The 57,671-nt window shown below is 37.4% G+C and carries 57 protein-coding genes, 2 pseudogenes, 1 riboswitch and 1 other annotated feature (1 of these 61 running past the window's edge); of the genes and pseudogenes, 51 read left to right on the top strand and 8 right to left on the bottom strand.

Annotated features, from left to right (window positions below; genetic code table 11):
- Positions 1–104: 104 nt before the first annotated feature.
- The 5 genes and pseudogenes from ACQKOG_RS16760 to ACQKOG_RS16740 all read left to right on the top strand — a co-directional run bounded on the left by ACQKOG_RS16760 (position 105) and on the right by ACQKOG_RS16740 (position 5,796).
- A pseudogene (locus ACQKOG_RS16760) lies at positions 105–809 on the top strand (SAM-dependent methyltransferase).
- A gap of 927 nt (positions 810–1,736) precedes the next feature.
- Complete coding sequence (gene rsgA, locus ACQKOG_RS16755; protein WP_370078514.1) at positions 1,737–2,804, top strand: ribosome small subunit-dependent GTPase A; 1,068 nt, start codon at positions 1,737–1,739, stop codon at positions 2,802–2,804.
- Positions 2,801–3,817: an aminoglycoside phosphotransferase family protein gene (locus ACQKOG_RS16750; protein WP_370078516.1), complete on the top strand. Its 1,017-nt coding sequence runs from the start codon at positions 2,801–2,803 to the stop codon at positions 3,815–3,817. Before rsgA ends, ACQKOG_RS16750 begins: the two co-directional genes overlap by 4 nt.
- A gap of 322 nt (positions 3,818–4,139) precedes the next feature.
- A complete protein-coding gene (locus tag ACQKOG_RS16745) occupies positions 4,140–4,664 on the top strand; it encodes a GNAT family N-acetyltransferase (RefSeq protein WP_370078518.1) in 525 nt (174 codons plus the stop codon).
- A gap of 505 nt (positions 4,665–5,169) precedes the next feature.
- A complete protein-coding gene (locus tag ACQKOG_RS16740) occupies positions 5,170–5,796 on the top strand; it encodes a hypothetical protein (protein ID WP_427447480.1) in 627 nt (208 codons plus the stop codon).
- A 423-nt stretch (positions 5,797–6,219) separates the two neighbouring features.
- Here ACQKOG_RS16740 and ACQKOG_RS16735 read toward each other — a convergent pair.
- Positions 6,220–7,088: pseudogene (locus ACQKOG_RS16735) on the bottom strand (SDR family oxidoreductase).
- A gap of 138 nt (positions 7,089–7,226) precedes the next feature.
- On the opposite strand from ACQKOG_RS16735, the gene ACQKOG_RS16730 reads away from it, so the two are divergent.
- On the top strand, positions 7,227–7,586 hold the full coding sequence (locus ACQKOG_RS16730) for a winged helix-turn-helix transcriptional regulator (protein ID WP_370078522.1): 360 nt from the start codon (positions 7,227–7,229) through the stop codon (positions 7,584–7,586).
- 470 nt (positions 7,587–8,056) lie between these two features.
- On the opposite strand, the gene ACQKOG_RS16725 is transcribed toward ACQKOG_RS16730, so the two are convergent.
- On the bottom strand, positions 8,057–9,010 hold the full coding sequence (locus ACQKOG_RS16725; protein WP_370078524.1) for a TRM11 family SAM-dependent methyltransferase: 954 nt from the start codon (positions 9,008–9,010) through the stop codon (positions 8,057–8,059).
- Positions 9,011–9,249: 239 nt separating this feature from the next.
- Between ACQKOG_RS16725 and ACQKOG_RS16720 the strand changes: the two genes are divergently transcribed.
- The 28 genes from ACQKOG_RS16720 (at position 9,250) to ACQKOG_RS16585 (ending at position 34,113) form a co-directional block, all read left to right on the top strand.
- On the top strand, positions 9,250–10,074 hold the full coding sequence (locus ACQKOG_RS16720; protein WP_370078526.1) for a DNA alkylation repair protein: 825 nt from the start codon (positions 9,250–9,252) through the stop codon (positions 10,072–10,074).
- Positions 10,075–10,785: 711 nt separating this feature from the next.
- Positions 10,786–11,439, top strand: a complete 654-nt coding sequence (locus ACQKOG_RS16715; protein ID WP_427447477.1) for a hypothetical protein — start codon at positions 10,786–10,788, stop codon at positions 11,437–11,439.
- 66 nt (positions 11,440–11,505) lie between these two features.
- Positions 11,506–11,811, top strand: coding sequence for a hypothetical protein (locus ACQKOG_RS16710; protein WP_370078530.1), 306 nt, complete (start codon positions 11,506–11,508; stop codon positions 11,809–11,811).
- 102 nt (positions 11,812–11,913) lie between these two features.
- A complete protein-coding gene (locus ACQKOG_RS16705) occupies positions 11,914–12,381 on the top strand; it encodes an SMI1/KNR4 family protein (protein ID WP_370078532.1) in 468 nt (155 codons plus the stop codon).
- A 181-nt stretch (positions 12,382–12,562) separates the two neighbouring features.
- Positions 12,563–12,772: a hypothetical protein gene (locus tag ACQKOG_RS16700; RefSeq protein ID WP_370078534.1), complete on the top strand. Its 210-nt coding sequence runs from the start codon at positions 12,563–12,565 to the stop codon at positions 12,770–12,772.
- A 276-nt stretch (positions 12,773–13,048) separates the two neighbouring features.
- Complete coding sequence (locus ACQKOG_RS16695) at positions 13,049–13,384, top strand: DUF7716 domain-containing protein (protein WP_370078536.1); 336 nt, start codon at positions 13,049–13,051, stop codon at positions 13,382–13,384.
- A 158-nt stretch (positions 13,385–13,542) separates the two neighbouring features.
- Positions 13,543–14,352, top strand: a complete 810-nt coding sequence (locus ACQKOG_RS16690; protein WP_402871835.1) for a hypothetical protein — start codon at positions 13,543–13,545, stop codon at positions 14,350–14,352.
- Between the two features lie 128 nt (positions 14,353–14,480).
- Positions 14,481–14,867, top strand: coding sequence for a hypothetical protein (locus tag ACQKOG_RS16685; protein ID WP_402871832.1), 387 nt, complete (start codon positions 14,481–14,483; stop codon positions 14,865–14,867).
- A gap of 511 nt (positions 14,868–15,378) precedes the next feature.
- A complete protein-coding gene (locus ACQKOG_RS16680) occupies positions 15,379–16,029 on the top strand; it encodes a hypothetical protein (protein WP_427447473.1) in 651 nt (216 codons plus the stop codon).
- A gap of 27 nt (positions 16,030–16,056) precedes the next feature.
- Positions 16,057–16,911, top strand: coding sequence for a hypothetical protein (locus ACQKOG_RS16675; protein WP_427447471.1), 855 nt, complete (start codon positions 16,057–16,059; stop codon positions 16,909–16,911).
- A gap of 28 nt (positions 16,912–16,939) precedes the next feature.
- On the top strand, positions 16,940–17,443 hold the full coding sequence (locus ACQKOG_RS16670) for a DUF6630 family protein (protein WP_402871823.1): 504 nt from the start codon (positions 16,940–16,942) through the stop codon (positions 17,441–17,443).
- A 71-nt stretch (positions 17,444–17,514) separates the two neighbouring features.
- Positions 17,515–18,051 carry an SMI1/KNR4 family protein gene (locus tag ACQKOG_RS16665; RefSeq protein WP_402871820.1) on the top strand — a complete coding sequence of 179 codons (537 nt, stop codon included), beginning with the start codon at positions 17,515–17,517 and terminating at the stop codon, positions 18,049–18,051.
- A 208-nt stretch (positions 18,052–18,259) separates the two neighbouring features.
- Positions 18,260–18,483, top strand: a binding site (T-box leader).
- A gap of 322 nt (positions 18,484–18,805) precedes the next feature.
- Positions 18,806–20,143, top strand: coding sequence for a sodium-dependent transporter (locus tag ACQKOG_RS16660; protein ID WP_415732534.1), 1,338 nt, complete (start codon positions 18,806–18,808; stop codon positions 20,141–20,143).
- Between the two features lie 110 nt (positions 20,144–20,253).
- Complete coding sequence (locus ACQKOG_RS16655) at positions 20,254–20,472, top strand: hypothetical protein (protein ID WP_370078554.1); 219 nt, start codon at positions 20,254–20,256, stop codon at positions 20,470–20,472.
- Between the two features lie 893 nt (positions 20,473–21,365).
- Positions 21,366–22,724 carry an aspartate kinase gene (locus tag ACQKOG_RS16650; protein WP_370078556.1) on the top strand — a complete coding sequence of 453 codons (1,359 nt, stop codon included), beginning with the start codon at positions 21,366–21,368 and terminating at the stop codon, positions 22,722–22,724.
- Between the two features lie 282 nt (positions 22,725–23,006).
- Positions 23,007–23,189, top strand: coding sequence for a hypothetical protein (locus ACQKOG_RS16645; RefSeq protein WP_132358490.1), 183 nt, complete (start codon positions 23,007–23,009; stop codon positions 23,187–23,189).
- Between the two features lie 206 nt (positions 23,190–23,395).
- The gene (locus ACQKOG_RS16640) at positions 23,396–24,079 is read left to right on the top strand and encodes an adenosylcobinamide amidohydrolase (RefSeq protein WP_370078558.1); all 684 of its coding nucleotides are present in this window, start codon (positions 23,396–23,398) and stop codon (positions 24,077–24,079) included.
- Positions 24,076–25,032 (top strand): adenosylcobinamide-phosphate synthase CbiB, encoded by a 957-nt coding sequence (gene cbiB, locus ACQKOG_RS16635; RefSeq protein ID WP_370078560.1) that lies wholly within the window; start codon positions 24,076–24,078, stop codon positions 25,030–25,032. The genes ACQKOG_RS16640 and cbiB overlap by 4 nt, the downstream gene beginning before the upstream one ends.
- The gene (locus ACQKOG_RS16630) at positions 25,019–26,098 is read left to right on the top strand and encodes a pyridoxal phosphate-dependent aminotransferase (RefSeq protein WP_370078562.1); all 1,080 of its coding nucleotides are present in this window, start codon (positions 25,019–25,021) and stop codon (positions 26,096–26,098) included. Before cbiB ends, ACQKOG_RS16630 begins: the two co-directional genes overlap by 14 nt.
- An 11-nt stretch (positions 26,099–26,109) precedes the next feature.
- Complete coding sequence (locus tag ACQKOG_RS16625) at positions 26,110–26,718, top strand: histidine phosphatase family protein (protein ID WP_427447466.1); 609 nt, start codon at positions 26,110–26,112, stop codon at positions 26,716–26,718.
- 11 nt (positions 26,719–26,729) lie between these two features.
- Positions 26,730–27,305 carry a bifunctional adenosylcobinamide kinase/adenosylcobinamide-phosphate guanylyltransferase gene (locus ACQKOG_RS16620; protein ID WP_370078566.1) on the top strand — a complete coding sequence of 192 codons (576 nt, stop codon included), beginning with the start codon at positions 26,730–26,732 and terminating at the stop codon, positions 27,303–27,305.
- Between the two features lie 23 nt (positions 27,306–27,328).
- Complete coding sequence (cobS, locus tag ACQKOG_RS16615) at positions 27,329–28,105, top strand: adenosylcobinamide-GDP ribazoletransferase (RefSeq protein ID WP_370078568.1); 777 nt, start codon at positions 27,329–27,331, stop codon at positions 28,103–28,105.
- On the top strand, positions 28,078–28,677 hold the full coding sequence (locus tag ACQKOG_RS16610) for a histidine phosphatase family protein (RefSeq protein WP_402871801.1): 600 nt from the start codon (positions 28,078–28,080) through the stop codon (positions 28,675–28,677). The genes cobS and ACQKOG_RS16610 overlap by 28 nt, the downstream gene beginning before the upstream one ends.
- The gene (locus ACQKOG_RS16605) at positions 28,626–29,018 is read left to right on the top strand and encodes a bifunctional adenosylcobinamide kinase/adenosylcobinamide-phosphate guanylyltransferase (protein WP_427447463.1); all 393 of its coding nucleotides are present in this window, start codon (positions 28,626–28,628) and stop codon (positions 29,016–29,018) included. The genes ACQKOG_RS16610 and ACQKOG_RS16605 overlap by 52 nt, the downstream gene beginning before the upstream one ends.
- 193 nt (positions 29,019–29,211) lie before the next feature.
- The gene (locus ACQKOG_RS16600) at positions 29,212–29,706 is read left to right on the top strand and encodes an ECF transporter S component (protein ID WP_402871795.1); all 495 of its coding nucleotides are present in this window, start codon (positions 29,212–29,214) and stop codon (positions 29,704–29,706) included.
- Positions 29,703–30,386: a hypothetical protein gene (locus ACQKOG_RS16595; protein WP_370078576.1), complete on the top strand. Its 684-nt coding sequence runs from the start codon at positions 29,703–29,705 to the stop codon at positions 30,384–30,386. Before ACQKOG_RS16600 ends, ACQKOG_RS16595 begins: the two co-directional genes overlap by 4 nt.
- A 110-nt stretch (positions 30,387–30,496) precedes the next feature.
- A riboswitch (cobalamin riboswitch) is annotated at positions 30,497–30,684 on the top strand.
- A gap of 162 nt (positions 30,685–30,846) precedes the next feature.
- Positions 30,847–33,060, top strand: a complete 2,214-nt coding sequence (locus tag ACQKOG_RS16590) for a ribonucleoside-diphosphate reductase subunit alpha (protein ID WP_370078578.1) — start codon at positions 30,847–30,849, stop codon at positions 33,058–33,060.
- A 12-nt stretch (positions 33,061–33,072) separates the two neighbouring features.
- Positions 33,073–34,113, top strand: coding sequence for a ribonucleotide-diphosphate reductase subunit beta (locus tag ACQKOG_RS16585; protein ID WP_370078580.1), 1,041 nt, complete (start codon positions 33,073–33,075; stop codon positions 34,111–34,113).
- A 149-nt stretch (positions 34,114–34,262) separates the two neighbouring features.
- On the opposite strand, the gene ACQKOG_RS16580 is transcribed toward ACQKOG_RS16585, so the two are convergent.
- The 3 genes from ACQKOG_RS16580 to ACQKOG_RS16570 form a co-directional block, all read right to left on the bottom strand.
- Positions 34,263–34,538 (bottom strand): DUF4190 domain-containing protein, encoded by a 276-nt coding sequence (locus ACQKOG_RS16580; protein ID WP_370078582.1) that lies wholly within the window; start codon positions 34,536–34,538, stop codon positions 34,263–34,265.
- Positions 34,539–34,584: 46 nt separating this feature from the next.
- Positions 34,585–35,487 carry a M23 family metallopeptidase gene (locus tag ACQKOG_RS16575; RefSeq protein WP_370078584.1) on the bottom strand — a complete coding sequence of 301 codons (903 nt, stop codon included), beginning with the start codon at positions 35,485–35,487 and terminating at the stop codon, positions 34,585–34,587.
- 182 nt (positions 35,488–35,669) lie between these two features.
- Complete coding sequence (locus ACQKOG_RS16570; protein WP_370078586.1) at positions 35,670–36,731, bottom strand: tetratricopeptide repeat protein; 1,062 nt, start codon at positions 36,729–36,731, stop codon at positions 35,670–35,672.
- 314 nt (positions 36,732–37,045) lie between these two features.
- Between ACQKOG_RS16570 and ACQKOG_RS16565 the strand changes: the two genes are divergently transcribed.
- The 6 genes from ACQKOG_RS16565 to ACQKOG_RS16540 all read left to right on the top strand — a co-directional run bounded on the left by ACQKOG_RS16565 (position 37,046) and on the right by ACQKOG_RS16540 (position 44,591).
- Positions 37,046–38,779, top strand: a complete 1,734-nt coding sequence (locus ACQKOG_RS16565; RefSeq protein ID WP_370078588.1) for an ABC transporter ATP-binding protein — start codon at positions 37,046–37,048, stop codon at positions 38,777–38,779.
- Positions 38,776–40,587 carry an ABC transporter ATP-binding protein gene (locus ACQKOG_RS16560; protein ID WP_402871782.1) on the top strand — a complete coding sequence of 604 codons (1,812 nt, stop codon included), beginning with the start codon at positions 38,776–38,778 and terminating at the stop codon, positions 40,585–40,587. Before ACQKOG_RS16565 ends, ACQKOG_RS16560 begins: the two co-directional genes overlap by 4 nt.
- A gap of 122 nt (positions 40,588–40,709) precedes the next feature.
- On the top strand, positions 40,710–41,699 hold the full coding sequence (locus ACQKOG_RS16555) for an alpha/beta fold hydrolase (protein WP_370078592.1): 990 nt from the start codon (positions 40,710–40,712) through the stop codon (positions 41,697–41,699).
- On the top strand, positions 41,699–42,370 hold the full coding sequence (locus tag ACQKOG_RS16550) for a response regulator transcription factor (RefSeq protein WP_402871779.1): 672 nt from the start codon (positions 41,699–41,701) through the stop codon (positions 42,368–42,370). The genes ACQKOG_RS16555 and ACQKOG_RS16550 overlap by 1 nt, the downstream gene beginning before the upstream one ends.
- Positions 42,367–43,359: a histidine kinase dimerization/phospho-acceptor domain-containing protein gene (locus tag ACQKOG_RS16545; protein ID WP_427447458.1), complete on the top strand. Its 993-nt coding sequence runs from the start codon at positions 42,367–42,369 to the stop codon at positions 43,357–43,359. Before ACQKOG_RS16550 ends, ACQKOG_RS16545 begins: the two co-directional genes overlap by 4 nt.
- Before the next feature lie 131 nt (positions 43,360–43,490).
- Positions 43,491–44,591: a lactonase family protein gene (locus tag ACQKOG_RS16540; protein ID WP_427447456.1), complete on the top strand. Its 1,101-nt coding sequence runs from the start codon at positions 43,491–43,493 to the stop codon at positions 44,589–44,591.
- A 284-nt stretch (positions 44,592–44,875) separates the two neighbouring features.
- Here ACQKOG_RS16540 and ACQKOG_RS16535 read toward each other — a convergent pair whose 3' ends face one another.
- Positions 44,876–45,754, bottom strand: a complete 879-nt coding sequence (locus ACQKOG_RS16535; RefSeq protein WP_370078600.1) for a LysR substrate-binding domain-containing protein — start codon at positions 45,752–45,754, stop codon at positions 44,876–44,878.
- 133 nt (positions 45,755–45,887) lie between these two features.
- Between ACQKOG_RS16535 and ACQKOG_RS16530 the strand changes: the two genes are divergently transcribed.
- From ACQKOG_RS16530 to ACQKOG_RS16480, 11 genes are all read left to right on the top strand, one after another.
- Entirely contained in the window at positions 45,888–47,087 is a 1,200-nt protein-coding gene (locus tag ACQKOG_RS16530) for an MFS transporter (RefSeq protein ID WP_370078602.1), read from the top strand.
- 149 nt (positions 47,088–47,236) lie between these two features.
- Positions 47,237–48,247: an ATP-binding cassette domain-containing protein gene (locus ACQKOG_RS16525; protein ID WP_370078604.1), complete on the top strand. Its 1,011-nt coding sequence runs from the start codon at positions 47,237–47,239 to the stop codon at positions 48,245–48,247.
- Positions 48,244–49,032 carry an ABC transporter permease gene (locus tag ACQKOG_RS16520; protein ID WP_370078606.1) on the top strand — a complete coding sequence of 263 codons (789 nt, stop codon included), beginning with the start codon at positions 48,244–48,246 and terminating at the stop codon, positions 49,030–49,032. The genes ACQKOG_RS16525 and ACQKOG_RS16520 overlap by 4 nt, the downstream gene beginning before the upstream one ends.
- A gap of 155 nt (positions 49,033–49,187) precedes the next feature.
- Positions 49,188–49,574: an SRPBCC family protein gene (locus ACQKOG_RS16515; RefSeq protein ID WP_370078608.1), complete on the top strand. Its 387-nt coding sequence runs from the start codon at positions 49,188–49,190 to the stop codon at positions 49,572–49,574.
- A 90-nt stretch (positions 49,575–49,664) separates the two neighbouring features.
- Positions 49,665–50,198, top strand: a complete 534-nt coding sequence (locus ACQKOG_RS16510) for a sigma-70 family RNA polymerase sigma factor (RefSeq protein ID WP_427447453.1) — start codon at positions 49,665–49,667, stop codon at positions 50,196–50,198.
- Positions 50,182–51,063, top strand: a complete 882-nt coding sequence (locus ACQKOG_RS16505) for a hypothetical protein (protein ID WP_427447451.1) — start codon at positions 50,182–50,184, stop codon at positions 51,061–51,063. The genes ACQKOG_RS16510 and ACQKOG_RS16505 overlap by 17 nt, the downstream gene beginning before the upstream one ends.
- Positions 51,064–51,240: 177 nt before the next feature.
- Positions 51,241–51,957 (top strand): toast rack family protein, encoded by a 717-nt coding sequence (locus tag ACQKOG_RS16500; protein ID WP_427447450.1) that lies wholly within the window; start codon positions 51,241–51,243, stop codon positions 51,955–51,957.
- Between the two features lie 71 nt (positions 51,958–52,028).
- Complete coding sequence (locus ACQKOG_RS16495; RefSeq protein ID WP_427447448.1) at positions 52,029–52,538, top strand: hypothetical protein; 510 nt, start codon at positions 52,029–52,031, stop codon at positions 52,536–52,538.
- Positions 52,539–52,653: 115 nt separating this feature from the next.
- The gene (locus tag ACQKOG_RS16490; RefSeq protein WP_370078618.1) at positions 52,654–53,196 is read left to right on the top strand and encodes a sigma-70 family RNA polymerase sigma factor; all 543 of its coding nucleotides are present in this window, start codon (positions 52,654–52,656) and stop codon (positions 53,194–53,196) included.
- On the top strand, positions 53,180–54,286 hold the full coding sequence (locus ACQKOG_RS16485) for a DUF4179 domain-containing protein (protein WP_427447447.1): 1,107 nt from the start codon (positions 53,180–53,182) through the stop codon (positions 54,284–54,286). Before ACQKOG_RS16490 ends, ACQKOG_RS16485 begins: the two co-directional genes overlap by 17 nt.
- A gap of 86 nt (positions 54,287–54,372) precedes the next feature.
- The gene (locus tag ACQKOG_RS16480; RefSeq protein ID WP_370078622.1) at positions 54,373–54,897 is read left to right on the top strand and encodes a tubby C-terminal domain-like protein; all 525 of its coding nucleotides are present in this window, start codon (positions 54,373–54,375) and stop codon (positions 54,895–54,897) included.
- A gap of 145 nt (positions 54,898–55,042) precedes the next feature.
- Here the strand turns inward: ACQKOG_RS16480 and ACQKOG_RS16475 are convergent, their stop codons facing one another.
- Both ACQKOG_RS16475 and ACQKOG_RS16470 read right to left on the bottom strand, forming a co-directional pair.
- Positions 55,043–56,701, bottom strand: a complete 1,659-nt coding sequence (locus tag ACQKOG_RS16475) for a DUF6138 family protein (RefSeq protein ID WP_370078624.1) — start codon at positions 56,699–56,701, stop codon at positions 55,043–55,045.
- A gap of 320 nt (positions 56,702–57,021) precedes the next feature.
- Positions 57,022–57,671: the end of an ABC transporter permease gene (locus ACQKOG_RS16470; RefSeq protein WP_427447445.1), read on the bottom strand. The gene runs 1,855 nt beyond the window's last position; the window shows 650 of its 2,505 coding nt (coding positions 1,856–2,505); the start codon falls outside the window, past its right edge — the gene reads right to left on this strand; it ends in the stop codon at positions 57,022–57,024.

The raw sequence follows: 57,671 nt of genomic DNA, 5'->3' as shown, positions 1-57,671 counted from the left end.
TTTTTCTACTTAACTATTGGAGCAAGCTATCTCAATAAAAAAGGTTGAATTTACCATTTCTGTGGTATTATGAATGTACTTTTAGAAGGGTGGGGCGAGTTCAGTTGAGTAAAATGAAGCAGAGTACAAAGTTAGATTTAGAGAGAATAGTTTTCATTGGGAGAACTTTTGAAGAGTATTTGGATATGTTCTTACTTTCAGAAGAAGAACTACGAGGAAAGAAAATACTTGATTGTCCAGCAGGAGCTTGTTCATTTACAGCCATTGGCAACAAATCAGGTTTCGATGTAACCGCTTGTGACATTGCCTATTATCATTCTGGTGAAGGTCTAAAAAATAAAGGTCTTCAAGATATTGAACACGCAATGAAGCATATGGAAGAAGCTAAAAACAACTATAAATGGGACTATTTTAAGGATGTAGAAGGTCTTAGAAAATTTCGTTTAACGGCTTTACAAGATTTTGATAATGATATGAAGAAATCGAGTGAAAGATAAATACCTGTTAAAATGCCTTCTTTGCCATTTAAGAATGATGAATTTGAGATTCTTCTCTCAGCACATTTTTTATTTATGTATGCAGATAGGTTAGATTATCAATTTCACTTAGAAACGCTAAACGAGCTGTTGAGGGTTACAAAAGAGGAAGTTCGTATTTTTCCTTTAGTTGATTTAGAGGGAAAAAGATATAAGCATTTAGACAAACTAATAAGATATCTTGCTGACAATAACTGTACTGTTGAAGAAGTAAAAGTTCCATATGAATTTCAAGAAAATGCTAATTCGATGTTGAAAATAAAAAAAGGTTAGAAGAACAACGTTGGGCGGTTATCTTTTTGAAATAATTTTTATTGAACTAACAGAGCTTTAGTTGAAGAAGGCTCATTTAATTGATCAAACTTTTTTATAAAATTCTCATACTTAGTTAGAAAGATTAGCTCCATTTTGATCAAACTTTTTTCAAAATGGAGTTTTTGCATTTGCTGATAAATAAAGGTTGAAGGTAATTTTTAATCAATCTTACATTGCAATAACCATCGCTTTTGAGAATCTAAAAGGGAGTAAATCGATGGTGATTTACTACCTGTTTTATTATTTCGTGAAGTTAAAAAGCAATAATAGTCCCATTTAAAAAATGTCTTGATAAAGTGTTTGCAATAAGCTTTTTATCGCTTATTGTTTCTGTAATTGCATTGTCGTTTACTTTTACACAAAAAATGTAAAGGCAGCAAAGCGACATGAGAGGCCACCTTCAAATCGAGAATGAAGGTGGCTTTTCTCATGTTATTTGCGATAGTTGGGGGATGGAGTTGGAGAGGTAGCTGACCGATAAAATTCGAATTATACAAATTTTCTGTTGATTTTTCACGAAGGGTTATGTCACACTATAGTAGTGGAATTATATTCCAACTTTTTTTCTGCGAAAGGAGATGTTTTTTAATGACAACTTATATGGTATTGGTGGTTTTAACTTAACCGAATATCGGGCATAGTAAATTCCAATTTTTGATTATAGCTTGGAATGAGAGCAACCGGGAATATCACCCGTGTTTTTTGCTATGCCGTAAACAGTAACCTTTCGTGAATACTGCTGTTAGCGGGATACGATGAAAGTCGTATTCCTTTTTGATTATAGTCGAGTTTTGACTTTTCTCCGCGAAACAGCAGCTTCTTAGGAGGCTGCTTGTTCGCGGTATTTTTATGCCCAAAAACAACTTTTAGGAGAGGATCTGTTCAATGATTGATTTGAAACAATACGGCTATATCGAAGCCGAAACGCTGCCGAAAGGTTTAATACCTGGAAGGGTTACGGAACTACAGCGAGAGCAATATACCGTCATCACCGAACAAGGAGAAGTGACCGCTGTATTGAAGGGCGCTTTCTACCACACTGCGGTGACTCGGGAAGATTTTCCGTGCGTTGGCGATTTTGTATTTTTACAATACAACGAAAACGGTGCTTCGCTCATTGCCAAATTGCTGCCTCGCCGCTCGAAATTTTCCCGCGCGGACTATTCGGGACACGCAGTAGGCTATGTCAAAACTATACTGGAGCAAGTCGTAGCAACGAATTTTGATTACGTATTTATCGTGTCATCCTTAAACTGGGATTTCAAGATCAGCCGCATCATGCGCTACCTGACACAGGCACGGCAGAGCAACAGCCAGCCTGTCGTAATCTTAACAAAAGCTGACTTGGCTACGGATTTCAACACACCGATAGCTGAAGTTCAGAAAGCCGCTCCTGATGTGCCAGTACATGCAGTTTCCAGCCACACCGGGAATGGTTTAGACGGGTTGAGCGAATATCTCCAACCAGGAAAAACCGTAGTATTACTCGGTATGTCTGGTGTGGGAAAATCTTCGCTGCTAAACGCTTTGATGAATCAGGAAGTGATGACTGTCAAGGCTATCCGCGAGGCCGACAGCCGGGGCCGGCACACAACAACGCATCGCCAGCTTTTCATGCTCCCTTCCGGTGCGATGGTTATTGATACGCCTGGTATGCGTGAACTTGGGCTGTTCGGTGCGGACGACGGGATCAGCGCGGGATTTAACGATGTGGAGGAATTATTCACACAGTGTCGCTTCAATGACTGCCGCCATCAGACGGAGCCGGGCTGCGCAGTTCTTGCCGCCCTTGCCGATGGTTCATTGGCACAAGAGCATTGGGAGCGTTACCTTGTACAGAAGCGGGAAAACAAATTTGTGGATGATAAATCGGGGTATCTCATAGATAAACGGGCGTGGCAAAAGTCGATTGCCATGCGACATAAGGGTAAAAAGGGAGGAAACAAGAGATGAACAACCAGAATGAAAAGTTTGTAAAGCCCGAAATACTGACGCTTGTTTTGAGTAAAATGCTCGACAAGACGATAATCCGCGCAAATTATCAACTTAAAGAGTTGCAAGGCGGGACAATAGGAATTGTTCGGCTTGTAACAGGCATGGTTGAAACTTCTGATGGTGAAAATCTGCCGTATAAGATAGTTTGGAAAACACAGAAAAAATTTGAGCGTTATGGTGATCCAGATTCATGGCGTAGGGAATACGACTTCTTTGTATCGGATTTCAAAAAGGTTTTCTCCGACTCGTTCCGTTGGCCGGAGTGTTATCACGCCGAAATAAATGGCGATGAGATTCAACTGTGGATGGAATATATTGATGGTGTGTCAGGCTTAAATCTAACCTCGGAAATGTATGAACGTATAGCCCAGGAATTGGGGCGATTTCAAGGCAAGTTGTACACTGAACGACCAAACATATTGCAGAATTTACCCAATTTAAGCAAGGTGGAGTTTATGAAAAACTACTATCTGCGTTATCGGTCATGGGATGTTTTGTATGATTATATACGGTCCGATGACTGTGAAATCCCGAAGCACCTGTGTAAAATGCTCATAGACTTAGATAGCAATGCGGACGAAATATTCAGTCGAATTGAAAAGCTACCAATAGTGCTTTGCCACAGAGATTTTTGGGTGGCAAACATATTCTATTCGGACAATAAAATCGTACTTATCGATTGGGATACCGCCGGATGGGGGTACATGGGCGAGGATATCGCGAGTTTAATAACTGATGAAGCGGACATCTGTCATATGATTGACTACTACCAAAAATGCATTCCTGCATATTACAGGGGTTTTTCGGAATATGCGGATGTGTCCCATATATCCGATCATTGTATCTATGAACTAATTCTTGCTATGTTCGGATACAGGCTCGTGGAGTGGTATAAATTCGCTAAGTCGCCCGAAGATAAAGCATTGCACCTTAGTACCTTGCAAAAAATTCATGAGATGAGAAATGTGTAAATAAATATAACTATTGTGTCATAATATATAAAAAACTGAATGTATCTGTTTGATGTATCGTTTTAATATATGGAATTTAACAATTTTAAAATAAGAAAGTAGAGAAAATAAATGAAAATAACTAATTATCCATTAATGAATAATTTGAGTTTTGTTTATTATTTCTCCTATCTATTTCTTAGAACTAAAAGTTACAAAACCCTTTAGTAGAGTTAGCATTGGTGAATATTTTGTGTACCCTATTTTGAGAAATATGGAAATGATATTTGGAATGTTTTAGGCCATGTGTGGAAGTGGCTTGACTTAGAGAGGAGATAAAAAGATGATTGAATTACGAAAAATAGATGGGGATAACATAGATGAAGTAATAGCGCTTGATGTTGAAGAAAACCAGAAAGAATTTATATTAGAAACTACTAACCTTAGATGCTTCGCAGACGCTCATATGTTGAACACAGATGGTATACCAGCTTCTCCATTAGCTATTTATGCGAATAATACGATGATTGGATTTTTGATGTATATTTATGATACGACGGATCATGAATCATTTCAAAATGAAGTTTATTACGGGGAGAAGGCCTATTTCATTTGGCATTTTATGATTGATAAGAGTTATCAGGGGAAAGGATATGGCAAGCTTGCCTTTGAAAAAATGTTGGCGGATATTGAAAATTTCCCATATGGGGAAGCACAATATGTAGACCTCTTCTATGATAAAAGTAATGTCATAGCTAAAGAATTATACGCCTCATTTGGTTTTGTAGAAACAGGCATCATTCAGGATAATTCGGTGCATGCGATTAAAAATCTAGATGAGAAAATAACAGAAGCCGTAGTAGAATAGAATCTCTCGGGAAGCAATGTCGAAGAAAAAACCGATTTTATTAACTCTGTTTTAGCAAAAATATAATATTTATACCACAGGCGCGATTGTTCATGATCTATTGAGCGATTCATTTTTTATAAAAATCAAACTTAAATATTTGCTAAGGAAGTATCCATTTTGATCAATCTTTTTTCAAAGTGGATTCTTTTTATTTTATTCAAAAATGCTGGCTTGCGAGGGTGTTTTGATCAAACTTTATTTCGAAGCAACACCAAGGGGTTTTCTGATGAGGAATTTCTAATAGGGTCGCGATATGTTAACTGTAAGACCATCCTGACAGATGGTTTTGGATTTCCTCTAATAATGGTATCTCATATAAACTACAACCGTATGGAATGTACAATGTATGAACTCCAAAAATAATGAATATTATTATTATCTTTACTTTGGCGAAATTATCCGTAATGGTGAGACAGAATCTTTTAGCCTTTTAGAATGAAATTGAAAGAGGAGGGTTCATGATATGTCGCAAAACATCATTCCTAAAGCCGCTGTGCGCGGGACAGCTTCAGGAGTTATCTTCATGGCATTTTTCGGTACTCTATGGGCGGGAATTGGAATTAGAGGACTGCAAGGTTTTGGATTTCTCTGGCTGTTGATCTTTTCCCTATTGATTGGTGTCATATTGCTTATTGGAGGAATCGTATTGATAACGAATTCAAAAAGGTTATCAAACGAGAGGGCGGAAGGGAATTCTCAGCGTTGGAAACGAAAGAATATGTGGTTCGGTATTATTTTCGGTTTAGAAGGCGTATTGATAGCCATTGCTGCCGGAATTTGTGGATCTACCAATCATTTGGATTTGTTTGTCCCTGTTATGGCTCTTATTGTCGGTGCTCATTTCTTTCCTCTAGCGCACCTTTTCCAGGTGAAGATCTATTATATTACGGGTTCACTTCTTTGTCTGCTTTCGGCAATCGCGCTGTTTACTTTCCCTATTAATGTTACCTGGGGTAATTATCAAATTATGGTATGGTGGACATCTGTTGGTTTTGGCTCAGCTTTGATATTGTGGGGGACCGGGGTGGCAGTTTGGATAACAGGCCATAGACTGCTAAACAGGGCTCTGAATGGATCCAAAGAGGCTTAGGTATTTTTCAGGTTTTAATGTTTTTTGAAGACTGTTTGCTCAAAGATTCTTTCAAATGTAGTGACACCATTGGGCACAGTTGATATTTTTGAAGGTGAAGAGTTGGATGTATTTATAAGATTCGATACGGTAATTGTGCCGAAAAAATGAGCCTTAGCTTAATATGCTAAGGCTCATCCGAGGTTCGCCCTTCGGTACACCGTGTATCTCTCTTTCTACTCCAACTCCCTGCTATCAAAAATATCTACTTAGACAGAACTTTTTTCTTATTGAACTAACAGTGTAGTTTAGTTTAATAAGATGCTTGTAATCAAGTGATAGGTGGTTGCAGAAGTGTAAAAACAGTTTTTGGGAAGAAATAGCGAAGTACCAGCCTTAAGTGGGCTGGTACGTTGTAAGATACAATATTTAAATTTGCTTTATCTACTTTGTATTTAAAAATAAATGTGTTAGTGCTTGTTTTAGTGAATAGCCTGACGATTTAATAAGTAATCTAAATCGGTATGTGTTGATTCTAATCCTCCTTCACGAATACCTTTTTGAGTCATTACTAACATTGGAAGGTAGGCTTCAGGTACTCCAGCACCTTTTAACATTTCTTCATATGAAGCATCGTCTACTGCTAATAAAGGAACTTCTTTGCCTAAGACTTCATTTAAAGTATCAACAAATTGCTGTTGTGTTAAATTTTTACCAGAAAGTTCATAAATCTTATTTTCGTGACCATCTGCTACTAAAACATTCGCTGCTGCCTCAGCTAAATCTGGGCGATATACCCAACCGATTTTTCCTTCACCAGCAGAAGTTATCCAAGGGGCACCAGTCATACAGCCTCGAATTGTGCCAAGTTCATTTTCTACATACCAGTTGTTACGTAGAATCACATACGGAATACCTGATTCAATAATTGCTACTTCACGTGCTCTATGAAGACCAGCAAGGAAGAAGTCATTTCCTTCTGCTCTCGTAACACTTGGATAAATAATTTGTTTTACATCTGCTGCTTTGGCAGCTTCTACTGCGTTTGTATGCTGACGCATAACTGTTTCAAAGTCACCAAATGTTGACATAATGAATAAGCGATCTACACCTTTGAATGCTGTAAGTAATGTTTCTGGATTTTCAAAATCTGTTACACGAACTTCTAGGCCGTGCTCCTTATAGCTAAGGGCTTTTTCAGACTTGTCGTCACGCACACCAACAATTATTTCTTCAACTGATATTTTGGGAAGTAAGTACTCAACAATTTTATAACCTAAATTTCCAGTTGCACCAGTTATTAAGACTTTCATAGAATCTCCTCCACTACAATGTTATTTTTGATTTTTGTTCCTAATGCATATACTATTACCAAAGAAAGATTTATGTAAGTAGGCACAATTTAATAACATAGTCATAAAAATAGTACCTAAAGAAAAGGAGGTTTTATTTTGGCACGTTTTAGTTATCAAGATGAAACGGTCTCTGAAGAAACGCTGCAAGAAATTTGTCCATTAACAGTTGCTCAAAATGCAATTGCAGGCAGATGGAAAATCGTAATTTTGTGGCATTTAAGCAAAAATGAAATTATTAGGTTTAATGAATTATTGAGGCTGCTACCTGGTATCTCGAAAGGAATTCTAACTAGACAATTAAGAGAGCTTGAAGAGGACGGTCTAGTACACAGAGAAGTATATAAAGTTGTTCCACCGAAAGTAGAATATTCATTAACAGAGCAGGGGCAAAAGTTTATACCTGTATTAGAAGCAATGCAAGTTTGGGGTAAAGATTTACTAAATAAAAAAATATAGATGTATGAAATTATTACAAATACAGGTATCGAGTTTTAATTAAAAAATGCACTCTCATATAGAATTCTTTTCTTATTGAACTAACAGTGGCTTTAGTTAAAGAAGGATTTACTAAAATCAAAACATAAAGACCAAGTTAAGCTACAAAACGTGTAGAATAAACTTGGTCTTTAAGTATTAATAGCAACAAACTATACGAAAACAGCCTTTTTGAAAAAGAAATTATCACTACCTAAAAATTGGCAGACAAGAAATGCGCTTTACTTATTCAGCAAAAGGGCGCTATCTTCGAATATATAAGTAAAAAATGATCAAACCTTTTTTAATTCAAACCAACAGAAAGAGACCCAGATAGTTATCAAGGTCTCTGTTTTATGTAACTGAATTTTTTAGAAATGCTATTCAGCTAATCGCTGTTTGCGTACTCCTCAAACTATCGAACATAATGATAGTTTCGGGAGTACGTGTTTTTATTCACATAATAGAATTTGACGTAAAAACGATTGCTTTTTAGCAACGCATCGATCTGATATCACAAAACCTGCATCTTTTATCATGTCATCAATTGTTTCAATTGTAACGACAATAACCTTATCGGCAATCCTGCGAGCGTGTTTTATAATATCAAATTGATCTTCTGGTGATGAATGCGTAAATAAGTTATAAGGTAAATCAATTATGGCGACATCATAGTGTTCCGTTACTTCCGAGATTGGACCTACTGTAATTTTGCCCGTTAATCCAAAATAAGCGATGTTTTCTCGGGCACCTTTACAAACATTGTAATATATATCTCGCCCTTCCATATTAATTCCCATGGAAAGGGCTTCAATAACGACTGTCCCAATACCACAACAAGGATCAATCGCTCGAATATTTTGAGGCTGGGGAACTGCGATATTCGCAACAGCACGAGCTACTCTTGTACTAAGTGCCGTTGAATAACTGTTTGGTTTGTGTAAATGTTTAAGCCAAATGGATTCACTCTTCATATACTTTCCAAAATACCATATTCCATCTATTAAAATTAGACCAAATACAATTTCGGGATGAGTTAGGTCTGGTTCTCCCTCAATGCACAACCCTATCTCACGTTCTAACAATCGACGCTCTGACTGACGAATTTTCTTCGTTTCACCTATATCCATACTATTTAAACAAACCACTTTAAAAGTTGCTTCATTTATGTTTATACCCTTCACCAATGTCTTGATGTTCTCTACGCTATTATCTTCATATAGCACTTCAAGTCGTTCTTGTATAAAAGGGCTACGGCTTGGATCAATTTTATTATTGCTTATGATATAGTTTGATTGGGAATCAAGGCTAAAAAATGAACGCATCTCCATTCTACATAGATCGTATTCGTCAACATGATGTACATATGTGTATATAAATTTATTATTATTTTGCTCGTTGCTCAATTGATTACCATCCTTTTATATTGTTGTTCACTTGATTTCACTATAGTTAATAAAAAACAAATGAGGTTGTTTATTTTGTAATCGTATCATAGGCGTCTCTATCAAGCCACTCGATACACATTTATGGCGAGATTCAATCGATTAGAGGGAATAGTAGAAATAATCTGTGAAAAGAAATAATATAAAAATAAACATCTATTCATTTCAACAGGTCAGATCAATTATAGGAGGGTGTTAAAATGGTAGTAAAAGAAGATATTATACATAGAAAGGGAGCTAGAAAGGCTAGCGATATCCCTGGTGACGTTTTAACGTTGTTGAATCAAGGGAAAATAGAGAGTGTTAATTTAACAGAGTGGCAAGCTGTTCACCATATTACTTTATTAAAAAATGTTCTACCATCCATTGGGCTAGAAGAAAAGTTAGAATTTATACTGACTGAGGTAGAGAAGCAAAAAGTTGAAACGGGAATGAAGGCCATACGTTTAATTGGAAGTTTGTTAGATACAGTCTTAATGGATGAGCGTGCAACAAAAAAAGAGGAGCTAATTACAATATGCGCTCATCACGTATCTGATAGTGTCCGATGTTGGGCGGCATTTATGAATAAAAACAATGATTATTCTTTAGAGGAAAAGCTTTTGTATATTCAACCTTTCGCAGCAGATCATCATTTTGGTGTTCGGGAAATTGCATGGATGTCAATTAGGGAGGACCTTTCGGCAAATATTAAGAATAGTGTAGATTTGTTAACGGAGTGGGCGAAAAGTGAAGATGAAAACATTCGTAGGTTCAGTTTAGAATCAATCCGTCCTCGCGGAGTATGGACAAAGCATATAGAAATATTAAAGGAAGAACCGCAAATGGCACTTCCTATTCTAAATTTGCTTAAATCTGATCCGGCTAAGTACGTTCAAGATTCTGTCGGCAACTGGTTAAATGATGCTAGCAAAACTCAATCAGAGTGGGTAATAAACCTATGTGATGAATGGCAAAAAGAATCTCCAACTAAGGCAACTGAAAGAATCATTAAAAAGGCTCAAAGAACAATAGTAAAAAGTTAATTGGCTATTGAAAAATGTATTCGCAATTGAATACGGAAAAGATAAAATCCGTGTAAATCCGTACATCCAGGTATCATCGTAACACCAATGACAGCAACAACGATGGAAGAAGGAGGAGCTCTTCCTTTCTATAAAACGTATACGCAGCTTCCATACTTTGGTGAACCAGAGGATGTAGCCTATGGCGTTGTGATTTTTAGCATCAGACGAATCACGCTTTATGACAGGTGCAGAATTAGTCATTGATGGCGGTTGGACAGCTATTTAATAAAAAGAGAAAAAGCTAGGCTTCATACAGAATGTGAGCCTAGTTTTTTGTTATGTATAAGAATGGATGCAAAAGAAGAGAATCTCCACAAAAAGGGGAATGAATACCTGTGTGAAACAGGGAAATAGGTAAGCAATAGAAATGCTCAGTTCAGCAAAAGAACTTTTTGGATAGAACTATAGTTAGGGTAGCGAAGTATAATGTTTATGGTAAGATGAAGACGAAAAGGGGTTTTATTCCATATTATTTACAGGCGCAGAAAACGATGCCTGGATTGAATTAATATCGTTTTAAATACTATTATTCATATGATGGAACGTACTTGGGGTTTGATCCTGCTGGCGGATATCCTGAGTTATATAGATACGTTTGTAATCCGTAGGGGTTATTTGATAGAAGACGAGCTTACAGCGCCTGTGTATGATTGGAGGTATTAAAACATTATGCCATTATGGAATGACTTTATAAATGCTGAAATTCCCAGTCCGGGAAGCGGTAAATGGTTTCAAATCATAAATAATTCAAAGCAGTATTGTGTTGAAATAAAAAACGATGAACTCGTGATTTCTAGGTATCGTGAAAAGCACAGTATACAATATGACTATTTAGATTTAAAAATAATTGGCACAGATTATGGAGAATGGGGAGGAGAGTTAAAGGTTGTTTATCCGGATTCATCAGAAATATTATTAAAAAAATGTAATGTCAAATCAATATTTGAATATAAAGGAGATCTATATTTTTTAGAAGGCTTAGAACATCTGTATTTAAATACAGGAAGTTTATATCAGCTAGTTTACGATGGTACAAACTTTTCTATTAGAGAGTGTCTTGATTTAAAAGAATGTCCAATTGCTTTTTATATATTCAATAGTCACTTGTATATACTATCTAGCGAAAATTTATTTAGTTTATCTAGTGAAGATGGAACATTTAAAAAGAATATTATATTCAATAATTTCCCATTCAGTGCTTTTGTACCGAACTCACTTATTGTCTATAAAGGGAATTTTATTATAGGGATGAGAGGAGGATTAGGGCGAATAGATTACGAAAATACTAATAACGTGCAGTATATGCAATTGAAAAAAATTTGATTTTCAATTTTTTATTATGATGAGCCTGCTTTGGCAATGAAAATGTCCAAGATTGGAGAGAGGTTTATGAAAGTAGAAGAGGCTTTAGAAATAGTTTATGAATATACCATTGGTGATAACTCTGTTCTACATTCTATAAGAGTGGGATTGGGATTAAATGAAAAAAACTATCATTCATTAATTGAAGCAATGAAGGTACTAATTACGGAGTATTCGAATAAACCAGAAGTTCCTAAAAAATTAGCTTTATGTTTTGTAGATATCAGCAAATACTTTTATTTTCATGACGGCAAGTATTCTACAGAAGAGGAAGAAAAATTTGAAGATGCAATTCACGAAATAGCATATTTAGCAGAAGAATTATTTGGATAGATTTAAATAAGAGATGTTAAACACTCGGGACAATGAATGGTAGTAGAGTTCGTTTTATTTTTGGGTTATTACAAACACAAATATTACATGGAGGTTGAATAAATGTTTTATAAGTGCTCATTTCAGCTAACACGAGAAGATATCGAAGAAGTTGAAATGTTATTAAGTTTTCAACTACCTCAAGAATTGAAGAATCATTACCTTCAATATAATGGTGGTTTACCTAAAGACCCTTGCTTTTTTGAAGAACAGTCAGATTTGGAAACTCGGGTACATGTTTTCCTTCCAATGAAATATCGTAACAATATCGGGTACACATTGGAAGAAGGATATTTAGATTTTAAAAACCGAAATATTATTCCTCAAAAGTATCTACCTTTTGCAAATGACGCGGGTGGGAATATCTTTTGTATAGACCTTGATTCAAAACAAGTGGTTCTGATTTATTTAGATTTAGGAGAAGTAACAGACAGATGTATTTATTTTTTAGCAAGTAGTTTTATGGAATTTATTAATAATCTCGAAGAATGCTTGGATGACGAAGTAGAAGATGATTCATATGAATTCTGATATAAATAAGAGTGAAATTCAGTTCCATACTATGAACTAAATCTAAAAGATAGAAAGTAAGAATCTAAAGTAAAGGGGATGTCCAAGCCCTTTTTAAAAGAAGGGGTCACCATAGACCTCACTACAGCTACAAAATTTTGATTCAAAAATGGGAAGGTGGGCAATGGAGGAGAAAATATCTATGAGAAAATTAAATAGAGACGAGCTTATATTGCTTGTAACTAGGATAATGAATGCTGAAGGAAAAACAGAAGCGGGGGATGATCAGTTATTAGAAGAGTTTCTTCATAACGTAATTGATCCAGAAGCTGCTAATTACATTTTTTACGATAATTTACTCCCAGAGGAAGTAGTTGATAAAGCTTTGAGTTATAAACCCATTCAACTATAATAGAATATTTATAGTTTCTTAACGGAAAATCCTATTCCCTAGACGAAAAGATTGAGCAACTAGTGAACTTAATTATAGAAGTCAAGAAGATTTTATCTAAATCAAGAACGCCTGCATGGGATATATAAATACTAAAAAAGGATTCGAAAAAGAAGGAGTTAAAAGTGAAAAATAGCATTGAAGGTATACAGTTGGAGGAAGATCATCTATTGGTAGAGCAGTCTTTATCTAAGCCAAGAGGGTGAATTTAAAAAACTAAGGAAAGGCTGTGAAATTATGACGGAAGAAAAAATGAATTTAATCAGTGTTAGGGATGTGTTATCACATCCAGAGAAAAATCCAGAGACTTGGTTTTATCTTCCTCCAAATTCAAAAGAATGGAATCTACATACAAAGGGGATATTTTCGCTAGATAGCTTTGATTTTCCACCCGATTCAGATGATTTTTTACCAGAACAAGTGAAAGAAAATGGTTGGATAGAAACATTGGATGGTACAAGTATTGAGGATGTAATTGACAATGTAAAGGATCAGTTAGAAAATCCATCACTAGATCAGTTACTCCAAGCGTTCATTTATTATTTTGAAAATGATGCGTTTTTGGTTTTTTAAGTAGTTAAATTAAAAATAAAGATAAAAGAGTAGAAAACCTAAATATAGGATATTTTCCACTCTTTTTCTATTAGAAATGGAAATGCTTCATTTCGTATATTAGTGTCTACCCTCAGAAATCAGGACTTAAAAAAATAAATGGAGGAGCATTCTAAAGAATGAAGTATGATGATAAGGCTTTAAAAATTCTATTAAATTATAGCTTGTTGAATCCAGAGAAAACATCAGAGGAAGATTTTCAATATGCTAAGACAGCAGGTTATACGTTTGATAAAATTTTACAGACGCATAATGAAGCTATTGAGAATGCAATGTTTGAAATGAGGAAATGTAGTAAAGGTTTCGCGGCCGATTTATTTCTGGCCAGTTTAAGTACCCAGCGTTTAGATTGGAGATCAGGTTTACCAGTATTTGTGATTATGAGACAATTTCCTATTCATAATTTTAAAAGTGATTTTATCTCTTGTGAGATATGTGCCAATAATGCCGAAGATTTAGTAGATTTAACATTCATAAACAAAATTCGTTTTGGTCATGGTGGGGTTATTTCAGGTAACATATATGATTTTTCATTTATACTTCAACAGCATAATAAGCTTCCGCATATAAAACCGTCAAAAAAAGATTTTGATATTTTTCAATCTGTTATTGAGATTGTTAGAAATACAGAAAGTAATGTTACACCATCTAAAGTACAAAATAAGATTAGAAAGATTGAAGGATTTAAATCAAATGAAGAACAAAGAAAAGCATTACTAGAGACGCTTGGTTTTTGTAGTATATTAGAAACAGAAGAGCATAAAGGTTTTTTACATCAATTCATAAATCTTGGTTTAGCTCCAAGATCTAGACATAGCTCGGATTGGTTATATCCCGTGGATTGGTGGAAGGGGAGAGACGGGATAAATCAAGATGCACTAAAATTTTGGTTTGGTGAATATGAGGAATTACAAAGTTTGTTTACGTAAAAGTGTAATAAATATTCGGAAAACTGCATGTGTTTTTTAGACAGGTTCATAAATTGTAAGCTTATTTGAACACCCTATCAATGGCCTAAACCGTTGATATATCAACATTTATAGGAGGAGGAACTGAATTGAAGGTAATCGTACAATATGTTCCAGAGGACAGTACTACTTATAAGAGTTGGTTCGTCATCAAAGATGAATTGGATGGAAAATTTAGTAAAGATACATCTAGTCCTTGGGATATGGGAGTAGAGGCTCAAACCGGTTATACATACTATCCAGTAGATAATGCTGTTATTTCGCTCTATCCTGCAAAGTCGTCGGATAAAAAAGATGATTTGAATGGTGACAGATACAAAGGAAAGTATTTAATACTACTTTCAAATACTGCTGATACTGAAAGGTTTAGCTCTTATAAAATGTATACTTGGGAGGAAGCAATTAATATTATTTCCCAATTGAAGGATTTATCATTTAAAGCTGCATTACGTGTATGGAAGTCAAAAAAATTTTAAAATACAATGAGAAATTGAAATTGTAGTAGAATTTGTAGTTTATCTTAAGATAAGATTAATTCTTTTACGAGAGTAGCATAAATATCCTTTGGGATTATTGCTACTCTTTTTTTTATGATTATTATTGCATTTTTTGAGTGATATCCCTCATTTAATGAAAAAAGTAATCGTGTTTGAAGCAAAGCAAAAAGTACTAACTATAGTACGAATATCTTGGGTGGAATTCAAAATAAAGGTACTTTAAGGAGGCAAAAAATGGATTGAAATATGCTATTGTAGATTTATTAGTAAACACAGTATGCCCATATGATGTAACCCATGGTAACGAAGTAGATTTTTTCTAAGCAAAGGGAGTGATGATAAAGCTTTAATAATAAATTCTACTGTTCAAAATAGGAGTTCGAAGAGGATATTATGGTATTCGACAAAGTTTATAACTAGAAGATTACTTGATCGGTACATGTTTATCCGGAACAGGAAAAAATAATTACACAAGTTCGGGAGGGGAATAATGGAAATATGTAATGATGAAAAAATAGAATTGAAAAGAAAAGAGCTATCGAATTACTTTAATAGTTATTCAAAGGACATTCATCAGCATTATCTTAAGTTGAAGAGCAAGGTTACTAAATGGTCGTATTCTTTAGGAGTCACTGAAGAGTTAATTCCATTTGAGAATTTAATCCCTTCCGTCATATCAATCAAGAAAGGGAAGCCTCTTGCTAAACCCAGTAAGTCCAACTTTGAGTCGAAAAATTTAGTTACCTATGGTATCGATAATAATGTAAATATTCTTTTGGTGATTAGAAAATATGATAAAGATGTTACGAAATATGGAGAAAACATAAGATATGTAGATTATATAAATGAGGAAAATGTAATCGTTAATGCGCATATTTATGAGTCCAATCCTACTACCTCTAAATTATCTTCTCTTTGCCATGTTTATGAGGAAAATGGTTTAGTGTACTATGTTTCAATTACACCACCTAATAATTGGTATGTTAGAGTTGATGAGTTGCAAGATAATAGAATTGAAAAAATATCAATGTTTGCTACAAGTTGGTATAAACAAATGGATTACAGTATTTACTATGATAATAGTTCCGTTTTATCAAAAATAATGATTGGTGAACATTTGCATTGGGAAAATCGACTGTAAGTGTAAAAATCAAAAAGGAGCGGAAGGATGCGTACTAATAAATATTGGAAGTATTTTGATCGAGCGATGAAAGAGTATAAAAAAAGAGTAATTTCAGATGAGGAAGTAAAAGAAATACTAGATAATCGGCTAAATGAAATGAAAGACTTAATTCAAAAAAATGAACGAAATCGTTTAGCTGATCGCTTGAAAATGGGAATAGGTGTTCACCTTGAAATGAATGCAAAAAATAGAATACTAAATGGAGAACCATCAGCATGGATTTTATTAGAGCAGCAACTATTTTGGTTGATTCAGATGATTAAAAGCAATCCTAATAGAGGAAGTGTATCAGACAGTCAAATAGGGGGGCTTATCGGACTTTCCTTATTGTGGGGTTATGAAGATATTGCAGAGCTAACATACAAATATGCAACTAATATGTTCACAAAAGATCGAGATTTTTATTCTGAGAATAAGACTCATCATGTTTTTATGATATGCCTATATCATTATTGGAAAACTGGGGAAATGCCTGAATTGTTTAATATTTCACCAGAAAATCATGTCTACCAAAGATTAATGTGCAGTTGGAACGATACAAATGATTTTGGAGAAAATCTTTATGAAATATGTGATTTTCACATCTATAGTTTAAGCGACACACCTCATAAATCAAGTGAAATTTTATCGTTTGATTGTATTCCTTACGCTTATTATTGTATTCAATTAATAAGAGAGAAAGAGGGATTAGCTACACCTAATATAGAGCATCCGTTGCTTCAAACACCCCTTGCCGAAATTCCTAAGGATAAGCCTGGATATAAAATTGATGAGGATGAGATTTTGCAATTCGTAATACAAAATGAAAAAGTACCTGATTTACAACGCCTTATACGCTAAAAGCATTGGATGGAAAAGGAGTGAGTGTATGAATGCACTGTTACTACTTGTGAAAAAGCTTTCGTGTGATGTAGAAGAACAAATTTTTTCAGAGGTTTCATTAGCTATAGAAAAGCCAGAAACCTATTTCGAGAAGTTCCAAGATCGACTGGATGAAAGAGGAATAGATAGCCCCATTGATCAATTGGCATGGATTTCTTTGGTTGATGCACTTCTCGATCATGATTTGGCATTTGAACTCGATTGGAAAGAATCAGGGTTATACATTTGTGATGTTGTTGATGAATTGCTAGATAGGAAAAAAATGGCGTGCATAAGTTGGGGAGATTTTGAAGATGGAGAATTTGATGAGCTACCAACCTCCCAATGTTTAAATGAAATTTCCGAAAAATTAAAGGAAGAGGGAATTTCGTTGGCATATTTGGATATTGATAGTGACTGTTACGTTCTAATCACTGTTCCATCATCTGATATTGATGAAATAAAGAAGTTGGTGCAAGAAGTAGGATATAGAATTCAAGATTCTATCTGAAGTAGCTATCCTCATTCTCGTTAGAAGTCAGCACATAATCTAATATAAACAGGAAGTATTAGGAGGCAACAATGTCTTTTGAAAAATTAAAATCCATTCTTTCACCACTCAATTTTGCAATTTCTTTAGATGACTCTTCGAAATGGAGCGAAGTTGAAAATAAATTAGGTATAGTATTACCTTCAGACTATAAAGAGTTTATCGCTTTATATGGTTCAGGTAATATTGGTAACTTTATAATGATATATTCTCCTTTTGCAAAAAATGATAATATGAATTTCTTTATTCAACAAAATTTGAATAAAGGTGCATATTTAACTTTAAAGGAGAGTTTCCCTGAGAACTTTCCATATGAGATATACCCAACAAATGGAGGAATCTTGACCTGGGGACGAACTGAAAATGGGGATACATTAAATTGGATTGTGAATACTCAAGGTGATTGGGCTATTTTAGTAGATGATGGATCAGGTGATTACTTTGAATATAAGGGCTCTATGACTGGTTTTCTCCATGATGTATTAAGTGGTAGTATTATTTGCCCTATATTCCCAAGTGATTTTCCTAATAAAGATAGTAAAAATACCTTTATTGGTTTAAAGGATTAATGATCGAAAAGTTGAACTAAAAAACTATAAACCTGTCGCAGTATTTAATAAAGTATAAATCATAAGTATTGCAAAATTATTCATTCAAAAGTCATATTTCGAATTTTTATAGCGAAAAAAAGAGGATAATACATAAAAATTCAAAAAATTAATTGACGCTAGTATTAAATGTGTGATAAAAATGATAGTATCAATTCGGAAAATTAATATTTGGGCAATGATAGGATTAAGTAGTGAAAATCTCCCTATTTCAGAGAGCTGATGGTTGGTGCGAATCAGTATATAGATGATCATGAATTTCGACCTGGAGCATCTTTCATAAATCACACGTTGTGAGGAAGTGGAAGACGGTAGTGAATACCGTTATCAAATAAAGTGGTGAAGAATTTTATTCACAACTAGGGTGGTACCGCGATATCTATCGTCCCTACGTATTTACGTAGGGACGTTTTTTATTTAGGTCTTATTCTTGTTGTGTTTTCATAACTAGGGTGGTACCGCGATATTACATCGTCCCTACGTAATTGCGTAGGGGCGTTTTTTATTAAAGTTTTACGCTTGTTGTATCTTCATAACTAGGGTGGTACCGCGATATATAATCGTCCCTACGTATTTGCGTAGGGACGTTTTTTATTGTGATATTTTTATTTTCCCTACGTTTCGTTGAGGCGATTTTTATTTGAAAGGACTTACGATAGACCAATATGAATAAAGACCGAATTGTAATAAACAGAAAAAGAGAGGAGATAAAGAGATGGAATCACAGCAATGGACATCGAAATTAGGTTTCATTTTAGCAGCAGCAGGCTCGGCAATCGGTCTTGGCGCGATTTGGAAGTTCCCGTATATGGCCGGTATTGGAGGTGGCGGTGCGTTCTTCCTTATTTTCATCGGTTTTACTTTATTAATTGGTTTACCGTTATTATTGGCAGAATTTGTAGTTGGAAGAAGTACGCAAAAAGAGGCTGTTGATGCCTATAGAAATATTGCTCCTAATACGCTATGGCCGTGGGTCGGTAAATTAGGGATCGTCACATGTTTCATCTTGCTTTCATTCTACAGTGTTGTAGGAGGATGGATTTTATTATATTTATGGAACGCAATTACAGGTAGACTGTGGGAAGGAAATGGCTCTTACGAAGCAACCTTTGGTGAAATTATTTCTAATCCATTATTAGCGGTTGGATCACAGCTATTATTTATTCTTATGACTATTTTTATCGTAAGTAAAGGTGTACAAAACGGTGTTGAAAAAGTAAATAAGTATTTCATGCCAGCATTATTTATTTTATTCTTTGTATTAATTATTCGTGCTCTTACATTAGATGGGGCAGGAGAAGGGGTTCGCTTCTTCTTGCAACCTGATTTCTCAAATGTTACATCTGAAATTATTTTATATGCGATGGGGCAGTCGTTCTTCTCGTTATCTGTCGGTGTAGGCGTAATGGTTACGTATAGCTCATACTTACCGAAAGAAGAAAGTTTACCACGTTCCGCATTTTCTATCGTCGGTTTAACGCTTGTGATTACATTACTTGCAGGGCTTGCTATTTTCCCGGTAGTATTCGCATTTGGAATGGAACCATCTCAAGGACCTGGTCTATTATTTATTGTCTTGCCAGCAATTTTCAGTAAAATGGCATTCGGGAAATTGTTCTTCATTATTTTCTTGTTACTATTTTTCTTTGCAACAATAACATCAGCCATTTCCATGTTGGAAATTAGCGTGGCCTCTTTAACGAAAAAAGGTAAAGGGAAACGCGAAAATATGGCATTGATGGTCGGATTACTAATCTTTGTTGTAGGGATTCCATCGGCGCTATCATATGGCGTATTGAGCGATGTGCAATTGTTTGGAAAAACAATCTTTGATTTAGCAGACTTTACAGTAAGTAATATTCTTATGCCACTCGGTGTATTATTAGTTGCGATCTTCGTACCGTTTAAAATGAAGAAAGAAGTATTAATGCAAGAACTGGGTGTAAGTAAAAATAAAGGTTATAAATTATTCGTTTTATGGTTATTCTTACTTCGCTTTATAGCACCAATTGCAATTATTATCGTATTTTTAAATGTAATTGGATTGATTTAAAATACAATGCAAAAGGCCCTAGCATAACATTATGTTAGGTCTTTTTTGTTATAAAATGATCTGAAAGCAACTCCAAAATATAAATTAAAGTTGATGTTGGAGTTATTTTTTTGTATTCTTCACTCTCCCCCAAAAAACTGCTCAGGTTCAAGAGGAAAGTGATCGGGTCCCCCAAAAAACTGCTCAGGTTCAAGAGGAAAGTGATCGGGTCCCCCAAAAAACTGCTCAGGTCCAAGAGGAAAGTGATCGGGTTCCTCAAAAAACTGCTCCGGTCCAAGAAGAAAGTGATCGGGTCCCTCAAAAACTGCTCTGGTTCAAAAGGAAAGTGATCGGGTTCCTCAAAAAACTGCTCCGGTCCAAGAAGAAAGTGATCGGGTCCCTCAAAGAACTGCTCAGGTCCAAGAGGAAAGCGATCGGGTTCCTCAAAAAACTGCTCCGGTCCAAGAAGAAAGTAATCGGGTCCCTCAAAGAACTGCTCAGGTCCCTACGAATTCAGCCCTCCACAGAATAAAAGCGGAAACCAACGCAAATCAAAGCAATACCCGCCTAAAACAGATAAAAAATCAAAAAAAAGAATAGCTTGACATCATTCGAAATAGCACAAACATCACAAGTTTTTCTGCATATCATAATGGGGAAAGCGTTTTCTTCAATTAATATAGAAGAAAGGCACTACAACTTAATCAAGTTTGCTGAAAAACACTTACATGAGGCACATTTCGTAACTTGGTTTATTACGACACTAAGTGAGAAGGGCATGAAACTTTGGTTGGCTAATTATCTTGTGATAGTCATGTCCGAAGAGCTTCGGCTGTAGATGTTGTAATAATGACCCACATTTTGCTGTTGAATTGATACATCTTATCTTTATACAAGCAAAATTGTTTATATTGACATCCATATTTATTTTCGAAAAGACGATTTGGCTTGTCATGTCAGATCGAGCATCGAAAAATTCTGTAAATTTGATGATTTCAGCTAGTTCAGACGAATATTTGTACGATTATAGGAATTTTACGAAAAAAATTTGCAAAAACCTTAACTATTTCCTACGAAATCCGTATAATAAATCAAACAGTGTGAAAATTGTCCATTTTCTATCGATTAATTGCGTGAATTTTTTAAATTGTATTGACGTGAGGAACGATAATTTGTACACTGTGTACATTCAATTGTTTTTTGGAGGAATACATTTAATTTAAAAAGTTAGGATTTGATGGTTATGATCGTATGTAAATTTGGTGGAACATCTGTAGCAAGCGCAGAGCAAATTCAAAAAGTAGCAAACATTGTAAAATCTAATCCGGCACGTAAAATCGTAGCCGTTTCTGCACCTGGGAAGCGTTCTGGTGACGATATAAAGGTAACTGATTTATTAATTAACTTAGCAATGGCAGCATTAAAAAATGAAGAGATTGAAGATGAACTGCAAATCGTTGTCAATCGCTTTATGGCGATTGCGGATGGTTTGGAATTAGATCATACAATTTGTGACGTGATCGCTGAAGATTTACGTGAACGCGTACAAGGTGATAAATCCAATGAGGAATTATTTATCGATAGCATCAAAGCGGCAGGGGAAGACAATAACGCGAAGCTAATCGCTGCTTATTTTAATTCAATCGGTATGCCGGCACGTTACGTAAGTCCTAAAGATGGTTTGGTCGTCAATGATTTACCTGAACGCACGTATGCTTTACCAGAGGCTTATGCAAATTTAGCCTCCCTAAAATATACCAAGGAAATTATTGTATTCCCGGGTTTCTTCGGTTACACTAAAGCGGGCATACTGCGTACATTTGACCGCGGTGGCTCTGATATTACAGGCTCGATTTTAGCAGCTGCTGTTGAAGCAGAGCTTTATGAAAACTTTACGGATGTGGACTGTGTGTTCTCCGCGAATCCGAAAGTCGTGAATGATCCAGTAGAAATTAAAGAAATTACGTATCGCGAAATGCGCGAATTATCCTATGCAGGCTTTTCAGTTTTCCATGATGAAGCGTTAATGCCTGTTTACAAGATTGGGGTGCCAGTTAACATAAAAAATACAAATAATCCATCAGCCCCGGGTACTCGTATTGTACCAAGACGCTCTGTAACAGGACGTCCGGTTACAGGTATCTCGGCAGATAGTGGCTTTTCAACTTTATATGTGTCAAAATATTTGATGAATAGGGAAGTAGGCTTTGGCCGTAAGCTTCTACAAATTTTAGAAGATGAAAATATTTCATATGAACACACACCCTCTGGTTTAGACGATATTTCTGTCATTATGCGTTCAAATCAAATAACACTTGATAATGAAGAGAGAATTCTAGCTCGTGTGAAAAATGAGTTGAATGCAGATGATGTGCAAATGCGTCATGGCTTCTCTATGATTGTTATAGTAGGCGAAGGCATGCGTAATAACACGGGTCTAGCGGCACGTGCTGCAACTGCGATTTCAAAAACAGGTGCAAATATAGAGATGATTAATCAAGGCTCATCTGAAGTTAGTCTAGTATTCGGTGTGCTACAAGAATATGAAAATCAAATTTTACAAGCACTATATGGGGAATTTTTTGCACATGTGAGAGTATAAAGGAATAAAGTGTAACTTAATCAGTGGGGGTCTTCATCCCCACTGTAAGGGCAGCTAATGTTCTCCCTAACTTTTTTGCTTTCGCTAAATTTTTAGGTGGGAGTCTTGTACCTGCCGCTACGCTTACGGTACAGATTTGTGTACCTGACGTTTCACTTACGGTACAGATCAATTGCTGCCCGTTAATGTGGTGTAAACGCTAATCCTTAAACTGGATTGGTGTTTTCTTTTTGGCGGGAATACGGTAAAATCAAGGGCGTACATTGATTGGAGGTATTTCTGTTGAAAAAATTATCGATTGGTATGTTGCTATCAATGATTGGCATACTATTTGTTTGTTTAACGATCATGGATATTTTACCATCCTCGACAAAAACGATGAAAATTGTTTATATCGGTATTGGCTGGGTGTTTATCATTGCGGGATCTATTATTCGTTTTAAAACCTTAAAACAAAGGCAATAACGGAATGTCTCAAAATTGAATTGTGATAAAACGTGAATTTGTGATACAATTTCAAAAAAATAAATAATTTGAGTATGATGAAGTTGTGATGCTGTACGCAAATTCAAAAGGTTTATATTTGGGATAGGTTATTAATTAAAGACTAAACAGTACAAATTCTTCTTTGTAAGAATTTGTTTTTTTTTCTTTGAATAGGAGGCGAGATAATGCCAGTACTACGTAAGGAAGATATTCATATTTCCGACCATTATGTTGCCATCCAAACAGATTCACCAATGAAGGTCGTATCGTCGGCAGTACATAATCCAGGCTTTGGCTTTTATACACATTTGATGAATCGTTCAGTGCCTTATACGTATGATGAACGCAAACCACAGTTAGAATTACAACGGTTTTTACAGTCTGAGGGTTTTCCGATTGACAATACAGTTGCGATGATGACGGCCGTCTATGCCCGATATGCAACAATTCGTGAGTTTACATATGAAGGAATTCATCTTGTCATAATGATTACGGCAGGTCTTGGTAATGCCGTCGATATTACGCGTGCCTTTCATCGTCAGGAGCAGTATCATGCGGGGACTATTAATACTTGGGTACTGATCAATGGAAGATTGTCGGATGAAGCTTTATTTCAAGCAATGATTTCTACGACAGAGGCTAAGGTCAAAGCACTTATTGATGAGGGGATTACAGATCCTACAACGGGTACACTAGCTACAGGTACGTCAACGGATAGTTTGTTAATTGCTTCAACAGAGGAAGGCGACTACCATCAATATGCTGGACCGATTACGATGCTAGGAAAAGTCATTGGCCATGGAGTTTATGAAACGATGCGTGAGGCCATTCAAAAATATAAAAAAGACAAAGAGGAGAATCCTTTATGATGGCACTGGTAATTGCCTGTATCATTGGGCTTGTTTTTGATTTAATCGTGGGTGATCCTCCTAAAATGCCTCATCCAGTACGCTGGATTGGGAAGCTCATTCAATCTCAAACTGAATTATGGAATAAAGGAAGAATGAGAAAATTCCGTGGCATGGTGATGGCACTAGCTGTAGTAGGAACAACAATGTTTGTTGTGACAGCCATTATGCTACTAAGCTATCAAGTTAGCCCACTATTTGGCATCTTGGTTGAGGGCTTATTAATTGGGATTGGACTAGCACAACGTAGCTTGAAGGAAGCGGCGATGGCTGTCTATGAACCGCTTGTTAAAGGTGATTTTGCTGAAGCTCGTGTGAAGCTTTCTTGGATTGTCGGCCGTGATACGGAGAAACTTGACGAGGATGAGATTGTTCGTGGTGTTGTGGAAACAGTCTCTGAAAATACGAGTGATGGGGTAACCGCTCCATTATTTTATGCCTTTTTATTTGGCGCAATAGGGTTATGGGGCTATAAGGCCGTCAATACGTTAGACTCTATGATTGGCTATAAAAACGAAAAATATAAAGATTTTGGTATGTTTGCTGCAAAGCTAGATGATGTACTGAATTTTATTCCAAGTCGATTAACAGGTCTACTGATGGTGCTTGGGACGAAAAATGAAACAAACGTATCTCTAGGTAACCGCTTAAAACGTTGGGCACAGGATGCGAAAAAGCATCCAAGTCCAAATAGTGGTTATTTAGAAGCAGCAACAGCTGTTCAATTAGGAGTACAGCTTGGTGGAAAAAATACATATCAGGGTGTCGTTTCTTATCGAGCAATAATGGGCGAGAAATTAGTTCCATTAACAAAAGAGCATATTGCAACGTCTGTAATTCATATGCGCATTGCGACTTTGCTCTTTACGCTTGTTATGTTAGCAGTGGAGGTGTTAATTTTTGCAATTACCTAATCACGGAGCAAATCCGCAAAATGTTTATCATCAGCTAGGACTTAATATGCCCGAAAAGGTGTATGATTTTAGTGAAAATGTTAATTCGGCAGGGCCACCCCCGTTTGTTGAAGCGCGTTGGCGGACATTTTATCCGCTTATTCAACGTTATCCAGATCCGGACGGTGAGCCGTTTTTATCAAAGGTGGCAGCTTTTCATGAAGTTCAGAAAGATTCTATATTATTAGGCAATGGTGCATCCGAGCTTTTTAGTGTTCTAGTGAGACGCTACGCCAATAAGCGTGTTATTATCGTACATCCAACTTTTTCAGAATATGAACGAACATTAACAGCGGCAGGCGCTGAAATTGTGCCGATAATTGTCGAGGATTTTGTCCACTACACATTGCCGATGGAGCATCTGAAGAGCGAAATGGCGAACGCAGATGCATTATATATTTGTACACCGAACAATCCGACGGGGGTGCTTCCAAAGAAAGAAGAGCTTCTCGAATTAATCTCCCACGGTGCAAAGGTCAATTGTGAGCTTGTCATTGATGAGGCATTTATTGACTGGGTAGATGAAGCCTGTTCTTTGATCCAATATGTGGCAGAAAATCCTCATTTGATCGTTGTTCGTTCGATGACAAAAATGTATGCGATCCCAGGATTACGCCTAGGCTATTTAGTAGCAAGTCCGGTAGTTGTTACTGAGCTAAAGAATATCCTACCGCATTGGAACTTGAATGCCTTTGCCCTTGTTATAGGTACAGGCTGTTTAGATGAACATGTATATTGTGAGCAAGCTATTGCCTATGCTAAAAATCAACGGGAAGCGCTGCAGAGCTATTTACAAGAAAATGGTTGTCAGGTGACGAATAGTGTAACGAATTATGTATGTTTTGCATTACCGAAAAATCAGCAACCAGATACATTTTTTACATACTGTTTATCAAAGGGCGTCGTGCTACGCCATACAAAAAACTTTATGGGCTTAAATGGGGAATGGTTCCGTATAGGAATTAAAGATATTGTGGCTATGACGTATTTACAGAATTGTTTGCAAGCTTGGTTTAACGCAAATTAGGGGTGACAAAGGTGACGACTTTTTATTTAATAAGACATGGTGAAACGATGTGGAATAAAGAGCAGCGGCTACAGGGATGGTTAGATTCGCCGTTATCGGAAAAGGGCATTTTACATGCAGAAAAACTTCGAGATCATTTGAAAAATATCTCCTTTACAGCGGCATATAGCAGTTCAAGTGGCCGTGCTAAGGAAACGATGCATATTCTTCTAGGTAATCGGCAGCTTCCAATCTATTATGAGGATAATTTACGGGAGATTTTTTTAGGAGATTGGCAAGGAAAAACAGTCGAGGACATTATGACTACGCACTGCCTTGATTATGAATTATATACCGATTATCCTGGACAATTCGTCGCAACCCATACGGAAAGCTTTGGTACGGTAACAGAGCGAGCGATGTTTACGTTAAAGAAAATTGCAGAAAAATATCCCGAGAATAATGTTTTAATTGTGTCCCATGCTGTAACGATTAAATGTATCATTAATGCCATTTTAGGGCGAAGCATCAATCAGCTGTGGGCAGAACCATTTATTCATGGTACAAGTATCACGATTATTGAGAAAGTCGAGCAACAATGGCTCGTGAAAGATATCGGGAACATTCAATATTTACAATAGGAGGCGTAACTATGCCACTGATTTTCATTACAGGGGGAGTACGCAGTGGTAAATCCCACTTTGCTGAAAAAGCGGCTGTTTCTCACTATCAAACAGCGTTTAACCAAGCGCGACGACTTATTTATATTGCTTCTGGAGTAGCGTTGGACCATGAGATGGAGAAGCGAATAGTGCGTCATCAGGCAGATAGACGAGCACAAAATATTGAATGGCTGACGATAGAAGCACCTTATGACATTGCAAATACATTACGTAAACTGACTGATGGAGATGTTGTGTTATGGGACTGTGTTACGACATGGCTGACAAATGCTTTTTACGAGGGTTTTGACACGGGAACTCCCTGTGTGGAAAAACCTGGCTGTTTAGAACAAAAGCTTGATGTTTTAAAAAAGGCGGTAAAGACGTTACTTGAGAAAAGGGTGACGTTTTTTATCGTCTCAAACGAATTATTTGATGAGCCACCTTATTCTAGCGAGGAAGTAGAATTATATCGACAAATGCTTGGAAAATTACATCAATGGTTCGTTTCTATTGCGGATGAGGCATATGAAATAAATTATGGTGTCGTAAAGAAGTGGAAATAATAAATGAAGAAGGTGGCAAGACGATGAAAAATTTCTGGCATAGCATACAACTTGCGTTTCAATTTTTTACAGTTTTGCCAGTACATAAAGAAATTCCTTTAACGAAGGCAACGATTACCGGGATGTTCGCCTTTTTACCATGGATAGGGGCTCTTATGGGCACCGCAGTGGCGGCGGTGATCTATAGTTTAACAGAATGGACGGCAAGCAGTGAGGTTTTGCTTACTTTTGTGATTGTCGGATTATTTGCCTTATTTACAGGTGGTTTACATTTAGATGGTTTTATTGATATGGGAGATGCTTATTTTTCGTATCGAGATCGTGAGAAGCGGCTTGAAATTTTAGATGATCCACGTGTTGGCGCATTTGGAGTGCTGTCCGTGTTATTTCTAGTGCTTGGCAAATTTGTGATACTGCATGAGTTATTCGTGCAGCATAAGTTTGCACTATGGATGCCTGTGTTTATTCCGTTATTAACACGAGTAGGCATGAGCTTTTATTTTATGTCGCTCAAATGCTCAAAGGAAAAGGGGCTTGCCTACTTTTTTAAAACACATATTAAGCCGAGATCACTTATCTGCTTTATGCTTATCACATTAGTTGTGGCGTATAGTAGCTTGTTGTTTGTCATAGGTTTCTCCATTGTTCCATTAGTGTTGATGGCTGTATTAGCGATTGCCTTTTTAGTCTTTCGTCAATTTACAGTGCGCAACTTTGGTGGCGTTTCTGGAGATTTACTCGGTGCATCAATTGAAGGAATGGAGGTTGTATTATGGGTGACGTTGTTATTGTGCACTTAATGAGACATGCTCCAACAAAGGAGAATTTGGAGAAGCGTTATATCGGTTGGACAGATTCTTCATTAGCCGATGCATCTTTGCTGACTATAGTAGATTCAGATGCCACTAAGGTGTATGGTAGTGACTTGCTGCGCTGTAGGGAAACAGCAGCCCATTATTTTCCGAATGCAACATATGTGTCTGATAGGAGATTTCGAGAGTCGAACTTCGGTGAATTTGAAGGGCTCACATATGATGACTTAAAATCAGATAGTCGTTATTGTGCATGGTTAGATGATCCCGTACAGTCACCACCTCCAAAGGGGGAAGGCTTTGATGCCTTTTGTGCGCGTGTCATTGAAGGGTTCACGGCATTACCAAAAGACGAAGATGTTTATCATCTCGTTGTCCATGGTGGAGTTATTCGAGCGCTTCTTGTAGAATTTGCACCGACTGAGCAAACTTTTTGGTCGTATCAATCACCGCATGATAAAATATTTTCTTTAACGTTTACAAGAAAGGCTTGGGAGGAGGGAGCGCGATGCATGTCTTTATCGGAGGCGCCCATAGTGGAAAAACCGACTATGTCATGAAATTGCTCGAAGGTCAAAAAGTTGAGCTTGTAGATGGCAATCTACCTAATGACAGCCCAGCCTGTGATGTACTAGTTATTAAAAACATAGAGAAGTGGCTCGTGACACAAGATCTTGAGGAGGATGAACCCCTTGTCAAAATCATTTTGACAAGACTAAAGACTCTTGAAGAAAATTGTGCCGTCTATATAATAGTGACCGATATGGGTCGTGGAGTTGTGCCGATGGAAAAACAGGCACGATTGTTGCGTGATACATGTGGGCGTTTGTACCAGGCATTATTCGCTGAAGCTGAACAAGTCGTACGCATTTGGTACGGTATCGGGGAACAAATCAAATAATATTGTTTCATAAAGTAGGCTTTTCATTAAAAGTTGTGGTTGGGGTAAAAGCGGCGACACCTTGGGATTAGCGGCTTATCGGACGCCTCCAGGAAGCTTTGCTCTGTGCGAAAGCGACAAAGCACCCAGCCGGAACGGAAATCAACCACACGTTATAATGAATAGCCAAATATTAAAGGAATGAGGAAATGGGATGGATCGACAAAGATTGATGAAATTGACGCTCACTGCCATGGTTGCGGCAATTTGTGCAGTAGGTGCAGTCATTAAAATTCCAACATTTATTTCAACTGCAGCGCTTGACTCTGCACCTGCATTGTTGAGCGTTGTCTTTTTATCTCCAGTATTAGCTGGGGTTTCGGGAGTCATTGGGCATTTTATCTCAGCCTTAACTACTGGCTTCCCTCTAGGGCCACTACATATTATTATCGCAGTAGAAATGTTTATTGTTGTATGGGTCTTTGGGGTCATGCATAAAAAAGGAATGCATTTCTGGAAATGGCCCGTGGCACTTATTCTAAATGGTGTTGTGGCACCTTTACCATTTTACTTTATCATTAGTCCGGCATTTTACTGGGCGTCACTGACTAGTCTTCCATTGGCAACACTCGTAAATCTGGTGATCGTTGCAATTGTGATGCCAATTCTGTCAAAGGTGTTTGTGCGTAAGGAAGGTCGAGTACATTGAGAAATGCAATAAAAATAGGTGAGCTGTTTGCTACAACAGATAATGCCGCAGCCATTGGCGAAAAACCACAAGATGTTGTGTCTGCTCCAGACAAACTAACGGCATACTTCACGGCGCGTGTTACTTTTTTAGAGCAGCTTGCTGCAAATGCTTTACCAAACCATATTTTACTCGCTAATTTTTCAGGAGATGCTGCATGGTCTCGTTATGTTGCAGGCATTCAGCAGGTTTTTGATGAGGCGGGGCTTAATTGTCCACCGATAGACGGTAGTACAGAGTCCAATATGCCGACTCTACAATCAGGATTATCTATAACGATGCTAGGTGAACAGCAAAAACACACAGCAACTAAGTATGAACAGCTTAGTTGGTACACCTATGGATTACCGCTTGTAGGCAATGAAATCCTTGCTCAGCCTGAAGATGTCGCACAGCTCCAACCTATTTTTCAGGCGTGGAAAGAGGGGATTGTGCAGCAAGTATGGCCAGTTGGATCAAAAGGTCTACAAGCAGAATTTACCCGCCTTTTTAGCGAGCAACAGGTCAAAAGTTCGTTAGATGTTGAGAAATCGGCTGGTCCATGTGCAGTAGTTTTGCTAGGAATACAGCCTGAAAAAGAGCAGCTAGCACAAAAAAAATTTCCTAGAAATTTTGAAAAACTACGTAAAACTGCATTGTAATTGGGCTTGCTTCGAGAAAATGTAGCACTTTATAACTTGCAAGGGGCAAATCGCCTATTGCAACAATAAACACAATATGTTAGATTTGTTTAGGAGTTAAAACACAATATATAGTATTTTGGACGAACGGTACCAATATGGTTTAAAAGGGAATTCGGAAAAAGAGTCATCTTAGGCCGAAGCTGTCCCCGCAACTGTAAGTGCTGACAAATGATGAGTAGGCCACTGTGAAGAACGGGAAGGTGATCATTTGGAGGAAGCATGAGCCAGGAGACCTGCCGATATGTTCAAGACAGCAACACATTCTTCGGGGATTGAGAAGTGGAGGCGAGAGATTTGTTCACTTCTTTGTGCGCTTATCCTTCATTTCCATTTCCGATTTTACTGCGATCACGTAACCGATAGATGTTGCGTGATCGCTTTTTGTGTTGCTGGAGAAGGAAAGGGAGAGAATGTGTACATGACAATTCAAATCGAACAGCAAATGACTAAGCTCAAGAAAAGTTACACGGAGGATGAACTCGAAAGTTTTGTGAGGTTATCGGATCGATGGCTACGAAAAAACGACAATGCCACATTTGAAGCATGGGCAGATGCGATGATTTTACAAACGCTTAGCCTCATTGATGAAGAGGAGCCATACTGGACATTTGTCGCAGCTCAAATTTATTTAGAAAAATTATATGACCAATTTGCGATGCGTCGTGGTGTCTCAGTGAAAGATGTTTATAAGGTTTTCCCAGAACATTTAGCACACTATACAGAAGTTGGTTTGTATCATGAAAGTTTAACAACAAAGTATAGTGAGCAGGAGCTTCAGGAACTCGCTTCTTATTTAGAATCAAGTCGAGATGAGTTGTTTACGTATATAGGTTTAAAAACATTAATGGACCGCTATGTAGTCCGTGATTACACGAAAACACCGGTGGAATTACCGCAGGAACGATGGATGGTCATTGCGATGACTCTGATGCAGGATGAAACAGAAAATCGTTTAGAAAAAGTACGTGAATCTTACTGGGCAATGAGTAATTTATATATGACTGTTGCCACACCAACATTATCAAATGCAGGTAAAACACATGGACAGCTATCAAGTTGCTTTATCGATACAGTAGATGATAGTTTACAAAGCATTTATGACACGAATACAGATGTCGCAACATTATCGAAGTACGGCGGTGGTATTGGTGTTTATATGGGTAAAATTCGTAGCCGAGGCTCATCTATTAAAGGCTTTAAAGGTGCATCAAGTGGTGTTTTACCATGGATTAAACAACTTAATAATACGGCGGTTTCAGTCGATCAGCTTGGTCAACGACAAGGCGCTATTGCTGTCTATTTAGATGTTTGGCATAAAGACGTCTTTACGTTTTTAGATTTACGCTTAAACAATGGGGATGAGCGTTTGCGTGCTCATGATATTTTCACAGGGCTATGCTTACCGGATTTATTTATGGAAACGGTAGAAGAGCGCGGGGAATGGCATTTATTTGACCCACATGAAGTGCGAGAAGTTATGGGCTTTTCACTAGAGGATTTCTATGATGAGAAAAAGGGTGACGGCTCTTTCCGTACTAAATATGAGGAATGTATCGCCAATCCATTGTTAAGTCGTGAAGTTGTACCAGCCATTGATATTATGAAGCGTATTATGCGCTCTCAGCTTGAAACAGGCGTGCCGTTTATGTTCTATCGAGATGAAGTCAATCGCATGAATCCGAATAAGCATGAAGGGATGGTTTACAGCTCGAACCTGTGTACAGAAATATTCCAAAATATGTCAGCTACTGAATTTGAGTCTATTACCCTTGAAGATGATGTCATCGTAACACGTCGCAAGCCTGGAGATTTCGTTGTATGTAACTTATCGTCTATCAATTTAGGTAGAGCAGTACCGGCTGGTGTTCTAGAACGATTAATCCCAGTTCAAGTACGTATGTTAGATAACGTTATTGCTTTAAATACAATTCCAGTAAAACAAGCAGAAATTACGAACCTACGCTACCGTGGTATTGGACTTGGAACGTTTGGCTGGCACCATTTATTAGCTTTGAAAGAAATTCAATGGGAGTCTGAGGAAGCTGTAGAGTTTGCGGACAAGCTATATGAAGAAATTGCATATTTAACGATTCGTGCTTCTAACGATTTGGCATGTGAAAAAGGAGCTTATCCATTATTTGAAGGCTCAGATTGGCATACGGGTGCGTATTTTGACAAACGTGGCTATGACAGTCATAAATGGAATGCATTACGCGCCGCGGTTGCTGAGAAAGGTATGCGTAACGGCTATGTAATGGCAGTTGCACCGAACTCATCAACATCTATTTTAGCAGGCAGTACGGCTACGATTGATCCGATCTTCCAAAAGAGTTATTCAGAAGAGAAGAAGGATTACAAAATTCCAGTAACAGTACCTGATCTATCACCTGTGACAACTTGGTATTATAAATCTGCTTATTTCATCGATCAAAATTGGACAATCAAGCAAAATGCTGCACGAGCACGTCATATCGACCAAGGCATTTCACTTAATTTATACGTTCAAAATACGATTAAGGCGAAAGATTTACTAGCATTGCATATGAATGCTTGGGCGAGCGGTGTAAAAACGACTTATTATGTGCGCTCAACATCTGTAGAATTGCTAGAATGTGAGTCTTGCGCGAGCTAGGAGGAAATAACAATGACAACTATTACAAAACGACAAATTATGGATAAAGATGCACCGAACCGTTCAACAGGAATTGTCAACGGACGTTCTTCTAACATTTTGAACTGGGATGATGTGCGTTTTAGCTGGGCATATCCTAAGTATAAAAAAATGCTAGGGAACTTCTGGACACCGTTTGAAATTAATATGAGCAATGATGTCAAACAGTTTCCACAGCTATCAGCAGATGAACAGGAATCCTTTTTAAAAATCATTGGCTTGCTAGCACTATTAGATAGTGTACAAACCGATTTTGCGGGGAAAGTAGCGGATTATTTAACAGATTCAAGTTTAAATGCACTAATGATTATTTTAGCGCAACAAGAGGTAATCCATAATCACTCTTATTCCTACGTGCTATCAAGTATTGTCAACAAAGACGAGCAGGATCGTACATTTGATTTTTGGCGTACAGAGCCAGTGCTAGAGCGACGTAATGATTTCGTTATTAAGGGCTACCAAGCATTTTCCGAGGAGCCATCTGTTGAAAATATGCTAGAAGCGATTGTTTATGATGTGATTTTAGAAGGTTTATTCTTCTATTCTGGCTTTGCGTTCTTCTATCATTTAGCACGCAATCAAAAAATGGTGGCCTCGTCAACGATGATTAATTATATTAATCGCGATGAACAGCTACATGTCGATTTATTTGTGAAAATTTATCAGGAGCTATTAGAGGAATATCCTGAATACGATACACCTGAACGAGCAGCTCGTGTACAGGAAATCTTCCGTGAAGCCGTTCAACTAGAAATCGATTGGGCCAATGAAGTGATTGGCGATAAAATTGCTGGCCTCGATGTGGAAGATGTGCATGATTATGTACATTTCTATGCTAATGTACGCTGTAATCAGCTTGGCGTAGAGCGTCCATTTGAAGGCTATCGCAAAAATCCATTAAAGTGGGTTAAAGCGTATGAGGATGTTGATTTAGGGAAGACAGATTTCTTCGAGCAACGTTCTCGCCAGTATGTAAAGGTTAATGTAGAAGATAACGGCTTTGATGATTTGTAATGCCAAGTCCACCTCCATGTTGAAAAAACATGGAGGTGGATTTTTTTGTGAGAATAGGGGGACGCTTAAGTAAAAGAAAAAAATTGCTCAGGTTAAACAAATGGGTTCGGGGGACAAAAACAATAGAAATCGCACGAAATGTGCTCATGTTAGCCGTTATTATTTACCACCGTCATTGAGAAAAAGGCTACATACCCCAAAATCGCAAGGACTTGTAAAATAATCCCTATTATACTGCAAATTAAACCTGCAGTTGCTAATCCTCTACCATTTTCATTAGTTGTATTAATTTCTTTTACAGCTTTATTTGAAAAAACTATTCCGATGATGCCTAAGATCAAGCCAATAAAAGGTATAAACAATGATAGAATTCCAAGCGTTAAAGAAATTACAGAATTATTGTTTGTTTGATTTTTTTCAGACATTCGCTATCCGCCCTCTTTTAAGAATTTAAGCATTTTTTATTTATCGTTAATATGATCGTACTAAACTATTTCGCACTAAAAATCGATCATTAAATGTTATCGGTACACCTTTCCCATCCTTTTCGGCGTGAATATGTAAATGTGGTTCGCTTGTATTACCCGAGTTTCCTACTTTTCCAAGTATTTGGCCCGTTGTTACTTTATCGCCTTGTGCCACCACTACGCTGCCTTTTTTCATATGAGCTAATAAAACAGTAGCATCATGGTTCTCACATGAAAGAGTGACATGATTTCCCTCAGGATTTTCTGGATTAGATTTCGGAGGAGTGAGGTCAGGTAAATCATTTTGTATGTTGACTACTTTTCCGTTACAAGGACTATATAAATCATCTGCGAATATTTGATATTTATCTAATTGTTCTGGATATAGTCCACTTGCACGGGTTCCGAGCGTATTTAATTTTAAAATGTCTAAAGCATATTTTTGACCTGGATAGGCTTGATGATAGTTCATTAACACCTGATTGCCACCCTGTCCGACATAATAGGTGCCATCCTTAAGTGGGAAAGATAACTCAATTCCTTTTTCGGTTACTGTATAGCTTTTCACGACCAAAGCATTATAAGTACCAAAAACCAAAATGAGGACAATATAAATACCAATTGAAAACTTTTGAGATAGCGTATATTTTGTGGTAAACGGTAAATTTCTTACCCTTTTCCAAGAAAAAATGAAAGTGACAATCAAGAGAGCCAACCAAAGAAAGCGAACATAATATCCGACCCAACTCCAGTTTCCTGCTTGAAATAACCAAACGATTAGTGTTGCCGTCACCAATGAGTCCAACAACCATTCCAGTTTACTTTTAAAAGCAGCTTTCCATAGCGAAATAATAAAGCTGGCAGGTAATACGATTAGCATACCAATGGAATAAAAGATTGGAAGCACTATTTCTCATCCCCCTTTAGATGCTTTAATAGAATCTCTTACATTATTGGTAATATTTATATCATTCTAATTTTCATTTTAACATAGTGATAATAATTAAAGAACCTTTATCCGAGAGTTCAGCGTTCTTACATGAAAAAAGCCATATTCGCGTGATTCATGCTAACATGGCTTTTCTCTAGTTATTCAAAAAAATCGTCTTCGAAAAATGGTTGAATACCAGCTTCCTTTAAAAAGTATTTGTATTCAGTAGGGACGTCTAAAAGTGATTTATTGGGAAGTAATACTTCATCTCTCAATCGTTGGACGAGATGAGCATCTAATTCTGGAAACCATTGTTCATATGGTACTTTTCTTTCTTCTTCAATAGAAATAAAAAACCTAATCATATAGTTAAACATCACAGGGAAATCTTGTTTAATTTGTTGATGATGAGCAACGAAGGCTTCAATGTAATTATTCAATTCATGAAGCGGTTCATTTGGATTATATCCACCTAAATATTTTCGGTCGTGCTGTGGAATAAAGGTAAAACCACTGAGAGCATGCCATGCACCGAGCATTACTGTAAAAGCGGTAAGGGCACATCTCCGTGTTTCTAAATCTCGATCATTAAAAAAGCGATAATATTCATCATACTCAAAACCTCTACTAGTATAAAAACCTCCAATACCAAAACCTTTAAGACCCTCTGTTACTTTTTCTACAATAGATTTTGTAGAAGGCTGTAATTGCTGATTTTTATCAAGTGTGATAATTTCATCGCTACTAGAATCTAATCGATGACCTAAATAAGTAATTGTTCGATAGTACGTTAATATATCTTGATCAGTTGTCGTATAAGCGATGTTGCTAATTAAGAAACCCATTGCTTCAGCATGCTCTCCTAAGTTATATAATGACATCGCGTAAAATATTTTCATTTGTTCTTTTTTAGGAAATTTACTCAACGCTTCTAAGTATAGCTTTTTCGCCTCTACAAAGCGTTCGTGTGTTCGATAAATGCAGCCTAATTTGATAAATGCGTCCTCTAGTTCATCATCTGCTAAGCCTAATTCAATCGCCTTCTCATAAAATGGCATTGCCTTTGTTTCTTCAGCTAAAATATCAAAGCTTCGTGCACATTGAAAGTGGAGGGAAGGATTGAGAGGATTATTTGATAATAATGTCAAAAACATTTCTTTCGATTCTTGTAGTTTTCCTTGGCTTCGTAGTTGTAATGCTCTATGTATTGTGTTTTCCATGATTCATCCTCGTTTCTGCTTTGATTTAAGTGCTCATACCAAAAATTTATTGCAGTGGGAAACTGGACGCCCTCAGGAAAGCGCTCAGTCGGAACAGAATTCAGCCTTAAGTTATGATGATGAGCCAATTAATTACCTATAATTATTATACTGGAAAAATAGGATAAAACATCCTTTTATTTAAGCTAGAAGTTCATTTACATGATTAAACGTGTCCCGAATATTACGAAACACGAAAAAATTAATTACCATTTGAGAATGATTTTCAGTTATAATTAAGAGCGGATGTGAAAGAAAAGAACGGAGACGAAAGAATGCAGGCAATTAAACAGTTAGGAGGGTTTTTAGGGCCCTATAAATTTTTTACCTTGATTGCGCCATTATTAATGGTACTAGAGGTAACGATGGATTTACTTCAGCCGACTATTATGCAGCATATGATTGATACGGGTATTGCTAATGGCGACAATCCATATGTGTTAAAAATGTTCGTCTGGATGCTAATGAGTGCAGTGTTTGGACTTGTTGGTGGGATTGGCTGCTCCTATTATAGTTCGAAGGCAGCGATCCATTTTGCATCGGATGTTCGTCAGTCACTGTATGAAAAAATGATGACGTATTCGGCAAAGGAACGTGACGCTTTTACAACAGGGAAGCTTATTACGATTTTAACGAATGATGTGGAAAGTGTTCAGCGTGCGTTTATGATGACATTGCGTATTTTTGTACGTGGTCCTCTATTATTTATTGGAGCGGTCATTATTGTTTTTGTGACGGCACGTGAGCTATTTTCGATCCTACTTATTATTGTGCCGATATTGATTATTGCGATGTACTTTTTCACAAAGTACTCAGGTGTCCTATACCGTAGAGTGCAGGAGGCAATTGATGGTGTTAATACGAAGCTTCAGGAAAATTTAGCGGGGATTCGTGTTGTGAAGGCGTTCCGTCGTGAAACGCAACAAATTGAACAATTTAGTGAGCTTAATGATACGCTGACGAAGCGCTTTATTACAGCCGAGCAAATTGTTGGCGTACTTGTGCCGTTTACGATGTTCGTTGTTAATCTAGGAATTGTAGCAGCGCTTTGGCTTGGGGCAATTAAAGTAGAAGCCGGTACATTACAAGTTGGGGTCATTCTAGCTTTTATTAATTATTTAACGATTATACTTAATGGTTTGATGACTTCTAGCATGGTGCTAATGCAAATTGCACGTGCTATTCCTTCAGGGGAGCGTATCGTAGACGTCTTAAATAAAGAAGTAGCGGTTAAGGAAGCGGAAAATCCACTTACATCGCCAATTCAAGGGGCGATTGACTTTCAAAATGTGAGCTATCGTTATTATGAATCGGCTGAGGATGTGCTAAAAAATATTACATTTTCCGTAAAGCCGGGGCAAACGGTGGGTCTGATCGGAAAAACAGGTAGTGGAAAATCAACGCTAGTGAAGTTATTACCACGTTTATTTGATCCAACAAGTGGAGAAATACACTTGGATGGAAAGCCTCTAAAGGATTATGCATTATCCACTTTACGCAAACATATCGGCTTTACCTCTCAAAAAGCATTACTGTTCTCAGGTGCAATTGACAATAATATCCGTCTTGGCAAAGAGGATGCAACGTCAGAGGAAATTCAGCAAGCTCTAGATGCAGCATGTGCCACTGAATTTGTGGACCGGTTGGATAAAGGCTTAGCATATGAACTTTCACAGGGGGCAACCAATCTCTCTGGCGGTCAAAAGCAGCGATTGGCGTTAACGCGTGCACTCGTCAGACAACCTGCCATTTTAGTGCTGGATGATACAACATCTGCTCTTGATAGCTCCTCTGAAAAACATGTCCAGCAAGCCATAAGCAATGAATATCAAGACACAACGACGTTTATCGTAGCGTCTAAAATTGCTTCTATTCAACAGGCGGACCTGATTCTAGTAGTAGAGGACGGCGAAATTGTTGGTCAAGGTACACATCAACAGTTATTGCAGAATAACAAACCTTACCAAGCAATTTACGCTTCACAGCAAAAGGCTGGTGTACAACAATGAGTAAAAGTCAACCAAAGCAAATGAATTTCGGACGTGGTCCACGTATGGCTGGGCCAGCTGAGAAGGCTGAAAATCAAAAAGCAACGATTAATCGTGTGTGGCAATATGTGAAGCAACAAAAAATAGGCCTTTATTTTTCTATCTTTTTTGTAGTAGCTTCTACATTTTTAAGCTTAGCAGGGCCGTACTTAATTGGACATATCGTTGATGAATATATTATGAAAAAGGACATTGCTGGTACGATTCGTCTAGGTGTTGTGCTAGCAGTTATCTATACTGCAGCGTCTATTTTTACTTGGCTACAAACATATGTCATGATTCATGTGGCGATGAAAACTATTCGAACATTGCGACTGGAACTATTTAAAAAGCTACAAACATTAACACTGAGATTTTTCGATCAGCGAGCGCTCGGTGATTTAATGAGCCGTGTAACGAATGATATTGATAATTTAAATACGGCACTTGCACAAAGTGTGACACAAATCGTATCGTCGGTCCTAACGGTAATCGGTGTTAGTATTGCTATGTTCTCGCTTAGCTGGCAGCTAGCAATCGTGACGCTGATCATTATTCCACTCATAGTTTTTACGACGAAGCAAATTGTCAAACGTAGTAGTAAAAACTATGCGGCACGTCAACGTGATTTAGGGAAGCTGAACGGTACTATTGAGGAGATGATTACGGGGGCGGAGGTTGTGACACTTTTTGGAACAGAACAACAAACGATTGAGACGTTCCATAAACAGAATGAAAATCTCCGTAACTCGGCACAGCGAGCAGAAATTACTTCTGGTCTACTCGGGCCTATTAATAACTTTATGAATAACTTAGGTTTAGCTGTTGTTATTGGTACAGGAGCATTTTTATCGGTAAAAGGAATCGTTTCAATTGGGGTTATCGCCGCATTTGTCACGTATACACGTCAATTTTTCCGTCCGCTGAATCAGCTATCTAACCTTTTGAATACATTCCAGTCAGCGATTGCTGGGGCCGAACGAGTCTTCGAAATTTTAGATGAACCTTCGGAAGTAGCTGATAAAAAGCATGCCATTGATTGTCAAAGTTTAAAAGGGGACGTGTCATTTCAACATGTATCCTTCAGCTATGTACCAGAGAAGCCAGTACTGAAAAATATTAGCTTCCATGCCAAGGCTGGTGAAACTATTGCACTTGTTGGCCCAACCGGATCAGGGAAAACAACGATAATCAATTTGTTAACTCGTTTTTATGATGTCGATGCAGGTGAAATTTTGATTGATGGTCATAACATTGAGGATTTTAAAATGGCAACGATCCGTCAACGAGTGGGTGTTGTATTGCAGGATACGTATTTATTTTCCGGAACGATTCGTGAAAATATTCGTTTCGGTAAACTAGATGCTACAGATGAAGAGGTGGAAGAAGCGGCGAAAATCGCGAATGCCCATAACTTCATTAAATATTTACCAGCTCAATACGATACACCTGTACAGGCAGGTGGGGCGAACTTAAGTCAAGGTCAACGACAATTATTGGCTATTGCCCGGGAAATTTTAGAAAATTCGGATATTTTGATTTTAGATGAAGCTACATCCAGTGTGGATACGCAAACAGAGGTCGATATTCAAAAAGGTCTCCAGCATTTAATGCAGGGGCGCACAAGCTTTGTTATTGCGCACCGTCTAAAAACAATCGAAAATGCTGACCAAATTCTTGTTATTCAACAAGGTGAAATAGTTGAGCAGGGCAATCACGAGCAGCTCATGAAAAAACAAGGCATTTATAGTAATCTCCAACAAAAACTTTTGCTAGAGCAAGTGGAATAATAATATAGAAGGCTGTCTATTAAGTAAGCTTAATAGACAGCTTTTTTATTTTCTGCAAAAAATTTATGGGAAATTTATTTTTATTGTTTATCCTTTTCATTATCAACTGAGAGGGGAAATTTATGAAAAAAATGTTTAAGAAAATAGTCATCTACTTTATCGCGTTCATGCTTATTGGACTAGTGGCGATATTCAGCTATCATCGATATCAGCTAAGTAAGGAATCCAAACTTTTAGATATTAAAGGAACACTTGTTGAGGTCGATCATCAAAAAATCAATGTTTACACTGAGGGGGATGGTCAGGACACTTATGTGTTTATGGCAGGCTCAGGGGTTGCAGCACCTATTTATGAAATGAAAGGACTGTACAGTAAATTTTCTCAAGAACATAAGATTGCTGTTATTGAAAGAGCGGGATATGGCTATAGCGATGTCTCGAAGGACGAACGAGATGTTGATACAATGTTAGCGCAGATGAGGGAAGCGCTCCTGAAAAGTGGGAATAAGCCTCCTTATATATTAGTACCTCATTCCATTTCAGGGGTTGAAGCTATTTATTGGGCTCAAAAATATCCTGAAGAAATTAAGGGGATTATTGCGCTTGATATTGGTTTGCCAAGTCAATATGTGGAGCATAAAATGGGAGTAGTCGATTTATGGACTGTTAGGGGAATGAATTTGCTAACGAAATTGGGCGTACATCGTTTAACACCTTCGCAAGTGTATAATCCAGAAGTAATAAAACAATCGTTTTTAACGGGGGAAGAAAAAGAAATTTATAAAGCACTATCCTATAAACAAGTTTTTAATAATGATATGAAAAATGAGCTACTACATGTGTATGAAAATAGTTTAAAATCAGAAGAGCTTCCGAAACCAAAAGACACTCCGATATTATTAATAGATGCCATTGCTGAACAAAATAAAGATTTGGAATTTACGAAGTACCATCGCCAGAAATATGCTGAATTTGCCGATCAAATTAATATAGCGGAAGTGAAAGAAATAAGTGGTACTCATAGTATTTATTTATATAAACCTGATGAAATTTATAATCTTGCGATAGAATTTATGAAGACAAAAGTTGGCAACAAAGAAAGGTCGAGGTAATGAAAGGATTTACAATTTTAATAGTAGAAGACGACCAAATGATTGGCGATTTGATGCAAAAAATACTACAACGTGAAGGTTACGACGTTGTATGGAAAACTGATGGACGAGAAATTATGAATCTTATCCATCAAATCGATTTAGTCATAATGGACATTATGCTTCCAGGGGAGGATGGCTATCAGCTAACAAAGAACATTAAAAGCTTAGGCTTAAATATCCCCATTATTTTTCTTTCGGCTCGTAACGATATAGAGAGCAAGCTTCAAGGGTTAACAGTTGGTGAAGATTATATGACAAAACCATTTGATCCGAGAGAGCTCCTTTTAAGAATGCAGAAAATGCTAGAGCAGCAATATGGAACATTTACGCAAATCCAGCATCTATTAATTGATACCGAACATCGTAAATTATTTAAAAATAATATACATGATGAAATTTCATTAACAGCAATCGAACGTAAAATCTTCTTTTATTTATTTGACAACAAGGATAGGGTGTTAACGAAGGATCACTTTTTTGACTATTTATGGCCACTTGAAGATCGAAATCAAAATATCATCAATGTTCACATCAAAAAGATTAGAACGAAAATGAATGATTCATCAGGTACCATCCTACAAAATATTTACGGAGAAGGGTATCGATTAAATACCTACATAAAGAAATGACATTAAAAACAAAATATCGATTATTATTATTTACTGCTATAGTTAGTGTTCCAATCGTCTTGTTAGGGATTAGTGTGTCGATGTCTATTATTTACGAATTTGCTTTTAAAACTAGAAATAAAGGCACTCCATTCCATGAATCTTTCGCCTATCCAACGATGCTGATTGTGTTCTTCCTATCCTTATGTTTGCTAGCATTTTTATTTTCGAAATCGATCAATTCATTACTAGCGAAAATTAATATGCTAAACAAAACGATTCGTGACTTAGCGAGTAATGAAAGTACACCGAGTACATTAGAGGCTGGCAGTGAGGATGAAATTGGACAGCTAATTCAGTCGGTGAATATACTAATTGAGCGAACTACTTATCGGGAATTAGAGCTTAAACAACAGCAAGAGCAACAAAAAGAGCTACTACAAAAGCTGAGGCACGACATTAATACACCATTAACAGCGCTCCGTTTACAATTATTTTATCTAGAAGATTACTATAAGGAACAACCAAAATTGGTAGAATCCTTGAATGAGCAAATACAGTATATCGCTAGCTTAACGAATGAATTTAATTTGCAGTCCTTAGACGATATTGAGAATTCTTATATAGTGACGGAACAAGTACAACTCGCGATACTGTTAGAAACGATGATAAAAAAATGGAGCTATTTATATAGAATGCATAACATTGAATTAATCTATCATCCAGAGGATACTCATTTAGCATGGACTAGTAATGAGCTATGGCTTCAACGAATGTTCGATAATGTGTTCCAAAATACATTGAAACATTCCAATGCTACGAAGCTTGAGATAACAATAACAGATAGTATGATTTTCATGATTGATAACGGTATTGGCTTTGAACAAAATCGTTTAAGTGGGGGTCTAGGTTTGAAGATCATTGATGACATCGCTAGAATTCTTCAAGTAAGCTATTCACTTCATTCAACCGAAGAAGGGACATCATTTTGTTTTTCTATTTCAACATAAAAACAACGGCTTTTTCATTTTGCCGTTGTTTTTTATTACGTCGAAAAAAGTTAGTTGATGTTTTTAAATAAAAAACAGGGAATTGAAACCGTTAAAGAACCATATAAAGCTATAAAAGGAGGAAAGTTTATATGAACAAAAATTCCCCTGCAAGTGTAAGTATGGTTTACATGATGACGAATAATGAAGTCATGAATCAAGTCATTGCCTTTTACAGGGACACAAATGGAATGCTCGCCTTTGTGGGTGCCTATCCAACTAATGGTAGAGGTACTGGCATAAGGAAAGTCTCAGCGGCAACCCCAAACAATGGTGTCGATCCTCTGACGTCACAAGGAGCATTAACCTTATCCCATGATGGTCGTTTTCTTCTCGCAGTGAACGCAGGCAGCCATAGTATCAGCAGTTTTATCATTAGTGACAGCGGTGTACCTGTTCTAGTGGACGTAAAGCCATCGGGAGGTGCTCAGCCAAATAGTGTAGATGTGTTTGGTGATTTTATCTATGTTGCCAATGTAGGGTATGGCACAAACAATTTTGCATCTAACATCATGGGTTTTCGCATAGAAGAACATGGACGCCTTACTCCTATTGCTGGCTCCTCACGTTCTCTCAGCACTTTCAATGCCGAGCCTGCTCAGGTTCTTTTCACACGTGATGGCAGTAAGCTCCTTGTAACCGAGTATACTACAAACCGTCTTAGCGTTTTCAACGTAAATCAAAATGGTACAGTTTCAGAACCAATCGTTAATGATTCTTATGGTGACGGTCCATTGGGTGCCTATTTTCTATCCTCTGGAATCCTCTTAGTTACTGAAGCGAGTTCAAATGCCCTGTCATCCTATTCAATGAGCAACGACGGGATTCTCCAAGTGATCAGTGGCTCTGTACCAAACGGATATAAAACCGCATGCTGGGTAATCACAACTAGAGATGAACGTTTTGCATTCATAACAAATACTTTAAGTGGCACTATTTCCACCTACCGAATCGATCCCAATGGTGAACTGTCAGTGGCAGGGCATATTACTAGTACACCGCAAGGTACAGCTCCAGGACTACCGATGGATGTTGGAGTGAGTAAAGATGGGCGGCATTTTTACACCCTGAACGGAAATCAGGGAACAGTCTCCGTATTTGCGATCCAAGAAGATGGAAGTCTAATTAGATTGCAGGTCGCTGCATGGACTCAACTCCCTTATTTTGGCTCTCAGGGATTAGCGGTTCTTTGACTTTAAGTTGAGCGATAAAAAGTTAAGTTGGGTGATGAATTTTAAAAGTTAGGTGATAAATTAAAAAAGTTGGTAGATAAAAAAAAGTTGGTAGATAAATTTAAAAAGTTAGGTGATAAATTAAAGTTGGGTGATAAATTAAAAAAGTTGGTTGATAAATTTTAAGAGTTGGTAGATAAATTAAAAAAGTTGGTAGATAAATTAAAAAAGTTGGTAGATAAATAAAAAAGTTAGGCGATAAATTTAAAAATTGTTCCGATAAATCACTAGAAGGCCCTATCGAACTAGCTTCGTTCGATAGGGTCTTCCAGCAACAATGATTTAATCACATGTTTTAATTGAAAAATAGAAGATTGTTGACTTTCGTTCTTCTTGTAAATAAAGACAGTCTCGATCACTTTATTTAACTGCGGCAAATCGTAATAGTGAATGTTGGAGTAGTTATAAAGGTCAATTAGTTTTGTATTTAATACAGCAATCGTATTGTCAATTTGTAGGAAATCAAGGATACTACTGACCGATTTTATTTCTTTCATCGTAAATGGAACTTCATTCTTTTTTAACCACTCTGCCATCGCCCGTGTATACATACAGCCTCTACTTAACACAAGGAGTGTGACAGGTGAACGTTTCTCAAAATCAATAATATAAGAATTGTTCGAAATGACTTCAAATGTTTCTGTTGCAATCAAGTCATAATTTACATCAGGGTAGTGTTTAATAGGATTACTCGTCAGTGCACAATCCATTTCGGCATTATGTATTTTTTCATTTAAGGAAGTGCTAGACTCCACAGTGAAATCGACATCTAAAGGAATATTATTTGTCTGCAAGGCATTCATAATGGATGCGCCATAAATTTTAATCGTTGTATGAGAAGTGCCAAGGGTAATTTTCGACTTCGTTTGTGTCAAACCAATCTCTTGTAAAAATTCATCGTACTCCTGTGTAATAAGCTTTAGAAATTTTAAATATTGTGTCCCTACATTTGTAATCTTCAAGCCCTGCGGTGTACGCTTAAACACCTCCTGACCAATCTCTCCCTCCATTTTCTTCACTTTAGAGGTTAAGGCAGATTGCGTATAATTTGTGATTTCAGCGGATTTACTAAGATTTTGCCTCTCTAAAATTTCGATTTTTAATGCTATTTCTTCTATGTTCATGTTGTATGTCACACACCTATAAAATTTTTTGATAGCTACTATCACTTTCCTCCATTTTACGCATTCATTGAGCAAGCGTAAACTCAAATACGTAAAGTTAATGAATCAGTGAAACAGCATTGGAGGAATTTTTATGAATACATATTATAAATGGATCATCGTATTAGTAGCGACACTGTCCCAAACTGCGGCAACTTTTGTGACGTACGGCATGGGGCCAATTGCTACATTTTATCAAATTGAATGGGATTTATCATCGTTTCAAACAGGTTTTATCGTTTCTGCTGTTAATATTGGGCCAATTTTTTCGATGATGCTGTTCGGCTATTTAATGGATAAAAGAGGAGAAAAACAAATTATCGGATGGGGCTCTATTTTATTAGGGTTCTCAGCTTTACTTCTCATGTTGGTCAATAATTATGCAGTGTTGTTATTTTTATTATTAATCGTGGGCGTATGGTACGGAAGTGCACAAACAGGGGGCAGCACCGCAATTGTGAAATGGTTTCCAGACAAACATCGCGGACTAGCGATTGGCATTCGACAAACAGGCATTCCTATCGGTGGAGCTTTAGCGTCAGCCATTCTCACATATATGTACTATCATCATAGCCTAATATCGGTACATCTTGTACAAGGATTGGTGGCTATTGCTGGTGGATTGCTTTTTTTACTGATTTATCAGGAGCCTAAAAATCGCGAAGCAGTAGCTACAACCTCTGTCACTTTTAAAGAGAAGCTAGAAGCTATTAAAAATAATAAAGATTTATATCCAATCTATATTGTTGGGATTGTGATGATGACGTTACAAATGATACTTGTTGCTCATTTCATGAGTTATTTACATCAAGAAGGAGGTTATTCCTTAACAGAGGCGGGGCAATATTTAAGCGTTGTATTAATCGGTGGAATGATTGGAAGGGTAGCAATTGCGTGGATTAGTGATCAATTTTTTGCGCAGAAGCGGGAATTTTTATTAATGATCGTAATGGCTAGTGCAGTTATTCTTATCGTCATATTGCCGCTTATGCTACATGCAAAAATGTTGATGCTATTAGGTTGTTTCTTATTAGGCTTCGTAGCACTTGGCTGGTATTCACTGTTTATCGCTTGTGTAACAGAGCAATCGAATCCACAATATGTTGGTCTAACTGTAAGTGCAGCCTTGACGTTGAATCAGTTATTTATTGTGATCGCCCCTTCGTTATTTGGATTCATGGTAACTTTTTTTGCAAGTTATCAATTGGCGCTGGACATTGTAGCCATATTTGTCGCTCTCGGTGCAATGAATTTATATAGAGTGACCCAAAACAAAAACGCTGTAGTATCGTAGCAAAAATAAACCCAAATTCGGTTCACATTCAGTTCATATATTTGTTGTATTATCCGTTTATAGACAACATCTATAAAAAACTTAGAAAAGTGATTTTCATCTGTTTCAAGAAAAATGAAATGATGGAAATAAGCGAAGGAGGAAATACAATGAATAGAATGGAAAGCACGATAGGGAATAGTGAATGGGCCATTGAAGCACATGGTCTCATCAAACATTTTGGAGAAAATCGTGCTGTTGATGATGTCGATCTAAACGTACGTGCTGGCACTATCTATGGTGTACTTGGCCCTAACGGAGCGGGAAAGACTACTACGATCAGAATGCTCGCAACCCTTCTACGAGCAGATGCGGGGTCGGCACGAATATTCGGTTATGACATAGTGAAAGAGCCTCACATTGTCCGTCAATTAATTGGAGTCACTGGTCAGTATGCTTCGGTTGACGAGTCACTTAGTGCAACGGAAAATTTGATAATCTTCTCTCGTTTGCTAGGATTGGGACGTACAGAGGCTCGAAATAAAGCAGCTGAATTACTGGAAGAGTTCGGTTTATCAGAAGCTGCCAAACGTCCTTTGAAAAATTTCTCTGGTGGTATGCGACGTCGCTTGGACTTGGCTGCAAGTCTTATCGCACAGCCACCATTGATTTTCTTAGATGAGCCGACTACAGGGTTAGACCCTCGAACACGCAATCAAATGTGGGACACAATCCGCCGATTAGTAGATACAGGATCAACCGTCCTATTAACGACACAGTATTTGCAAGAGGTTGATGAGCTAGCAGATCGACTTGCCGTTATTGATCATGGTCGAGTTGTTGCGGAGGGAACGGTCGATGAGCTAAAGGCATCTGTAGGTACATCATCTTTACATTTGAACATTCAAAATCCTCAGGAGATCATAGTTGCTCGTGAAACCGTAGAACAAATACTCGACGTAAAAACTACAGTTACACAGGACATCGGGAAGATTACGGCCCCGATGGCAAATGTTGACGCAGTGACGGATTTACTGATCGCCCTTCGTCAAAAAGGAATACAACTTGATGAGTTCAGCGTACAAAAACCGACCTTAGATGAAGTGTTTTTGACAATTACCGATGAGAATGTTCCCCAAGAACTCAAAGGCTCTGAGCAAGTAGAGGGGGAAAGAGTATGAAAAGTCAATTGCTAAAGAAGCCGAGCTTCAATCAATCTTTAAGAAATTCGTTAACGATGGCCTATCGAGGCGTATTAAAAATTCGACGTACACCTGAGCAATTATTTGACGTAACGCTTCAGCCGATTATTTTCACCCTCATGTTCACCTATATTTTTGGGGGAGCCATTTCGGGCAATGTGCAAAACTATTTGCCAGTCATCATTCCAGGAATTCTCGTGCAAACGGTCATCACTACCTCAATCGTTACAGGAGTCCAATTGCGGGAAGATATGGATAAAGGGGTGTTTGATCGATTTAAATCACTACCGATTGCCCGCATTGCTCCACTGGCAGGGGCCCTATTGGCGGATACAATTCGTTATACAATTGCAACTGTACTTACTTTTACTATGGGATATATCATGGGGTATCGACCAGAAGGTGGATTTGGTTACGTTGTACTTGCGGGGCTTTTAGTTATTGTCTGTGCCTGGGCTATTAGCTGGATTTTTGCCTTCTTTGGTGTCATTGCACGTACAGCTTCGAGTGTACAGGGAATTTCCATGCTCGTTCTGTTTCCACTGACATTTCTTTCTAACGCTTTTGTACCAGCAGAGACTTTGCCAAATTTCCTGCAGTGGTTTGTGAAATTTAATCCAATTTCACATCTCGTCACAGCCGTTAGAGAACTTGCAAATTCAGGAACTATAGGTTGGGATTTGTCAGCTTCACTTATTGGAGCGGCAATTGTTGTCATCATTTTTGCACCACTGACAGTTCGTGCTTATATGCGTAGAACATAAGAAAAATCCTTAAAGAGTGTGTTTTGATCAAGCAATTGTCAAAACACGCTTTTTATTTTGGATTGTTGCGAGAATTAAAGTTGTAACTGTTGCTGATTCCTATAATAGGATAAAATGATGGAAAAAGGAATGAATTCAACAAACGGAGGAATGCGATGATGGATCCAGAAAAAAGTTCGATTTGGATTGATGCAAGTATTGCTACAGTTTGGCAGGCTGTCACAGAGGAACAGCTACTGACGCAATGGTACGCCCCAGATTCAACTTGGGAAATTCCCAAATTAGAGGCAGGAGAAGAGATGATTTTCTCGATAATGCCGAATGAACAAAATCAGCTTGCAGAAAAATTACCGATGGTGTTAACGATTAAAAATGTAACGCCAAATCGAGAGTTTTCTTTTTACTTAGGTGTAGAAGAAACGCTGATCGCTATATTTTTACAGGAAGAAAAAAATGGCACCACGGTCACTTTTAATACGAGCGGCTACGGGGCTTCTCTCGCAAGCTTAAAAGTTTTAGTGGAGGGAAATGAAATCTGTTAACTTGTATGTTTCATGGAAATTTTCATTTTTCATGAAACTTTTTTATTGTTCATCAGTCTAACTGTAAATGCTTTTGTGGGGGCGAGCAAAATGTTAAAAGAACAAAAGGACGCTCACTTATCTAGAGCCATGACAATGTACGGGGATTATTTATTACGCGTATGCTTTACATATGTACAAGATTGGGCAGTGGCTGAAGATTTAGTACAAGATACCTTTGTTAAATATTATGAGAAAATGGAGCAATTCCGTGAAGAAGCTTCCATCAAAACATATTTATATCGAATTGCGATTAACAATTGTCATAGTTATCTTTCAAGCTGGCGTTATAAAAAAATACAAGTCATTGATTATTGGAGCAAATTAAAGAGCCTTTCCAATAATCCTGAAAAAGAAGTATTGATGGGAGAGACGGATGCATTGCTAGTGGCATCGATTGAGAAACTCCCGACGAAATACAAAGATGTATTACTACTATTTCACTTTGCCGAGTTTTCCTTAAAGGACGTTGCAGAACTGCTAAAGTTACCAGAAAATACGGTCAAAACACGATTAAGGAGAGCGCGTCAAATGGTTGGCATCACGCTATTGGAGGAGGGGTTCGAATATGGATCAGATTCGTAATGCCATCAACGAAATGTATAAGGAAGGCAAATTCTCTCATGAAAGTCACGTGAAAACATTTAAAAAAATCAATCAAAAAACGAAGAAGCGAACACCATTAATGCCAATTATCCTAACAGTAGTCGTATCAGCTTGTCTGATCATTGGCTTAAAGATGATGCTATTCCAACATGATATCCAATCAACGACTTCGACGGTTATCGATTCCAATTTCTATCCAGAAAAGTCTGGAAGGGTGAAAGACTATAGCGTCTTAACACGACCATGGATGGTAGTAGGATTAGTGAGTTCTGTGTTCTTATTTATTTTTGCGATATTAGCATTTATGAAAAAATGGTTTTGGCGCGTACTACTATGTATCGTCATTATTATTGCCATTTTAGGGAATATGTCTGAACGAATTGGCTATCGCGTTTACGTACAGAATGAAGCGGACATTCGAAATACTGTACTGGGACCGTTTCATCCAGATACTGTTAAAATGAATGGTACAATAACGATACAACAGTATAGAATTGGTTATTTTTCGGAGAATCGCTTTAGAGGTATTGCAATTTTCAAGCATGATGGAAAAGGCTATGCATTGGATCAGTATATACAGAGCGAAGTAGATACCATGGTTTCTGTTTATTTAAAAGACATCCACAATCTTGTTATTCCATTACTTAACAATCATAATATTGAAAAATTAATAATAGACACTGGGACCGAGCGTATTGAGAAAGCAGTTGATTCGAATGATGCGCAATTAATATCAGTGCCTCTAAAATCAGAAATAGCTACTTCTCAATTGCTGATACATGCATTGGATCATGAAGGAAATATTTCTATTCTTTATAAAGATTCACGTATTTTCACCTATTAACTGCTACCCCGTATGAATATGATGCTTTCATACGGGGTTCATTTTTGACATATCCATGGAAGGAGTGCTCACTACGTCTTAGGTCTTAGAAGATTTTAAAGCGGAGGGTCGTTTTTATAAATGAAAATTCCTATATAATGAATTTATTGGAATATTATATAGCGGGAGGAAATTACATTGAAAAAATTTATGGGACTTGGTTTGGTAATAGGTGCCTCATTAATTGCGTTATCGGGGTGCAACTCAGTCATGCCAGGTAAAACCAAAGATGAAACGATTTTAGTCGAAAAGGATAAAGCAGAAAAGTTAGATGTTGAATTACAACTTGGAATTGGGGAAATAACAGTAGAAAAAGGTGCTAAGGATTGGGTTGAAGGTACTGCTCAATACAATATTGATAAACTTGCTCCAAAAGTAAAATATGACTTACGTGGCAAGATAGGAAAAATATCGATTGATCATAAAGGTTCAACTAGCGTGCGTTTTGGGAAAATAAAAAATATATGGGATATTAAACTGAATGAAGATATTCCAATGGATCTCTCAGTCGAAACGGGCGCGTCTGATACAGAACTAGATTTACAAGGATTGCAGCTGGAAAAATTAGATATTAACACGGGTGTTGGCGAACTCAAAGTGAATTTAGGTGGCGATTGGAAAAAAAGCTTCGAAACGAATATTGAAACAGGTGTTGGGAACACTACTGTCACTTTACCGTCAAAGGTTGGGGTAAAGCTTACGACAGAAAAAGGCATCGGCACATCAAATATTGAAGGCCTCATTTCTAAAGGAGAGGGGGTTTATGTAAACGAAGCGTATGACAAAGCAGATGTAAAAATAGAGGTCAATTCCGAAATCGGAGTAGGCGACATTACTTTCAAATTGGATAAATAATGAAAAAATTAGTAGGCTACTTTAAGTGAAGTAGTCTACTTTTTTTTGTAGAAACATAGGTGACGGATAGAATGAGCAAAGTAGCGGATAGAAGAGCCGAAAACGTGGATAGAACGATCAAAAACGTGGATAGAAGAGCCAAAGACGTGGATAGAGAGCCAAACGTGGATAGAAGAGCCAAAGACGTGGATAGAGAGCCAAACGTGGATAGAAGAGCCAAAGACGTGGATAGAACGATCAAAAACGTAGATAGAAGAGTCAAAGTCGTTGATAGAGAGCCAAACGTGGATAGAAGAGCCAAAAACGTGGATAGAAGAGTCAAAGTCATGGATAGAAAAGCCAAAGCCGTGGATAGAAGAGTCAAAGACGTGGATAGAGAGCCAAACGTGGAAAGAAGAGCCAAAGTCGTCGCTAGAACGATCAAAATCGTGGAAAGAAGAGCCGAAGTAGTGGATAGTGAGCCAAACGTGGATAGAAGAGCCAAAAACGTGGATAGAAGAGCCAAAGCCGTGGAAAGAAGAGTCAAAGTCATGGATAGAACGAATAAAATGCACGATAAAAGTGCAGGAATGACGGTTTGAACGTCACCCCAATATTTAAAGCAGAGCCACTTTTATCTATTTGTAAAAAGAATTTTATCAAAGTGAAACCTTTTGATAGAGTTAATTACTCTAAGTATTGAAAGGGGGAGACAGCGTGGAACATGACTTATCGATCGTCAAACAGGCTATTGCAGGGAATAAGGAAGCGTTTGAGCAGCTACTCATTCTAGAGGAAGAAAAATTATTTTATACTGCGCTTTCTTATGTTGGCCAAAAAGAGGATGCACTGGATGCTATTCAAGAAGCAGCATGTAAAGCCTATCTAACCGTGCATCAACTAAAGCATCCAGAATTTTTCTCCACATGGCTGTTTCGGATTTTAATACATGAATGCTATCGTTTGCTAAAAAAAGGGCAAAAAATCATTCCTTATGAAGAAAATGAATTATTAAATCGTTTACGGGAGCAAGAAAATGTTCTGGCGAATCCAATCGATTTATCGGATGCTATACAGCTTTTGAATCACTCTCAGCAAATGGCCATCATTTTATTTTATTATCATGATTTACCAATTAAAGAAATTTCAGAAGTAATGGAAAAGCCGGTTAGCACGATTAAAACGTATTTGCATCGTGGAAAAAAACAATTAAAACGAGAATTAGAAAGGAGTGCAACGTTTAATGAAAAAGCCATTTAATGAAAACAGTACCCTTCCAGAATTCCCAAGAGATGAGGTACGAACAGCGATTGCCAATGGAATAAAACAAGCAGAGGAGCAAAAAAATATGACTCAAAAACCTGTACAAATTAAAAGAAAAAGTAAACGTAAACCATTATTATATGTAGCAAGTGCGGCAGCCGCATTTAGTATTATGGTAGGTTCTGCAGCGTATGTATCTCCAACTTTCGCAAGCACATTGTCACAGCTACCGATTGTCGGGTCGGTATTCAGTAACTCTGGTTACCTTGGACTAAAACAAGCAAGTGAACAAGGGCTAACAAGCACTATTGGAGAAAAACATACAATTAACGGTATTTCCGTAACAATAGATGAAGTACTTTATGACGCGTCAAATATTACGGTAGGACTTACAATTGATTCTGAAAAGAAATTAGGTGATTATTACTTAGGGGCAGGACCGAACTTTACTATTAATGGTAAAAACCCTAAAGTAAGTTCTGGTGGCTATGGTGAAAAAGTTTTAAGTTCAACAGTCCGTACAGGCATCGCAAGATTTGAAGTGAAGGAAGACATGCCGGATTCCTTTGAAATGGGCTTAACGTTAGAAGGGAAAGAAGGGGAAAAATGGGAATTTTCAGTTCCTGTTAAAAAGATTACGAATACTATTGATGTGCCAGTTAATCATCAGCAACAAGCAGAGGGCATTCAACTGGATGTGTCCAAAATTTCATTAAGTCCAACAGGTATAGCTCTTGATTATAAAGCTTCTGAAAAGGGCACAATTGATAATCCACATATAGGTGCATCGTTTATAGAATTCCGTATTACAGATGAACATGGCAAGGAGATTACTTCGCATTCTGGTGGAGGAGAAGGTCATTTCGATAATGGTGAATGGAACTTTAGCAGTACCAAGTCCTTTGACCCGATTTCAAGCAATGTTCAAAAATTAATGATTACACCATATTTAGTGATTCCTTCAGGTGGAGGCGGTGTACATGTTGATATTGCTGGCGTAGAAACTAAAATTCCATTTAATAAACCATGTGTAAAAGAAGTGAAGTTCCAACCATTCACAGTAGAATTACCTAAGCAAAATAAATAAACATTCAGGCGTCAAATACAACCTTTGTATTTGGCGCTTATTTTATGTTAGTTTATAGAAAGCAACTGAATGAAGGAGCGAACGGATTGAAGATTTATACATACAAACAACCAGCGGCCATTGAGTCAACAGAGGCAGTAGCCATTTTAAATGAAGCGGGGGAAGTATCGTCGAATGTCCAACGTGTTTATTCGAATGGCCTGAAAAAGGCATTTGACCGCACAATGGACTATCGCTATTTTGTACGTTTTGATGTCAGTGATGTCACTGGTCAGCCTCTTTTCACATGTAAGAAGGTGTCGCGTCGGGGTCGAGTGCATTTTAAAGGGAAGGATTTCGTCACAGGCAAAGAGTACATGATTGCCTATGATGGTTGGCAAATTATGATTCCTGACTTAATTATCACGGATGATGTCCAAACTATAAAACTCAACAAGGAAATGGAGGACTGGTCCGTATTTTCGTTAGAGGAACAACCGATAGCACGCTGGCATGCTGTCTTTTGTGAAACCCATTTTGAGATTACTCTGCAAATCGAAGACAACAGCCCGATACAGCATGAAGCCTTTTTTATTGCGATTGGACAGGCAGTGCTGTTTGTAGGAGCGTAAGATGTCGATATATTTGAAAAAGTGTCCGATAAACTGAAATAGTTAAACGATAAATCTTTTAATAATTTGAGAACAAAACTAAAGAGCATATCTTGGTTATTATTTCCAAAACATGCTCTTTTTAATTTATTAGAAGATAAAGCTATCAGGTCATTTCGATTTGAAGGGCCATCAGCTGCTCCAATCCTTCTTTTAATGGCGGTTGTGCCTCTCGGGCTGCCTCTTCAAGTTCCTCTATGCTCCCAAAAATCCGGTGCAGTACCATTTCGCTTTCATAAATCTCTTTGCCTTTTAGCGCCTTGAATAGCGCCTCGGCTAGCTCAGGAGTGTCGATGGTTAAATTGGTGACCAACGTGCCTTCATCAATTCCTCCCTGTAAAATGGATACAATCACTGGCATAAGCTCTACTTTTACGCCATGCGCATCAATAAACGCCTCTGCATAACCATCCTGCGCTGACTGATGCTCTGTATCTACCAGTTCCATATAGCGGCACACTAGCGGAAAATAAGCTTCGCTGTACAAGCCAAGGCCCAATACTGCATAAGTGCCCGGCATGACCGATTCCTCGCTTGGCTCCACGTCCCCGTACCACGCGAACTCTTCCATAGCTATATCTACATATTCTGCAATCTTCGGGAACAAATTAGGGTAGCTAAGTGCATTTGCAAAAAACTGATGTAGCTCGGACTTCGCCAGTTCCTCCACGGGAAGGAAGTTCTTTTGGCTACTCTCTAACTTTAGTTGATAACTTTTAGGAAACTCTTGTTTCAAAAGATTGATAATATAATCCAACGCTTCTTTATAAGCAAGTTCTTCTTCGGAGAGAATTCGAATTTCAATCGTTTGTGTAATATCGTTGTTTCTGCCTTCTATCAGCTCTCCACGATATGTACGAGCAAATTTTCCACTGCCTTCTTTTAAATAAATAGCAGCCTCCTTGGAACCCAATTGGACTGCTAGTTCCATATACTTTTGCCGAATATCTGGCTCAGTGAAGCCAATCTGCAATGCTGCATAAAGAAAGAAATCCATCTCTCCGATATCTACGGAAGGATGATCCTCTTTCAAAGTCCAAATCATTCCATAATGACCGGATCGGGTAAAATGCTGCAGTAAAAAGTAATCCAGCGCCCATTTTTTAAACGTATAAGTATACCGACTGATCCAATCATTTTTGAGCTCCTGGTCGTTATCTAACTTGTCGGAGAGACGACGAATTAACAGATCAATTACTTCCACTTCCTGTTTCATCAAATCAGGATTGACCAAATGCTTGGCGAAAAAGAAAATGTCAATCTCTACAGGTAACACAGGTAGATCAGACAGAATCATTGTTTGAATAAAATGATCCAGCCTCTTTTGGAGTTGAATCAACTTGGGCACATTATATAGCTGTTTGTTAAGGGTTAATTTCGAATTCTCCCACTCAAACTCAAACACAACTTCAAACTTGTAATCAAAGAAATCGGGCCCCAGTTTTTCCGAGCGGAACAGGTCGTCTACAAGCCCGCACAAGGTAGGAAAGAACTCCTCAGTCAGAAGTTCATCGGTCAACTCCATGATGTAAGTATCCGCTCCAAATTTGTTCGAGCTGGATAATAATTTGGAGAAATCGATATAAATTTTCCCCTTAGTCCAGGTAAACTTGCCTTTTCTCCACGCCACCCGGAGGTAGTTGTGCACTCCAGCTTGCAACGTTCTTTGATCCTTAAACTCATTGATTCTTTTGCTTTCTTGTTCGTAAAGTGTAGTGATTTCCTTCCATACCTTATTCAGAAAAGCTTCCACAGCCTGATTCAACGGTATCTCCTCCTAATAACTATTCTATTAGCTTAGTTAGTTTTATAAGTAAAATTGTATTAGTCTACATATATTTTACATAATCTTACACAAGAAGCGAACATCTTTTATACTAATCTGCTACGTTCGTTTAGTTTAAGTACAAAAGTTCACATATTCATAGTCGGATTAGCATAAAAAATAGCTTATTTCTTAGAAAGCTATTTTTAATAAAACTCTGTTTAGTTGGGCGATAAATCCGAAAAATAGGGCGATAAACTGAAAATTTAAGCGATAAATGAAAAGCAGACCCTCTGCTACTTAAGAGAGTCTACTTTCATTTAAATATCTAGCATTTCATTCGCTAATTTTCTACGACTTATCCAGTAACCTTGTAGCGTAAAGACAATAAGTGTCGCGCCTAAAAAGACGATACTCGTAACACCTAATGTAACGAAGTCATAAGATCCTCCGTCAATCGTGAACAGTAATTTTGTAACTAGAAGTCCGAGAAATGTCCCAACAGCCAGTCCATAAAGTACAAAGGATAACACTTGCGTCAAAATCAGCTTGATTAATCCTCGCGGTGAAAGACCTATAAGGCGCTGAATTGCATAATCGGCACGTTTTGAGTAAATGGAGTGAAGCAGTGTTTGCAATACGCCGAGACAAGTTGCAGAAATTAAAATAACAAAGACTCCAACAAAAAGGCTCCAGCGCTGGAAGGTCATTTCATCGTTTTGCTTAATAAATGTCTCTTTATCAGTAATTTTTAAAGCTGGCCAACGTTCTTGTAAGTATGAGAGATCGGCTAATGCCTGCTTTGTATTATCTGCTTCCACCATTATGTTTGTAATGATAGTTGAATCAGAAGATACTATAAAAGAGGACCAATCCACAAATAAATCTATATATTTATTATAAGAATCAAGAGCTACATCAATTACTAGTAATTCACCAATTGGCACATTTTGTTGAAGTGTTTCATCAA

The sequence above is a fragment of the Lysinibacillus sp. NPDC093216 genome, from assembly GCF_050280325.1.
In the GTDB taxonomy this organism is placed as follows: domain Bacteria; phylum Bacillota; class Bacilli; order Bacillales_A; family Planococcaceae; genus Lysinibacillus.
Note: the sequence above shows the minus strand (reverse complement) of the source record. Positions and strands in the feature narration are given on the sequence as shown.

Bases quoted from the DNA above. Each gene is read 5' to 3' on its own strand.
- ACQKOG_RS16510 (WP_427447453.1), top strand. From the start codon at position 49,665: ATGTTAAAAGAACAAAAGGACGCTCACTTATCTAGAGCCATGACAATG.
- ACQKOG_RS16590 (WP_370078578.1), top strand. From the start codon at position 30,847: ATGACAATTCAAATCGAACAGCAAATGACTAAGCTCAAGAAAAGTTAC.
- ACQKOG_RS16495 (WP_427447448.1), top strand. From the start codon at position 52,029: ATGAGCAAAGTAGCGGATAGAAGAGCCGAAAACGTGGATAGAACGATC.
- ACQKOG_RS16565 (WP_370078588.1), top strand. From the start codon at position 37,046: ATGCAGGCAATTAAACAGTTAGGAGGGTTTTTAGGGCCCTATAAATTT.
- ACQKOG_RS16680 (WP_427447473.1), top strand. From the start codon at position 15,379: ATGGAAATATGTAATGATGAAAAAATAGAATTGAAAAGAAAAGAGCTA.
- ACQKOG_RS16530 (WP_370078602.1), top strand. From the start codon at position 45,888: ATGAATACATATTATAAATGGATCATCGTATTAGTAGCGACACTGTCC.
- ACQKOG_RS16700 (WP_370078534.1), top strand. From the start codon at position 12,563: ATGAGAAAATTAAATAGAGACGAGCTTATATTGCTTGTAACTAGGATA.
- ACQKOG_RS16690 (WP_402871835.1), top strand. From the start codon at position 13,543: ATGAAGTATGATGATAAGGCTTTAAAAATTCTATTAAATTATAGCTTG.
- ACQKOG_RS16580 (WP_370078582.1), bottom strand. From the start codon at position 34,538: ATGTCTGAAAAAAATCAAACAAACAATAATTCTGTAATTTCTTTAACG.
- ACQKOG_RS16660 (WP_415732534.1), top strand. From the start codon at position 18,806: ATGGAATCACAGCAATGGACATCGAAATTAGGTTTCATTTTAGCAGCA.
- ACQKOG_RS16710 (WP_370078530.1), top strand. From the start codon at position 11,506: ATGAAAGTAGAAGAGGCTTTAGAAATAGTTTATGAATATACCATTGGT.
- ACQKOG_RS16745 (WP_370078518.1), top strand. From the start codon at position 4,140: ATGATTGAATTACGAAAAATAGATGGGGATAACATAGATGAAGTAATA.
- ACQKOG_RS16715 (WP_427447477.1), top strand. From the start codon at position 10,786: ATGCCATTATGGAATGACTTTATAAATGCTGAAATTCCCAGTCCGGGA.
- ACQKOG_RS16560 (WP_402871782.1), top strand. From the start codon at position 38,776: ATGAGTAAAAGTCAACCAAAGCAAATGAATTTCGGACGTGGTCCACGT.
- ACQKOG_RS16570 (WP_370078586.1), bottom strand. From the start codon at position 36,731: ATGGAAAACACAATACATAGAGCATTACAACTACGAAGCCAAGGAAAA.
- ACQKOG_RS16705 (WP_370078532.1), top strand. From the start codon at position 11,914: ATGTTTTATAAGTGCTCATTTCAGCTAACACGAGAAGATATCGAAGAA.
- rsgA (WP_370078514.1), top strand. From the start codon at position 1,737: ATGATTGATTTGAAACAATACGGCTATATCGAAGCCGAAACGCTGCCG.
- ACQKOG_RS16600 (WP_402871795.1), top strand. From the start codon at position 29,212: ATGGATCGACAAAGATTGATGAAATTGACGCTCACTGCCATGGTTGCG.
- ACQKOG_RS16740 (WP_427447480.1), top strand. From the start codon at position 5,170: ATGTCGCAAAACATCATTCCTAAAGCCGCTGTGCGCGGGACAGCTTCA.
- ACQKOG_RS16650 (WP_370078556.1), top strand. From the start codon at position 21,366: ATGATCGTATGTAAATTTGGTGGAACATCTGTAGCAAGCGCAGAGCAA.
- ACQKOG_RS16605 (WP_427447463.1), top strand. From the start codon at position 28,626: ATGCATGTCTTTATCGGAGGCGCCCATAGTGGAAAAACCGACTATGTC.
- ACQKOG_RS16550 (WP_402871779.1), top strand. From the start codon at position 41,699: ATGAAAGGATTTACAATTTTAATAGTAGAAGACGACCAAATGATTGGC.
- ACQKOG_RS16750 (WP_370078516.1), top strand. From the start codon at position 2,801: ATGAACAACCAGAATGAAAAGTTTGTAAAGCCCGAAATACTGACGCTT.
- ACQKOG_RS16535 (WP_370078600.1), bottom strand. From the start codon at position 45,754: ATGAACATAGAAGAAATAGCATTAAAAATCGAAATTTTAGAGAGGCAA.
- cbiB (WP_370078560.1), top strand. From the start codon at position 24,076: ATGATGGCACTGGTAATTGCCTGTATCATTGGGCTTGTTTTTGATTTA.
- ACQKOG_RS16640 (WP_370078558.1), top strand. From the start codon at position 23,396: ATGCCAGTACTACGTAAGGAAGATATTCATATTTCCGACCATTATGTT.
- ACQKOG_RS16525 (WP_370078604.1), top strand. From the start codon at position 47,237: ATGAATAGAATGGAAAGCACGATAGGGAATAGTGAATGGGCCATTGAA.
- ACQKOG_RS16585 (WP_370078580.1), top strand. From the start codon at position 33,073: ATGACAACTATTACAAAACGACAAATTATGGATAAAGATGCACCGAAC.
- ACQKOG_RS16695 (WP_370078536.1), top strand. From the start codon at position 13,049: ATGACGGAAGAAAAAATGAATTTAATCAGTGTTAGGGATGTGTTATCA.
- ACQKOG_RS16670 (WP_402871823.1), top strand. From the start codon at position 16,940: ATGAATGCACTGTTACTACTTGTGAAAAAGCTTTCGTGTGATGTAGAA.
- ACQKOG_RS16515 (WP_370078608.1), top strand. From the start codon at position 49,188: ATGATGGATCCAGAAAAAAGTTCGATTTGGATTGATGCAAGTATTGCT.
- ACQKOG_RS16540 (WP_427447456.1), top strand. From the start codon at position 43,491: ATGAACAAAAATTCCCCTGCAAGTGTAAGTATGGTTTACATGATGACG.
- ACQKOG_RS16505 (WP_427447451.1), top strand. From the start codon at position 50,182: ATGGATCAGATTCGTAATGCCATCAACGAAATGTATAAGGAAGGCAAA.
- ACQKOG_RS16485 (WP_427447447.1), top strand. From the start codon at position 53,180: ATGAAAAAGCCATTTAATGAAAACAGTACCCTTCCAGAATTCCCAAGA.
- ACQKOG_RS16555 (WP_370078592.1), top strand. From the start codon at position 40,710: ATGAAAAAAATGTTTAAGAAAATAGTCATCTACTTTATCGCGTTCATG.
- cobS (WP_370078568.1), top strand. From the start codon at position 27,329: ATGAAAAATTTCTGGCATAGCATACAACTTGCGTTTCAATTTTTTACA.
- ACQKOG_RS16610 (WP_402871801.1), top strand. From the start codon at position 28,078: ATGGGTGACGTTGTTATTGTGCACTTAATGAGACATGCTCCAACAAAG.
- ACQKOG_RS16545 (WP_427447458.1), top strand. From the start codon at position 42,367: ATGACATTAAAAACAAAATATCGATTATTATTATTTACTGCTATAGTT.
- ACQKOG_RS16520 (WP_370078606.1), top strand. From the start codon at position 48,244: ATGAAAAGTCAATTGCTAAAGAAGCCGAGCTTCAATCAATCTTTAAGA.
- ACQKOG_RS16675 (WP_427447471.1), top strand. From the start codon at position 16,057: ATGCGTACTAATAAATATTGGAAGTATTTTGATCGAGCGATGAAAGAG.
- ACQKOG_RS16665 (WP_402871820.1), top strand. From the start codon at position 17,515: ATGTCTTTTGAAAAATTAAAATCCATTCTTTCACCACTCAATTTTGCA.
- ACQKOG_RS16720 (WP_370078526.1), top strand. From the start codon at position 9,250: ATGGTAGTAAAAGAAGATATTATACATAGAAAGGGAGCTAGAAAGGCT.
- ACQKOG_RS16620 (WP_370078566.1), top strand. From the start codon at position 26,730: ATGCCACTGATTTTCATTACAGGGGGAGTACGCAGTGGTAAATCCCAC.